Raw genomic sequence first — 49,092 nt, forward strand, 5'->3', positions numbered from 1 at the left:
TGGTGGCGATCCGGAGGATTTCGACGAATTCGTAGAGGATTGCCCTCGAAATGCCGACTTTTTCACGGCGCTAGTGGTAAGTCTCGTTTCGTCGGGGTTCGACCAACCGGTGCAACGCATCGGGAGGGGTCCGGCGTCGGTCGTTTCGCCCCCCGAGCGACCGGCGTCGGGCACACCGGCTCCTTTCGAGCCACACCACTCGTCCGGGTTGTGAAACCACCCGGACGAGGGGCGGGAGTGGAACGGCTCCGCCAGGGGGTGTTCCCATTCGCGCCATGTGGGCGCAGAGCACGGCCGGACCTCGCCGACTCGGCACAGCGGTCTTCTCCCTCGCGGCGGCCTTCGTGGTGTCCGCGGCCCCCGCCGCCCTGTCCGAGGGCCCGCCACCCGCGGTCGAACCCGCGTCCAGCGGCGCCTCGCCGCAGGCGTACGTGATCGGCCGGTCGGGTCAGGTGCAGGTCGTGGACACGGTCCGGGGCAGGGTCCTCGCCACCGCCAGGACCGGCGGCCGGGCGACCGGCGTCGCCGTCGCGCCGGACGGCCACCTCGTCTACGTCGTCAACGGCTGGACCGGCGTGATCAGCGCGGTCGACCCGAAGACCGGCGCCGTCGTGGACCGGCTCAGCACCGGCATCCAGCTCGCGCAGGCCGTGATGACCCCGGACGGCGCGCGGCTCTACGTGACCGGGTCCTCCGACGGGGGCGTGGTCGCCGTGGTCGACCCGGCGACGTTCCACCTCACGGCGCTGATCAGGGTCGGCGGGCAGGTGCGGGGGATCACGATGAGCCCGGACGGGAGGCTGCTGTACGTGGCGGGCAGCCAGGACGGCGCGGTGACCGTGGTCGACGCCCTGACGCTCACCAAGCAGGCCACCATCGAGGTCGGCGGGATGCCGCAGCACGTGGCCGTGAGCCCGGACGGCGGGACCGTCTACGTGAGCGTCCTGCACCTCGGCCGCGACCCGCGCGCGACGCTCGCGGTCGTCGACGCCCGGTCGCGGCGGGCGGTCGGGTCCGTGGAGGTCGGCAGGGGCGCGGGCGCCGTGGCGGTCACGCCGGACGGGTCGCGCGTGTACGTGGCGCTGACCGGGCAGCGGGGGGTCGCGGTGGTGGACACGGCGACCCGGACGCTGCTGCGGAGGCTGCCCTACGACGCGCGCGGGCTGTCGAACGCGCCCGGTGACCGGCGGATCTTCCTGGCCACCGGGTCGACGACGACCGTGCTGGACGGGTCGGACGACGCCGAGCTGGCGACGTTCGAGCTGGACGAGGTCGACCTGCCGGGGATCACCGGCGCGACCGCCGGGTTCGAGGCGACGATGGTCGCGTTCGCGCCGGAGTCAGCTCGACGCGGGGACTGACACCCCGACGCCGCCGCGGCGGTCGGCGCCGTAGCCCGCGATCTCGGCGTCCAGGTCGAGCGGCTTCGAGCCCGTGAACGCCCTCAGCTCGTCGGTGAGCTGGTCGGCGGGCACGAGCCAGCAGACCTCGAACTCGATGCCGTCGACGTCGCGGGCGTAGAGCGCCTTGGTCGTGCCGTGGTCGGACTCGCCGACGAGCGCGCCGTGCTCGACGAGCTTGGCGCGGGTGTTCCGCAGTTCGCCGAGCGTGTCGACCTCCCACGCGAGGTGGTAGAGGCCGACGGCGGTGCGGCCCGCGGGGGATTCGGCCGCCTGGGGACCCATGGCGAACAGGCCGAGGTCGTGGTCGTTGGTCGAACCCGCCGCCTGGAGGAAGGCCGCCCTGCCGGACATCTCGGCGGTCACCCGGAAGCCGAGCACGTCGGTGTAGAACGCCACCGCCTTCGAGACGTCGCGGACGTGGAGCACGGCGTGGTTCAGGCGCTGGATCGGCATGAAGGGCTCCCAGTAGTTGAATCCTCAACCACCACGGTACGCCGTGGTGGTTGAGGATTCAATGTCCTGCACCGTCCCGGACCTCAGCCCACGGGCTGGGGCGACCGCTCCCGAACGGGCTCGTCCTCGTCGTCCACGTCGCCGCCCTCGTGGATGGCGAGCCGCTCCTGGACCTTGCGCAGCGGGCCGGGGGCCCACCAGGCCGCGTTGCCGAGGAGCTTGAGCACGGCGGGCACGAGCAGCATCCGGACGATCGTCGCGTCCAGCGCCAGCGCCAGGATCATGCCGACCCCGACGAACCGCATCATCGTGATCTGCGAGAACGCGAACGCCCCGATCACCACGATCAGCAGCAGCGCGGCGGCGGTGATCACCCGGCCGGTCTTGGCGAGGCCGATCGCCACGGCGTCCTCGGTGCTCGCGCCCTTGCCGCGGGCCTCGACCATCCGGGACAGCAGGAAGATCTCGTAGTCCGTCGACAGGCCGAACACGATGGCCGCCATCAGCACGACGATGCCCGATTCCAGCGGCGACGGCGTGACGCCGAGCAGCGAGGCGCCGTGGCCGTCCTGGAAGATCCAGACCAGCACGCCGAAGGTCGCGGACAGGCTCAGAGCGCTCATCACGATGGCCTTGATCGGCAGCACGAGCGAGCCGAACGCCAGGAACATCAGCACGAACGTCGCGCCGACGAGCAGGAGCACCATCCACGGCAGGTTCGCGGCGATGGCGTCCAGGCTGTCGGACACCATCGCGGTCGGGCCGCCGACCAGCACCTCGGACCCGCTCGGCGCGTCCAGCGCCCGCACGTCCTCCAACGCCTGCTTGGCCTGGTCGGAGTGCGCGTCGCCGCCGTCGAGACCGGCCGCGAGAGACCAGACGCCGTTCTTCGGCTCGGCGGTGATCTGCGCGGTGTCCACGCCCGCCACGTCACCGACCGCCGCCGCGTACGCCTGCACGGCCGCGGCGTCCGGACCGCCGGAGACCACGATCTTGAAGCCGTTGCCGCCCAGCGCGCTGAAGTCGGAGTTGATCGTCTCGGCCGCGACGCGGGCGGGGTTGCCCTCGGGCAGCACCTTCTCGGTGACCTCGCCGAACTTCACACCGAGGAACGGCGCGCCGAGCGCGAGCAGGACACCGATGATCGGCACGGCCACCAGGACCGGCCGCTTCATGACGCTCCGGCCGAGCCGCTCCCAGCCGCGGCCCTCCTCGCCCTTCGCCGCGCGCTTGCGCCACGGCATGGCGAACTTGTCGACGCGGTGGCCGAGGATGCCGAGCAGGGCGGGCAGCAGCGTGAGCGACACGACCGCGGCGATGGCGACGGCCGACATGCCGCCGTAGCTCAGCGACTTGAGGAAGCCCTGCGGGAACAGCAGCAGACCGGCGAGCGCGATGACCAGGATCGTGGAGGAGAACGCCACCGTGCGGCCCGCGGAGGTGACCGTGCGGCGCACGGCGTCCTCGACGGCGCGGCCCGCGGCGAGTTCCTCGCGGAACCGGCCGACCATGAACAGCCCGTAGTCGATGGCCATGCCGAGCCCGAGCAGGCTGGCGACGTTGACGGCGAAGGAGTTCACGTCGGCGCCGAGCGCGACGGCGTGCAGCACGCCGAGCGAACCCATGATCGACAGGCCGCCGACGAGGACCGGCAGCGTGGCCGCGACCAGGCCGCCGAAGATGATGATGAGCAGGACCAGCACGATCGGCAGCGACACGGCCTCGGCCTTGGTGAGGTCCGACGCGGTGATGTCGTTGATCGCCTTCTGGGTCGGGATCAGCCCGCCGACCTGGGATTCGACCCCGTCGACCGCGAGCTGGTCGGAGATCTGCTGGAACTGCTTGATCTGCGCGTTCGAGTCACCGGCCTGGAGGGTGATCGCGGCGAGCGCCTTGCCCTTGTCGGCCGTGGTGAACGTCGGGAGCTGGGTGTTCCAGTAGGAGGCCACCTGCTTCACCGCGTCGGCGGGCAGCCCGTCGAGCTGCTTGCCGATCTTCGCGGCGACCTCGGGGGAGTCGACCGTGCTCCCCTGCGGGGCGGTGTAGATGACGATGACGTCACCGCCCTGCCTGCCGAACGCGTCCTGCGCGACCTGGGTGGCCCGCGCGGCCTCGCTGCCCGGCGCGTCGTAGCCGCCCTGGCTCAGCTTGTCGAAGACGCCGAGTCCCCAGATGCCGCCACCGACGGACAGCAGCACGATCGCGATCAACACCACCCATCGGCGGTGGTAGGCCAGCGAGCCCCACTTCGCGAACAAGTTCGTCCTCCTAGGCTGAGTGGCGTTACGGTTCTGCAAACAGCGTCAACTTCGTAAACACCGTTCACTGAACTCGGCCGACGGTACAGACGTGAACAACCCGATGGGGTGACATATGACCCAGGCCACTCGCCGAGAACGGCTCCGTGCGGAGACCGAGCGTGACATTCGACGGCAGGCACGCACCCTGCTGGTGAACCACGGTCGCGAGGCCGTGACGCTGCGTGCCATCGCTCGTGAGGTCGGCATCACCGCCCCGGCGCTGTACCGCTACTACGACTCGCGCGAGGACCTGCTGCGCCACCTGTGCGACGACATCTGCGAGGACCTGGAGGCCGAGCTGTACGCGGCGCTCGAACCGCTGGGCGAGGACGCCGGGACCGAGCAGGTCTACGCGGTGTGCCGGGGCTTCCGGCGGTGGGCGCTGGCGCACCCCCAGGAGTTCTCACTGGTGTTCGCGTCGACCGAGAACGTGATCGGGACGTTCAAGCCCACCGACCGGCTGAAGGTCGGCGACCAGTTCGGGAAGGTGTTCCTGGAGGTCGCCAGCAGGCTGATCGCCAAGCACGAGCACCCGCACGGCGAGGGCGAGCCGCCGGAGCCGCCCGCGGTGCTGCACGACGACCTGCGCGCGTTCCAGCAGGTGCTGATCAGGACGGTGACCGCCCGCGGCGTCGAGGTGGACGAGGAGTCGCTGCCGCTGGGCGCGATCTTCCACCTGCTCCAGGCGTGGGTGCGGCTCTACGGGCACGTGGCGCTGGAGGTGTTCGGACGCTTCCCGTTCGCGGTGTCCGACCCCGAGCCGATGTTCGACGCGATGCTGGGGAGCATCTTCATCCCCATGGGCGTCGAGGAGTGACGACGCGGGGCGCCACCGGGGCGCCCCGCGTCCTCCGCACTACAGAACGATGTTCACCAGTCGGCCGGGCACGACGATGACCTTGCGCGGCGTGCCGCCCGCGACCAGCTCGGCGATCTTCTCGTCGGCCAGGGCGGCGGCCTTGACCTCGTCCTGGCCTGCGGTGGCGGCGACCGTGATCCGGGCCCGCACCTTGCCGTTGACCTGGATCGGGTACTCCACGGAGTCCTCGACCAGGTACTGCTCGTCCGCCTTCGGGAACGGCCCGTGCGCCAGCGACTCGTCGTGGCCCAGCTTCGCCCACAGCTCCTCGGCGATGTGCGGGCTCGTCGGCGCCAGCATCTGCACCATCGCCTCGGCCAGCACCCTCGGCGTGCCGGTCGCGCTGAACGTCTTGGTCACGTGGTTGTTCAGCTCGATCAGCTTCGCGCCCGCCGTGTTGTAGCGCAGGTTCACGTAGTCGTCGTGCACGCCCGCGATGGTCCTGTGCAGCACCCGCAGCGACTCCAGCGGGGGAGCGTCCTCGACGACCCGCAGCTCACCGGTGTTCTCGTCCACCAGGTTGCGCCACAGCCGCTGGAGGAACCGCTGCGCGCCGACGACGTCCTTGGTCGCCCACGGACGGGACACGTCCATCGGGCCCATCGACATCTCGTACATGCGGAACGTGTCGGCGCCGTAGTTCTCGCACATCTCGTCCGGCGTGACGACGTTCTTCAGGCTCTTGCCCATCTTGCCGTACTCGCGCTTGACCTCTTCGCCGTTGAAGAAGAACTTCCCGTTCTCCTCCACGACCTCGTCCGCGGGCACGTACGTCTCGCGCGCGTCCTGGAACGCGTACGCCTGGATGTACCCCTGGTTGAACAGCTTGCGGTACGGCTCGTCGCCGGACACCTGGCCCAGGTCGAACAGGACCTTCTGCCAGAAGCGGGAGTACAGCAGGTGCAGCACCGCGTGCTCGACGCCGCCGATGTACAGGTCGACACCGCCGGGGTCGTCCGCGCCGTGCTCCGCGGTGCGCGGGCCCAGCCAGTACTGCTCGTTCTCCGCGTTGACGAACCGCTCCGACTCCGTCGGGTCGACGTAGCGCAGCTGGTACCAGCACGAGCCCGCCCAGTTGGGCATCGTGTTGAAGTCGCGGCGGTACTTCTTCCTGCCCTCGCCCAGGTCCAGCTCGACCTCGGTCCAGTCGGTCGCGCGGGACAGCGGCGGCGACGGCTCGCTGTTCGCGTCCTCCGGGTCGAAGGTGCGCGGCGAGTAGTCGTCCACTTCGGGCAGTTCGACGGGCAGCATCTCCTGCGGCAGCGGGATCGGCGTGCCGTCCTCGTCGTAGACGATCGGGAACGGCTCGCCCCAGTACCGCTGGCGGGAGAACAGCCAGTCGCGCAGCTTGTACTGCACCGTGCCGCTGCCGTGGCCGTTCTCCTCCAGCCAAGTGATCATCTTCGTCTTGGCCTCGGCGACGCCCAGCCCGTCCAGGAACCCCGAGTTGATCGCGGGCCCGTCGCCGGTGAACGCCTCGCCCTCGAAACCCTCGGACGGCCGCACGGTCCGGATGATCGGCAGGTCGTACGCGGTCGCGAAGTCCCAGTCGCGCTGGTCCTGGCCGGGCACCGCCATGATCGCGCCGGTGCCGTAGCCCATCAGCACGTAGTCGGCGATGTAGACCGGGATCTCGGTGCCGGTGACCGGGTTCGTCGCGTGCGCGCCGGTGAAGACGCCGGTCTTCTCCCTGTTCTCCTGGCGGTCCAGTTCGGACTTCAGGGACGCGGCCCGCCGGTACGCGGCGATGTCGGCCGCCTGCTCGGCGGTCGCGATCTCGTCGACCAGCGGGTGCTCCGGCGCCAGCACCACGTACGTCGCGCCGAACAGCGTGTCGGGACGGGTCGTGAAGACCTCGATCTCCCGGTCACCGACCGGGAAGCGCACGCGGGCACCGTTGCTGCGCCCGATCCAGTTGCGCTGCATGGCCTTGACCTTCTCCGGCCAGTCCAGCCGGTCCAGGTCGTCGATCAGCCGGTCCGAGTACGCGGTGATCCGCATCATCCACTGGCGCAGGTTCCGGCGGAACACCGGGAAGTTGCCGCGCTCGCTGCGGCCGTCGGCGGTGACCTCCTCGTTGGCCAGCACCGTCCCCAGGCCGGGGCACCAGTTCACCGGCGCCTCGGACAGGTAGGCCAGGCGGTACTCGTTCAGCACCTTGCGCTGCTCGGCGCTGGTCAGCCCGGCCCACGGGCGGCCGTCCGGCGTCGGCCGGGTGCCGTCGGCGAACCGCGCCTCCAGCTCGGCGATCGGCCGCGCCCTGCCCGCATCGGCGTCGTACCAGGAGTTGAAGATCTGGAGGAAGATCCACTGCGTCCACTTGTAGTACTCGACGTCGATCGTGGAGATCCGGCGGCGCTCGTCGTGGCCCAGCCCCAGCCTGCGGATCTGCCGCAGGTAGGTGGCCATGTTGTCCTCGGTGGTCTTCCGCGGGTGCTGCCCCGTCTGCACCGCGTACTGCTCGGCGGGCAGCCCGAACGCGTCGAAGCCCATCGTGTGCAGCACGTTGCGGCCGTTCATCCGGTGGTACCGGGCGAACACGTCCGTTCCGATGAAACCCAGCGGGTGGCCGACGTGCAGCCCGGCGCCCGACGGGTACGGGAACATGTCCTGCACGAACAGCTTGTCCGCGGGCACCGGCTCACCGGTGGACAGCGGACCGACCGGGTTCGGCGCGTGGAACGTGCCGTGGTCCTCCCAGTACTGCTGCCAGCGCTTCTCGATCCGACCTGCCAGCTCGGCCGTGTAGCGGAAGGCCGGGGTTTCCGCGGCCGCGTCCGTGCTCATCGAACGATCCCTCTCCATCGATTTCCCGCCCCTGACACGACGAAACCCCCCAGCCCAGAACGGGGCGTGAGGGGTTGCCGCGCCGACCAGTCATGTCGGTCAGCGCGGCTAGATAAGGAGCAGGCAGGCCTTGCCCATGGTCACCAGAGTACCCGGTTGACGACGCTGAGCGAAAAGGCTATCCGCGGAGGAGGTGATCCGCGCGACTCCGGGCCGGGGCTCGTGCGACACCGACCGGTGGGCACACCTACCCTCGACGGCGTGAACATCGTGCTGCCAGTGGTGCTCGGCCTGCTCGGCGTCTTCCTCGCGCTGATCGGCTACCTCGGGTTGACCGGCAAGCTGCCGCGCAACCGCTACGTCGGCGTCCGCACCGCTCCGGCGATGCGCGACGAGGAGGCGTTCCAGCTCGCCAACCGGGTCGCGGGTCTGCCGAACCTCGTCGCGGCGCTCGTCGCCGTCGGCGCCGGGACCGCGGCCGTCGTCAACCCGGCCGCCGCCCTGACCGTGGGCCTGGTCGGGGTCGTCGGCGCGGTCGCGATCACGATCGCCGCCACCGCCGCGGGCCACCGGGCCGCCGAGGCGATGCCCGTGCCGGAGGCGCCCAAGGGCTGCGGCGGGTGCGCCTGCGGCGGCGGAGGGTGCAGCCCGTTCTCGAAGGCCTGATGTTTCATGTGAAACATCAGTTCCGGTGGACGTCCAGCGGGTAGGTCGCCAGCAGCGCCGTCGGCATCCCCTGCCTGCGGAGCACGCGCCCCCACAGGTCCACGCCGGACGGCGTGAGCACGTCGTCCGGCAGACCCGGCACCACGATCCAGTCCCCGCGGTCGATCTCACCCGCGAGCTGCCGCGACCCCCAGCCCGCGTACCCGGCGAACACCCGCATCCCGCGCACCCGCGGCACCAGCGCGTCCGGGTCGGCGTCCAGGTCGACCAGCGCCACCGGGCCGCGCACGCCGACGACACCCTCCAACGTGGCCAGGTCCTCGCCCGTTCGCAGGGCCGCCAGGCACAGCGCGGTCTTCTGCTCGACCGGCCCTCCGATGTAGACGGCCTGCGGCCGGGTCACGTGTGGACCCCAGGCGGGCAGCACGTCGTGCACCGCCACCTCGCTGGGCCGGTTCAGCACCACGCCCAACGTGCCCTCGCTCCGGTGGTCGATCAGGTAGACGACGGTCCGCTGGAAGTTGGAGTCCGTCAGCGTGGGCGCCGCCACGAGCAGGGAACCCGGTTCGACTTCTGCATCTGGGCGCACCAGCACATGATTTCACCCGAACCCCCGCGACGTGTGTCACACCTCGCGCGGAACATCTGAGCCCACTCGGTCGTTGGACACCTCGTTGGATGCCTTCGAGTCCCCCGGGCCCACTCCACTGCCTTCTCGGAATACCGGTTCGGCCGGAGCCGGGTTGTGCACCACGCCGAGAGGCGACCTTGGCATCTGACCGACTGGGCCGGACCTTCGGGTCCGGCCTTCGTCGTACCCGGACCCGAGCGTCCGTGGACGGTCGGTGAACCCGCGGCCAACTCGGACCGGTAGACCGATCAGGCGCGCGGGGGCCGTCGTCGGCAGGACGTAGGGTGGCTGCGTGACCACCGTGGGCAGCCCCGCGACGAAGCACCACCTCGGTGTTCGCCGGTTGCTCGCGACCGGCGACTTCCGCAGGCTCCTGCTCAGCAGGCTCGCCTCGCAGTGGGGCGACGGCCTGTTCCAGGCCGGCCTGGCCGGGGCCGTGCTGTTCAACCCCGAGCGCCACGCCGACCCGGCCGCCATCGCCGCCGGGTTCGCCGTGCTGCTGCTGCCGTACTCGGTCGTCAGCCCGTTCGCGGGCGCGCTGCTGGACCGGTGGGACCGCCGCCGGGTGCTGGTGGTCGCGAACCTGACCCGTGCCGTGTTCATCCTGCTCACGGTCGCCGCCGTGGGTGCCGGGCTGTCGGACGTGCCGCTCTACGCCGCCGCGCTGATGGTGACGGGGGTCAGCCGGTTCGTCGGGTCGGGGCTGTCCGCCTCGCTGCCGCACGTGGTGCCCGGCGACAACCTGGTCGAGGCGAACGCCTTCGCGACCACGCTCGGCGCGCTGACCGCCGTGCTCGGGGCGGGGTCGGCCGTCGGGCTGCGGGCGCTGCTCGGCGAGGGTGACGGCGGGTCCGCGCGGACGACGTGCTTCGCGATCGTGGGCTCGCTGGTGGCCGCGTTCGTCGCCAGCCGGTTCAAGGCGGGTGTGCTGGGCCCGGACGAGGTGGTCGAGCCGAACCGGACCGCCACCGCCGTGGCGATGGGCCTGCTGGACGGCGCCCGAGCGGCGTGGCGGGCGCCGAAGGTGTCGGCGGTGCTGGTGGCGCTGCTCGCCCACCGAGCGGCCTTCGGCATGTCGCTGCTGCTCACGCTGCTGCTGATGCGCCACAGCTTCGGCACGGGTCTCGCCGGGCTCGGGAAGATCGCCGTGGCGGGCGGTGCGGGCATCCTGCTCGCCGGGCTCATCACGGACCGGGTCGTGGACGTGCTCGGGCGCAGGGCGACGGTGTGCGCGGCGCTGGTGCTGGCCGCCGCGAGCCAGCTCGGGCTCGGGCTGCCGATGCTGCTGCCGACGATCCTGGTCGCGTCGTTCCTGCTGACGTTCGCCGGGCAGGTCGTGAAGCTGTGCGTGGACGCGGCCGTGCAGGGCGACATCGGTGACGAGGTGCGCGGCCGGGTGTTCGCGCTCTACGACACGCTGTTCAACGTCACCCAGGTCGCCGCCGTGTCCGCGGCGGCGGCCGTCGTCTCGTTCGACGGCCGCTCGCCCGGTCTGATCATCGTCGCCACGGCCCTGTACCTGGTCGGGCTGGGCGGCTACCTGCTCCTGCTGAGGCGGTCACCGCGGCAGGGGTAGCCGGATGATGCCGGTCTCGTGGGCGAACACCACGGCCGCCATCCGGTCGCGCAGGTCGAGGACGCGGAGGATCTCCACCACCTCCCCAGCCACCTGCTCCTGGCTGATCGCCAGCACGCGGGCGATCTCGTGGTCCGCCAGCCCCCGCGCCAGGCACCTGAGCACCGCGCGCTGCTGATCGCTGAGCGCGCCGACCGCACCGGTCGTCGTTCCGCTCAGTCCCCACGTGTTCATCGACACCACCCCCAGCGGCTGCGATGGGCACCCTGCCCCGCCGCACACGGTCATCGTCCCGCAACCCGCTGTCACTTGGCTAACGCGGCGATTCCACCCCGACACGAAGGGTGACAAAGCGTCAGCTCGCGGGGGGCTCGACCCCTTCGGAACGGGCCCACGCGTACAGCTCGGCGATGGCCTCGTCGTGGTCGAGGGGCCCCCGGTCGAGCCTCAGCTCCTTGAGGAACTTCCACGCCTTGCCGACCAGCGGACCCGGCGGGAGGCCGAGGAGCCGCATGATCTCGTTGCCGTCGAGGTCGGGCCGGACGCGCCTGAGGTCCTCGTCGGCCGCGATGCGGGCGATCCTGGCCTCCAGCTCGTCGTAGGTGCGCTGGAGCGTGCTCGCCTTGCGCTTGTTGCGCGTGGTGCAGTCGGCCCGGACGAGCTTGTGCAGCCGGGTCAGCAGGTGCTCGGCGTCGGTGACGTACCGGCGGACCGCCGAGTCCGTCCACTCGCCCTTGCCGTAGCCGTGGAACCGCAGGTGGAGGTACACGAGCTGGGCGACGTCCTCGGTGATCTCCTTCGAGTACCGCAGTGCCCGCAAGCGCTTGCGGACCATCTTCGCGCCGACCACCTCGTGGTGGTGGAACGAGACGCCGCCGCCGTCCTCGAACCGCCGGGTGTCCGGCTTGCCGATGTCGTGCAGCAGCGCGGCCAGGCGCAGCACCAGGTCGGGGGAGAGGTCGGGGTCCTCCAGGTCGATCGCCTGCTCCAGCACGACCAGCGAGTGCTCGTAGACGTCCTTGTGCTGGTGGTGCTCGTCGATCTCCAGCTTCATCGCGGTCAGCTCCGGCACGACGAGGTCGGCCAGGCCCGTCCGCACCATCAGCTCCAGACCGAGCCGGGGGTGCTTCCCGCAGAGCAGCTTGGACAGCTCGACCTGCACCCGTTCGGGCGTGATCCGAGCGAGCTGGCCCGCCATCGCCGTCATCGCCTCGACGACGCGCGGCGCGGGCACGAAGCCGAGCTGCGACACGAACCGGGCGGCGCGCAGCATCCGCAGCGGATCGTCGCCGAACGACTCCTCGGGCGCGGCCGGGGTGTCGAGCACCCCCGCCTCCGCCGCGGCGAGACCACCGGTCGGGTCGACGAACGTCCGCGAGGTCACCTCGAACGCCATCGCGTTCACGGTGAAGTCCCGGCGGACCAGGTCGCCCTCGATGGTGTCGCCGAAGGTGACCTCGGGGTTGCGGGTCACGCCGTCGTAGGTGTCGGCGCGGAACGTGGTGATCTCCACCGTGTCCCCGCGCTTGGTCGCGCCGAGGGTGCCGAACGCGATCCCGGTGTCCCAGATCGCGTCGGCCCACCCCTTCAGCAGCGCCAGGACCTGCGGCGGGCGGGCGTCGGTGGTGAAGTCGAGGTCGTTGGTCGGCCTGCCGAGCACGGCGTCCCGGACGCTCCCACCGACCAGGTACAACCGGTGGCCCGCCTCGGCGAAGCGGGCGGCGAGTTCGTCGACCACCGGGGTGATGTGCGGTAGTTCCACCACCGCATTGTCCTGGGTGGCGGGCGCGTTGTCGTTCACGAGCGGTCGGGGCACGAGGAGCCAGGGTATAGGCACCCGGTGTTGATCACGCACCGCATTTGACGGGCGACGTCCCGTGGTGCGGACTCGCCACTACCATCGGCACCATGCCCCCGTCGTCCGGTCGTTCCGGCGGTACCAAGCCGGGGCGCCGGAACAGACGCCGGGGCCGCAGGCTCAAAACCGTCGACGAAACCTCGGCTGGTGGTCTGGTGCTGGACGCCGACCACCGGAACGCCGCGGTGATCGGTCGGCTGGACCGGCGTGGTCGCCTGCTCTGGTCGCTGCCCAAGGGGCACATCGAGGCTGGTGAGACCGCTGAGCAGACCGCGGTGCGGGAAGTCGCCGAGGAGACCGGTATTCATAGCAGGGTGTTGCGGCCCCTCGGAGCGATCGACTACTGGTTCGTCGCCGAGGACCGCCGAGTTCACAAGACCGTTCACCACTTCCTGCTCGAAGCCTTGGGCGGGGAGCTTTCCGATGAGGACGTGGAGGTCACCGAGGTGGCGTGGGTGCCCCTTGGCGAACTGGACGGCAGGCTCGCCTACGCGGATGAGCGCCGTCTGGTCCGTCGAGCCGCCGAACTGCTCGCCGAACCAGCCCCTCCGTCGGGTTTGTTGAACCCGGACGGGGTGGAGTCGGCGTGAAGAGACTGCTGTCCGCGCTGGCGGCGGCCGGAGTGCTGGTCATGTCGGGAGCCTTGGCGGCTCCCGCCGCGGCCGCCCCGACCGACGGCGGCCGACTGCCGGTCAAACCCGCTCCGGCGACCCAGGTGTGGGCGACGCGACAGCTGTCGCAGCCCGGCTCCTCGTCGCCGGTGTGGCTGCGAATGGAGGTCGACCAGCTCATACCGCGCGTGATCACGGCGGGGATGCCGAACTCCGTGCGGGTCACGGGCAAGATCACGAACGTCAGCGTCGACCGCAAGATCACCGAGATCGACCTCCGGCTGGAGCGCGGGAAGCCGCTGACCGCCGAGGACGAGGTGCGCGGCGCGTTGCGCGAACCCGTGCCGTCCGAGCTGATCCAGCCGCAGTTCACCCCCATCAGCGAGTCGCTCGACCCCGGTCAGACGCAGGCGTTCGACCTGACGGTCCCGCTGACCGGTGACGGTCCGACGTCGCTCCAGATCGCCCAACCGGGCATCTACCCGATCCTGGCCAACGTGAACGGCAAGCCGGACTACGGCGGCCGGGCGCGGCTGGCCGCGCTCAGCACGCTGCTGCCGGTGATGTCCGTACCCGGCGGCGAGGGCGTGTCCGCGCCGCCGAACCCCGCGAACATCACCGTGCTGTGGCCGCTGGTCGACCGCCCCAGGCTGGTGTCCACCGCTCCGGCGGGCGAGTCGGTCCTCACCGACGACGACCTGGCCGGGTCGCTCGCCCTCGGCGGCAGGCTGCACAGCCTCCTCAAGGCCTACGAGTTCGCCGTGACCAGCGGCCTCGCGTCGTCGGTGTGCGTGGCGGTCGACCCGGACCTGCTGCGCACCGTCGAGGCGATGAGCGAGGGCTACCAGGTCCAGGGCGCGGGCCCCGGCCGCGGCAAGAACGAGGCCAAGCTCTGGCTCGACCAGATCCGCAGGCTGACCGCGGGCCGCTGCGTGCTCGCGGTGCCGTACGCGGACGCCGACCTGGTCGCGCTGGCCCGCGCGAAGCTGGTCGACCTGGAGGCGCTCGCCGTGAAGGGCGCCTCGGTCGTCCAGCAGGTGCTCCCGTCCGTGCAGGCGCTGCCGGGCGTGGTGTGGCCCGAGGACGGTGTGCTCGACCAGCAGACGTTGACCGACCTCACCGCGCAGGGCGTGCGGGCCGTGGTGCTCGACCAGTCCGGGGTCGCCAACGCGCCCGGCACCCAGCCCGTGCGGCTGGAGTCCGCCGACACGCCCCCGGTGACGGCCGTGCGCATCGACTCGATGGTGTCGGACGCGCTGCGCGGCGGGACGGACGGCTCCGGCGGCCTGACCGGCGTGAGCACCCCGACCGAGTCGAAACCCGTGTCGGTGCAGAACGCGCTGGCCGCGCTGGCGTTCCGGGCGGGCTTCCAGGGCGCGGGCCAGAGCGTGGTCATCGCCCCGCCGCGCCGCTGGAACGCGCCGGTCGGCGAGATGCAGGTGTTCCTGGAGACGGTGAAGACCCTGGTCGGCGGCGGGTTCCTGGCACCGGTCGGGCTGGACGCGATGGTGTCCGGGGCCTCCGTGCCGGAGACCGTCGGCGCGCTCGCGTACCCCGTGGAGGCGGGTGGGCGGGAGGTGCCGCCCGCGGTGACCGCCGCCGTCGGCGCCTCGTGGACGACGCTCCAGGCGATGTTCGAGTCGATGGTCCAGGAGGACAGCACGTCCTCCAAGCCCGCCGACCTGGTCGACCCGGTGCGGCTGGAGCTGCTGCGCGGCGTCTCCTCGGCGTGGCGCGGCAACGAGGCCGCCGCCAGGGGGTCGATCGCCATCGGCGAGGACGGGATCGCCCAGTTGCAGGGCCAGGTGACGGTGGTCGAGCCGAACAGCCCGATCCTGCTCGGCTCCGGCGACAGCCCCATCCCGGTGACCATCAAGAACCGGCTCGACGTGCGGATCTCCGTCCTCATCGTGGTGGACGACAAACCCGGCATCAAGGCGAACCAGCTGTCCCAGCTCATCCTGCCCGCCCGCGGCGACCTGCTGGTCCGGGTGCCCGTCGAGGTGCTGCGGTCCGGCCGGTTCAGCGTGAACGTCCAGCTCACCACCCCCACCGGCGTGGCGCTGGGCGATTCCGTGCGGCTGGAGGTCTCGTCTTCCGCGTACGGAACCATCACCATTGTCATCACCGCCACGGCCGCGGCCGCGCTCGTGCTCCTGTCCGCCCGGAGGATCTACCGGCGGGTCAGGGCCTCGCGCGCCAAGGTCGAGGTACCCGAAGACGCCAGCAGCGTCACACCAGAGAAGTCGAGTGCGAGTTGAGCGAGTCAGCAACCGTGGTCATCGAACCCGTGCCGAGCGCCCCGTCGGTCGCGAAGGCCAGCGGGTCGATGGCGATCGCCACGATCGTCAGCCGGGTCTCGGGTCTGCTGTCCAAGCTGATGCTCATCGCGATCATCGGCTCGGACGTGCTGAACGACTCCTACCAGGCGGCGACCACGCTGCCCACGATGATCAACGAGCTGCTGCTCGGCGGTGTGCTGACCAGCGTCGCGATCCCGCTGCTGGTCCGCGCCGAGAAGGAGGACGCCGACGGCGGCGAGTCGTACGCGCAGTGGCTGGTGACGATGTCGATCGTCCTGCTGGGCGTCGGCACGGCCATCGCGGTGGCGTGCGCCCCGCTGCTGACGTCCGCGCTGACCAGCGGCTCCGAGGACGCGAACCCCGCGCTGGTCACGGCGTTCGCCTACCTGGTGCTGCCGGGCATCATCTTCTACGGCCTGTCGGCGCTGATCGGCGCGATCCTGAACACGAAGAACGTGTTCGGCCTGCCGACGTGGGCGCCCGTGCTGAACAACCTGGTCGTCATCGTCACGCTGGCCGTGTACTGGGTGATGCCCGGCGAGATCTCGCTGGACCCGGTCGAGATGGGCAACGCGAAGCTGCTGGTCCTCGGCATCGGCACGATGCTCGGCGTCGCGCTCCAGGCGCTGGTGCTGTTGCCCGCGATGAAGCGCACCGGTTTCAAGTTCAAGTGGCGCTGGGGCTGGGACTCGCGGCTCGCCGACTTCGGCACGCTCGGCTTCTGGGTCATGCTGTACGTCGGGCTCGGCCTGCTCAGCATGTTCGTGCTGACCAGGGTCGCGCTGAACGGCGAGGGCGCGCTGGTCGCCTACAACTACCAGTGGCTGGTCTCGCAGATGCCGTACGGCGTGCTGGGCGTCTCGCTGCTCACCGCGCTGATGCCGAAGATGAGCCGGGCCGCGGCCGCGAAGGACGTCGACGGACTGGTCGGCGACCTGTCGTTCGGCAACCGGATGTCCTCGATCATGCTGATGCCGTTCAGCGCGATGCTCACCGTGGCGGGCCTGTCGATCGGCATCGGCGTGTTCTCGCTCGGCGCGTCCGGCCTCGCGGGCGGCACCCGGATCGGCATGGCGCTGGCGCTGTCCGCGTTCGGCCTCGTGCCGTACGCGATCACGCTGCTCCAGCTCCGGGTGTTCTACGCGATGAAGGACGCGCGGACGCCGACGCTGATCCAGGCGATCATCGTGGTGGTCCGGATCGGACTGCTCTACGCGTTCCTGGCGATCTCCCCGCCGGAGAAGCTCGCGGTCGGCGTGTCCATCGCCATGTCCCTGAGCTTCGTCGTCGGCGCGGTCGTCGGCCAGGTGTGGCTGCGGATCCGCCTCGGCAGGCTCCGCACCGGTTTCACCCTGTGGACGGTGTGCCTGACCGTGGTCGCCTCGGCGATCGGCTGCGCCGTCGCGATGGGCGTCTCGCTCCTCGTGGTGGAGCTGCTCGGGCTGGAGGCACCGGTCCCCGTCGCGTGGGTCGAGATCATCGTCCAGACCGTGATCGGGCTGCCGCTCAGCTTCGGTTTGCTCGCCGTTTTCCGGGTACCCGAGATGAAGCCCGCGATCGACAAGATCATCCGTCTGGTGCGGCGCCGGTGACCGCGGAGGGATAGCTCGGTCCCGTACCCTCGGTCACAAGACTTGAGGGAACCCGCCTTGGGGGGATCGGACAGGGGAAGGTCGCGTGAGTAGCGGGCCGAAGCTGGGGAACAACCCCGGTGCCAACAACACCTCGCTGGTACCCGGCGGGGTGATCGGTGACGGTCGGTACCGGCTGCTCACGCGCTCCGGGATCGACGACCGGGGCTCCGCGCAGCTCTGGCGCGCGCGGGACGGCCAGCTCAACCGCGACGTCGCGCTGACGATCCTGACCGGCGACCTGGGCGACCTCCAGGCCGCGGGCAGGGCCCGGCGGACCACCGAGCGCGCCATGCACGCGTCGAGCTTCACCCACCCCGGCGTGTCCAGGGTGATCGACGTGCTGACCCCCGGCAGCGGCCTCCGCATGGAGGAGGGCGTGCTGGGCGTCGTCGTGGCCGAGTGGACCCAGGGCACCGACCTGATGGACCTCATCACGGAGGGTCCGCTGCCCGCGGGCGCCGCGACGAGGCTCCTCGAACCGCTCGGCGCGGCCATCGAGGGCGCGCACCACGCCGGTCTGGTGCTGGGCGCGGACCACCCGCAGCGCATCCGGGTCACCCCGGACGGCAGGCTGCGGCTCGCGTTCCCCGGCGCCCGCCCGGAAGCCATCGCCCGCGACGACGTCAAGGGCCTCGGCGCCATCCTGTACCTGCTGCTCACCGGCCGGTGGGCGCTGCCGGGCGGCCCCGCGGGCGTGCCCGTGGCCCCCACCGGCCCGGACGGCGCCGTCGTGGCGCCCCGCGCGCTCCAGCCGTACGTGCCGCACGAGCTGTCGTCGGTCGCGGTCCGGAGCCTGGAGGACACCAGCGTCGGCGGCATCCGCACGAGCGCCGCGATCCTCCAGGTCCTCGACCAGATCGCCGAGGAGGAGGCGCAGACCGCGCTGATCGAGCCGATCAGCGACGAGGACGACGACGGCGACCGGGCGGTGTGGACCACCCAGAAGCCGCTCGGCGGGCGCAGCCACCGGCGGAAGCTGACGATCGCCGTCGCGGTGCTGGCCGTGGCCACGCTCGGCGTCATCGCCTGGCTCGGCGTGCAGATCGTGAGCTTCTTCAGCGACGAGTCGACGAACAAGGGCGGCCCCACGGTGGTGATCGGCCAGTCCGCGTCACCGGGCCAGAGCTCGACGCCCGCACCCGTGCCCGCTGGTCCGATCCAGCCCGCCTCCGTCGGCGTCTACGACGTGACGAACAACCCGGACAACGCCAACCGGGCCAACCGGGCCGTCGACACCAACCCCGACACCGCGTGGAACACCGACAACTACTTCCAGCCGTTCCCCACGCTCAAGCCGGGGATCGGTCTGATGGCGTCGTTCGCCGAGCCGGTCAAGCTGGCGTCGGTGACGGTCACGTCCAAGAGCGCGGGCACCGTCGTGGAGATCCGCATCGCCGCGGCCGAGGACGCGCCGCTGGAGGAGACCAAGGTGATCGCCACGGCCACCCTGTCGGCCGGGCAGACGCAGATCCAGCTCAACGAGTACGAGCCCGGCGCCCACGTCCTGCTGTGGATCACGAAGCTCGCGGGAACGGGCAAGGACAACCAGACGGAGATCGGCGAGCTGGTCTACACCCGCGCGCAGTGACGTGGCCGCCGCTGCGCAGACGGCGGCTCGGCCGCTCCCAGCCGCTCGGGAGCAGCGGCCGCGCACTTGAGTAGGAACACCCTGGCAGAGCACGACCCCCACCTGGATACCCTCTTCGGGTGACGGCCGCAGCCAGCTCGGACGCAGACCTCATCTCGGCGCACGCCGCGGGTGACCCGCACGCATTCCCCGAAATCGTGCGACGGCACCGAGATCGGCTGTGGGCGGTCGCCCTGCGCACCCTGCGCGACCCGGAAGAAGCCGCCGACGCGCTCCAGGAGGCGTTCATCTCGGCGTTCCGGGCGGCGGGTTCGTTCCGGGCCGAGTCGCAGGTGACGACGTGGCTCCACCGGATCGTGGTCAACGCCTGCCTCGACCGGATGAGACGTCGACAAACGAAGCCGACCGTGCCGTTACCAGAGGCAGGCCCCGGCGAGCCGGTGGCGCCGCGCGACCACATGGCCGAGCGGGAGACCAAGCTCGTCGTCGCGGCGGCGTTGGCGGAGTTGCCCGAGGAGCAGCGCGCACCGATCGTCCTGGTGGACGTCGAGGGCTACTCGGTGGCGGAAACGGCCCAGATGCTGGGGATCGCGGAAGGCACGGTGAAGAGCAGGTGCGCTCGTGGCAGGGCCAAGCTCGCAAAAAGCCTAGGACACCTCCGGAACCGGAGTGCAGATGCGAACGTCCCAGTTGACGGTGTGAATGTGCAACAGCAACGTCAGCGGGAGGCACGATGAGCGGCAGTGAGAGGCGTCACGGGACGCCGATCGATCCGCCGTGGTCCGTGGATCTGCTGGCCGATTTGCACGCCGGTGTGCTCGACGCCGAGACGGAAGCACTGCTCCGTCCGCGCGTCGAAGCCGACCCGGAGGCGCGGGCGGTCCTGGAGGCGCTGGACGCCACCCTGGCCGACCTGTCGTCGCTGCCGCCGATCCCGATGCCCCGTGACGTGGCGGCGCGGATCGACGCGGCGCTGGCGGCCGAGGCCCACGGGCGGCCCGCACCGGTCGTCAGCCTCAACAGCGCCCGGCAGCGGAAGTACAAGCGCGCCGGGTGGGGTGCGGGGGTGCTCGTGGCCGCCGCGGCGGCGGTCGGCGTGGTCGCGGTGGCCATCCCGAGCATGAGCAACAACACCGACGGCGCCATGTCGTCGTTCCCGCAGCCGTCCGCGTCCAGGGAGGTCCCCGGCGCGGAGGCGAAACCGGACCTGGCGGTGAGGGGCGAGAACTTCGGCCCGGTCATCGGTGACGTCCTGAAGGCCCAGAACTACGGGCCGCTGGACAACCAGGACACGCTCGACGGGTGCCTCAAGGGCGGGAACATCCCGGCCTCGAAGCCGCTCGGCGTGAGCCCGATCCAGCTCGACGACAGGCCCGCCGTGATGGCGATCCTGACCGCGGGCAGGCCGGGGGCGTTCCGCATCGTCGTGCTCGACCCGAACACCTGCGGTCCCGACAACCCGAGCGGGGTGCTGGCCGACTCGGTGATGTCCCCGTAGCACCCGTCCGCGCCGGACGTAGCGAACCTCACCGGGTGGGCGCGGAATTCCGGACGCCTACGATCGCGTTGTAGCTGAGTGCGCGGCCGGGACTCATTCCCGGCCCGTCGCGACGTATCGGAGGTCGAGGGTGTCGGACGTTCGGAACCTGATCATCGTGGGATCCGGGCCCGCCGGGTACACCGCCGCGGTGTACGCGGCACGGGCTCAGCTCGAACCGCTCGTGTTCGAGGGCAGCCAGTACGGCGGTGCCCTGATGACGACGACCGAGGTCGAGAACTACCCGGGGTTCCGCGACGGCATCATGGGTCCCGAGCTCATGGAGCAGATGCGGGAGCAGGCGAAGCGCTTCGGCGCCGAGCTGCGCTCCGAGGACGTCGACGCCGTCGAGCTGACCGGTGACGTGAAGCACGTGACCGCGAACGGCGTCCGGTACGCGGCGAAGGCCGTCGTGCTGGCGATGGGTGCGGCTGCCCGCTACCTCAACGTGCCGGGCGAGCAGGAGCTGCTCGGCCGCGGTGTGTCGGCGTGCGCGACCTGCGACGGCTTCTTCTTCCGCGACCACGACATCGCGGTCGTCGGCGGCGGCGACTCGGCCATGGAGGAGGCGACCTTCCTGACGAAGTTCGCCAAGTCCGTGACGATCATCCACAGGCGTGAGGAGTTCCGCGCCTCGAAGATCATGCTGGAGCGCGCCCGCGCCAACGAGAAGATCAAGTGGCTGCTGAACACCGAGGTCCTCGAAGTGCTGGGCGAGGGCACCGTCAGCGGCGTGAAGGTGGCCAACACCATCACCGGCGACACCTCGGAGCTGCCCTTCACGGGCGTCTTCATGGCGATCGGCCACGACCCGCGCAGCGCGCTGGTCCGCGACCAGGTCGACGTGGACGACGCCGGGTACGTGAAGGTCAAGGCCCCGTCGACCTACACGAAGCTGGACGGCGTGTTCGCCGCGGGCGACCTCGTCGACCACACCTACCGCCAGGCCATCACGGCGTCGGGCTCCGGGTGCGCCGCCGCGATCGACGCCGAGCGCTGGCTCGCCGAGCGGGGCGAGGAGCACGCGGCCGTGGCGTCCGAAGCGGTCGGCGGCGGCTACGGCCCTGTCACCACCAGCTGATCTCCGAGATCCATTCACTAGTTAGGGAGTAGTTACATGGCTGGCGCCACAGTGGTCGTGACCGACAAGACCTTCGCCGATGACGTCCTGACCAGCGAGAAGCCGGTGCTGGTCGACTTCTGGGCGACCTGGTGCGGTCCGTGCAAGATGGTTTCCCCCGTCCTGGAGGAGATCGCCGCCGAGCACGCCGAGAAGATCACCGTCGCGAAGCTCGACATCGACGCGAACCCCGGCATCGCCCGCGACTACCAGATCATGTCGGTGCCGACCCTGATCCTCTTCCAGGGCGGTCGCCCGGTGAAGCAGATCGTGGGCGCGAAGCCGAAGGCCGCGCTGCTGAACGACCTGTCGGACGTACTTTCCTGATCTCGACCTGCAACGCACGACGTGGCTCGTCCGTCCTCTGGTGTGACGGACGAGCCACGTCCGTTCGGAGCACCCCACGGGCTGCCAGGTGGTCGTTCGGCCACACCGAGCAGCCCTGCGTGGAGCTGCTGGCGCGGCAGGGCACAATGGGGGCTTCACGTCAGCGCCGACCTCGGTCGGCGCCCTAGTCGAGCGAGGGGTGCATGCTGCTACTCCGCCGCGGGGATGTCGGGCCGGACGTTGCCGACATCAGGTCCACACTGACCAAGATCGGTCTGCTGTCGGATCCGCAGGCGTCACCGGTGTTCGACCTCTCCGTCGAGCACGCCGTGCGTGCCTTCCAGCAGCAGCGGGGCCTCATCACCGATGGCATCGTCGGACCGGCCACCTACCGCGCGCTGCGCGACGCCACCTTCCGCCTCGGCGACCGGCCGTTGGCCTACCTGATCGCCCAGCCGGTGACCGGCGACGACGTGTTCGCGCTCCAGGAACGCCTGCTGGAGATGGGCTACGACGCGGGCCGCGCCAACGGCGAGTTCGGTCAGCAGACCGAACAGGCCCTCCGCAGCTTCCAGCGCGACTACGGCTTGACCAGCGACGGCATGTGCGGCCCGAACACGGTCCGCGCGCTCCGCCAGCTCCAGCCGAAGGTCCGCGGTGGTCGCCCGGTGTTCCTGCGCGAGCAGGAGCGGGTCCGCAACGCCGGTCCGAGGCTGTCGGGCAAGCGCATCATCATCGACCCCGGTCACGGTGGCGACGACCTCGGTGTCGTGGTCGAGCACCTGAACGAGGCCAGGCTCATGCTCGACCTGGCCCGCAGGCTCGAGGGCAAGATGGCCGCGACCGGCATGGAGGCCCTGCTCACGCGCGGCCCCGGCAACTGCCCGGACGAGGCCGAGAGGGCGAAGTTCGCCAACGAGGCGGGCGCCGACCTGATCCTGTCGCTGCACACCGACGGGAACTCCTCGCCGAGGGCGTCGGGTGTGGCGAGCTTCCACTACGGCACCGGCAACGGCACCAGCTCGACGGTCGGTGAGGCCCTCGCGGGGTTCATCCAGCGCGAGATCACGGCCAGGACGGGCATGCCGGACTGCGGCACGCACCCGAAGTCGTGGGACGTGCTCCGCATGACCAGGTGCACGGCCGTCCGCGTCGAGGTCGGCTACCTGACCAACGAGCAGGACCGGCGCAGGTTGGCCGACCCGGCCTTCCGCGACGTCGTCGCCGAGGGCATCCTCGTCGCCGTGAAGCGCCTGTACCTGCTGGGCAAGGACGACCAGCCCACCGGGACCTTCACGATGGACGACCTGATGAAGCGCGAACTCTCGAAGTTCTGATCCGCACGACGAAGGCCCCCTGCCGGTAGCAGGGGGCCTTCGTCGTGGACCGGGCTAGATCTTCGCCGACGCGGGGCGGAAGCTCGGCTCGGCCGTGGACACCGTGACGGTGTTCAGCAGGCGCTCCAGCGCCGCCTCGACGTCTTCCTTCCAGCCGAGGGCGGTGCGCAGTTCGAGCCTGAGCCTTGGCCAGCGGTGGTGCGGGCGGACGGTCTTGAAGCCCACCTGGAGCAGGAAGTCGGCCGGGATGACACAGCCGGGCTCGTCCTCGTTGGGCTGGTTGTCGCCGAACGCCTCGACGGCCTTCACGCCGCGCTTGGTCAGGTCCTTGGCCACGGACTGCACGAGGACCCTGCCGAGGCCGCCGCCGCGGAACTCCGGCAGCACCTCCAGCGAGGTCATCAGCACGGCGTCGGCGCTGACCGGGGACGTGGGGAACGCGAGCGAGCGGGGCACGGCGGCGGGCGGGGCGTAGAACGCCGACCCGGCCGGGATGCCGTCGCAGTAGATGATGCGGCCGCACGACCCCCATTCGAGCAGGACGCTGGAGACCCAGGCCTCCTTCTCGAACTCGGTGTCGCCGTACTCCTCGGCCTGGGCCTTGAGGTGCGGAGCCAGCTCCCAGAACACGCACGTGCGGCTGTGCTTGGAGAGGTGCTCCAGGTTGTCCAGAGTGACGCCCACAACGCGTCGCGACACCCTGACCTCCAAAACCCGGATTCAAGAACTCCCACGAGGATAGGCGGATGTGACGGCTGCCGGAAGGCAGATGCCACTAACGGGACGACGGTTACACTCGCTCGGGACATACCCGCCGGTAAATCATCACTCCCAGCGCGAGTGCAGGAGTACACCGTGACCACACCCGGACAGCCCGCCAAGCAGGGCAACCGAAGCCTCGACCCCCACCTGCGCCGCTACGCGGCACGGACAGCGGGCATGACGGCATCGGAGATCCGGGCACTGTTCGCGGTGGCCAGCCGCCCCGAGGTGGTGTCCCTCGCCGGTGGGATGCCGCACCTCGCCGCGCTGCCGCTGGACGGCCTCGCCACCGAGATCGGCGAGATGGTCGCCACCGACGGCCTGGTCGCGCTCCAGTACGCCTCGGCGCACGGGATGCCGGAGCTGCGCGAGCAGATCTGCGACGTGATGGCCCTCGAAGGCATCCACGGCCACCCGGACGACGTCGTCGTGACGGTCGGCTCCCAGATGGGGCTGGACATGGTCACCCGGATCTTCGTCGACCCCGGTGACGTCGTGCTGGCCGAGGGGCCGTCGTACGTGGGCGCGCTCGGCTCGTTCGCCGCCTACCAGGCGCAGGTGGTGCACGTCGCCATGGACGCGGACGGGCTGGTCCCGCAGGCGCTGCGCGAGGCCCTCGCGGCCGTCGAGAGGTCCGGCCGCCGGGTCAAGTTCCTCTACACGATCCCGAACTTCCACAACCCCGCCGGTGTGACGCTGTCCGTCGCCCGTCGCGCCGAGGTCCTGGAGATCTGCCGCCAGGCGGGCGTGCTCGTCGTCGAGGACAACCCGTACGGGCTGCTCGGCTTCGACGGCCAGACGTACCCGGCGCTGCGGTCGACCGACCCGGACAACGTCGTGTACCTCGGGTCGTTCTCCAAGACGTTCGCCCCCGGCCTGCGGGTCGGCTGGGTGCTCGCACCGCACGCGGTGCGCGAGAAGCTGGTCCTGGCGGCCGAGTCGGCCACGCTGTGCCCGCCGACGCTCAACCAGATGATCGTGTCGCGCTACCTGGCGACGCACGACTGGAAGGGCCAGATCAAGACCTACCGCGAGGCCTACCGGGACCGCAGGGACGCGGCGATCTCGGCGTTGGAGCAGCACATGCCCGAGGGCTGCTCGTGGAACCGGCCGGACGGCGGGTTCTACGTGTGGGTGACGGTGCCGGAGGGCATCGACACCAAGGCGATGCTGCCGCGCGCGATCACCCAGCGGGTGGCGTACGCCTCGGGCACCGGGTTCTACGCGGACAAGCTCGGCAGCAGGCAGCTCAGGATCTCCTACTGCTACCCGACGCCGGAGCGCATCCGCGAGGGTGTCCGCAGGCTGGCGAACGTCCTGGAGGACGAGGCCCAGCTGCACGCCACGTTCGGGCCGACGACCAGCCGCGAGCTGTCCGGTCCGCAGAACCCGTCACCGGACACCGCCTAGCCCGAGCCGTCCGCCGAGTTCGTCCCGAGGCCATCCGCGTATTGTCCACTGTGGACGGTATGCGGATGGCCTCGTCAGTTCCACGTCAATCGTCTAGTTGGGGAGTAAGTCGTGTCGGAACGCTGGGTAGCGGTACTCGCCGGTGGGCTGTCGCACGAGCGCGAGGTGTCGCTGCGGTCCGGCCGCCGCCTGTCTGCCGCGCTGCGCTCGGTCGGCGTGACGGTGGAGGAGTGGGACACCGACCGCGGCCTCCTGGCCCGGTTGCGGGAACACCGCCCCGACGCCGTCGTCGTCGCGCTGCACGGCGGTGAGGGCGAGAACGGGTCGGTGCAGACGATCCTGGAGATGACCGGCGTGCCGTACGTGGGCACGGACTCGCGCGCGTGCCGCCGGGCGTGGGACAAGCCGACCGCGAAGGCCGAGCTGGCACGGGCGGGGCTGTCGACGCCGGACTGGGTCGTGCTGCCGCACGCGACGTTCCGCGAACTCGGCGCGCAGCCCGTGCTGGACGCGATGGTCGAGAGCCTCGGTCTGCCGCTGATGCTCAAGCCCGACCAGGGTGGGTCCGCGCTGGGGGCTCAGGTCGTCCGGGACGCGGCGGAACTGCCGACCGCGATGGTCGGGTGCCTGGCGTACGGGGAGACGGTGCTGGCCGAACGGTACGTCGACGGGGTCGAGGTCGCCGTGGCGGTCGTCGACGGGCCCGACGGGCCGTACGCGCTGCCGCCCGTGGAGATCGTCCCGGAGAGCGGCGGCATCTACGACTACACGTCCCGGTACACCGCCGGGCTCACCGACTTCCACGCGCCCGCGCGACTGGACGCCGCCGCGGCCAAGTCGGTGGGGGAGTTGGCGGTCGCCGCGCACCGGCTGCTCGGTCTGCGGGACGTGTCGCGGACGGACGCGATCGTGGCGCACGACGGCACCGTCCAGTTCCTCGAAGTGAACGTGTCGCCCGGTCTCACCGAGACCTCGTTGCTCCCGATGGCCGTCGAAGCGGCCGGGGAGTCGCTCGGGGAGATCTACGCCGGCCTCATCGAGCGCGCTGTTTCACGGTGAACATTCGATAGCCCTCCGTGTCCTTTCAGATGCGGAGGGCTATCGTCACCGTGACAAAGGGGCCTGGTGGGATCCCTTAGGCCTCCAACGATGTCCGATTTGTCGCTTCCGGCGCCATCAGCTGGATGATCCGCTCAAGATCGTCAACGGACCCGAATTCGACCACGATTCGGCCTTTTCGCTGCCCGAGTTCGACTTTCACGCGGGTGTCGAAGTTGTCCGAGAGCCGCTCGGCGAGATCCTGGAGCCCCGGCGCGTGGATCGTCTTCTTGCGGACCACCTTCGCCCTGGCGGGCTCGGCGCTCTTCGCCAGCGTCACCGCTTCCTCGGTCGCCCGCACCGACATGCCCTCCGCGACGATCTTCGTCGCCAGGTCCTCCTGTGCGCCGGGGTCCTCCAGGCTGAGCAACGCGCGCGCGTGCCCGGCCGACAGGACGCCCGCCGCGACCCTCCGCTGAACGGGGAGGGGGAGCTTCAGCAGCCGGATCGTGTTCGTCACGACCGGGCGGCTGCGACCGATCTTGTCGGCCAGCTCCTCGTGCGTGACACCGAACTCCTGGAGCAGCTGCTGGTACGCCGCCGCCTCTTCGAGCGGGTTCAGCTGAACCCGGTGGATGTTCTCCAGCAGCGCGTCCCGCAGCATCACGTCGTCGTGCGTGTGCCGCACGATCGCCGGGATCGTCTTCAGCCCGGCCTGCTGGGTGGCCCGCCACCGGCGCTCACCCATGACCAGTTCGTAGGTGTCGCCGCCCAGCTCGCGCACCACGATCGGCTGCATGAGGCCGAACTCGCGGATCGAGTGTTCGAGTTCGTTGAGCGCCGCCTCGTCGAAGACGTGCCGCGGCTGCTTCGGGTTCGTGCGGATCGCGTTGACCGGAAGCTCCCGGTACACCGCGCCCGCCACCTCGCCGCCGATCTCCGCGGTGTCGGTGCGCGCAGGGGCGGAGCCGTTGCCGTTCGTGGCCGGCGGACGAACCGGGCCCGACCCCGGTGGCGGGCCGCTCGGGATCAAGGCGGCGAGCCCTCGTCCGAGTCCACCCTTGCGCTGCTCCGTCATGCCAACCCCATCCTCGCGCCGAACTCGGCGATCTCGCGTGCTGCGTCCAGGTAGCTCATCGCGCCCCGTGAGCCCGGATCGTAGGTGAGCACCGTTTGAGCGAATCCCGGTGCCTCGGAGACCTTCACGCTGCGCGGGATCACCGTGCGGAGGACCGTGTCGCCGAAGTGGCCGCGCACCTCGCTGGTCACCTGGTCGGCCAGCTTGGTCCGGCCGTCGTACATGGTGAGCAGGATGGTGGAGACGTTCAGCGTGGGGTTCAGGTGCGCCTGGACGAGCTCGATGTTCCGGAGCAGCTGCCCCAGCCCCTCCAGCGCGTAGTACTCGCACTGGATCGGGATCAGCACCTCCTGCGCGGCGACCATCGCGTTGACGGTCAGCAGACCGAGCGACGGCGGGCAGTCGATGAAGACGTAGTCCGGGTCCAGCTCGGCCAGCGCCTCGGAGCTGAGCGCCTCCTTGAGCCGCGACTCGCGCGCCACCATCGAGACGAGTTCGATCTCGGCACCCGCCAGGTCGATCGTCGCGGGCACGCAGTAGAGGTTGGGGGACTGGTTGCTGACCTGAGCGGCCTCGGCGACCGAGATCTCACCGATCAGCACCTCGTACACGGAGGGGGTGCCGGAGCGGTGCTCGATGGCCAGCGCGGTGCTCGCGTTGCCCTGCGGGTCGAGGTCGATCACGAGCACCTTGAGCCCGTGGATCGCCAGACCCGCGGCGAGGTTCACCGTGCTGGTCGTCTTGCCGACGCCGCCCTTCTGGTTCGCCACCGTGAGGATCCGGCGGCGAGTGGGGCGGGGGAGTTGCGAGGAGTCGGGGTGCAGCACGCGGGTTGCGCGGGCGGCCTCTTCGGCGATCGGTGTCCACACGGCGCTGTCTCCTGCCGTTCCAGTGTGCGAGTTGATCGGGGGACGTTCGCTTGCTCCGACAGCGCCGTCGGAAGCGGTCGGACGCGCTGTTTCACGTGGAACATCAGCCGTCTGGAACAACGGCTGCAGAGCTGGGTTGCCGGGCGGGGGTACCGGATCCGGATACACGCTCACCGATCCTTCCTTCGTCGACGTGCTCCGTCACGACGACCACTCGGCTCGGAACGCTCGACGAGCACCACCGTGGTCGGCACTTCGAGTACATCCGCGCCGCACGACACGGCGCGCTGCCGGGAACCCCCGGCACGGCGCACCGCTTCGGCGTCGCGCTCCATCTCCTCCAACGCGCTCTCGCCCTTGAGAGCAACGAGCTGGCCGCCGGGCTTGAGGAGGGGGAGGCACCACCGCGCCAACCGCTCCAGCGGAGCCACCGCGCGTGCTGTCACGACATCCACGCCGGACAACTGCTCACGCACGGAAGCCTCCTCGGCTCGACCCCGGACGACCGTGACCGATGACAACCCCAGCGTCTCCACGACCTCGTCCAGCCACGCCACCCGGCGGGCCATCGGCTCCAGCAGGGTCAGGTCCAGATCAGGTCGAGCAATCGCCAGGGGGATGCCCGGCAGGCCTGCGCCAGAGCCTACGTCCACCACCCGACAATTTTGAGGAAGAAGCTCCGCGATCACCGCGGAGTTGAGCAGGTGGCGTTCCCACAGGCGCTCGACCTCACGAGGTCCGATCAACCCGCGCTCGACGCCGTGGTCGGCGAGCAGTTGGGCGAACGAGATCGCGCGGTCGAGGTGGTCGCCGAAGACTCGCTTCGCGCGGTCTTCCATGTCTCCGACCATGTCTCCATCCGTGACGTTTCACGTGAAACCACGCGGCACACGAGGGCGACCGGGTGGATGGGCAAGTAGGTAGGGCGTCCGCAGAATCCGCGAAAACTGCCGCCGTCCATGATGACGGATGAACCCGTCGACACGCCAAATCGGGTGGTTAGATCGGTCGCGTTTCACGTGAAACGAGGGGGAATCATGGCGAAGCCGAAGACCTACCCAATCCTGCACCACTTTCCGGGCAGGGTCAGCACGATGCCACATCCCTCGGGCGGACGTCACCTCGCCGCCGAACTGGAGTCGCTGCGGGCACGCGGAACCGACATCCTCGTCTCCGCGCTGACGCCGGGGGAGCAGCGGAGGCTGGACCTGACCGGAGAGGCGGCAGCGGCGAGCGCGGCGGGACTGGAGTTCCACGGCGCGCCGATCGGCGACTTCGGCATCCCCGATCGCGAGGAGATCACCCCGACGCTGGCGCACCTCCTGGATCGGCTGCACGGGGGAGCGCACCTCGTCGTCCACTGCTGGGCGGGCATCGGCCGGTCCTCGCTCCTGGCCGCCAGCCTCCTCGTCCTGGACGGCGTCGAGCCGGACGACGCGTGGCGGCTGATCTCCGACGCGCGGGGCGTCGCCGTGCCGGAGACGGCCGAGCAGCGTTCCTGGGTTGATCCGTTCCACGTGAAACACGACCGACCGACGGATCGCGTTTCACGTGAAACAGGTGGCACGACCACGTCGAGTTGATCGAGCGCCCGCGGGAGTTCGGCGGGTCGATGGCCGACGGCGGGAAGCAGTGGACCACCTGATGCGCGGACGGTTCACCGGCCAGGTGAACCAGGCGGCACCGGGGCGCTCAGCGACGCCTGCTCGCGGCACCCGGCTCGACGCGGACGCGCCGAGCCGGGTGTGAGCGGTGGACCCCCAGTTCGACGCCACCACCGACGGCGGACCGGCTGAGCGGTCGATCACCGCGAACCGGTTGATCGGCGAGGTGGACCGAACCGCCCTGGACCGGGGTCGTCCGGCGGTGTCGCGCCGTGGCAACGGCCCGGAGTCGACGCGCGTGACGATCCGGGGCTGGACGAGGCAGTAGCCGGGACGGACGGAGGGTGTCCAAGCTCAGTGCGTGACGACCGACCTGAACACCCTTCTCACCGCACTCCACGTCGAGATCGACGACCACCTGGTGAACAGGAGCCGCATCGGCACACCGCCCGAACTCACTCGTCCAGGCGGGTGAACGGGTCGACCAGCCGACTCCGGCGGCGCTCGGCACCGGGCGACCAGGGTCGGGCGGGCCGCACCTCCGCCAACCAGCTCTCACACGCCGGTCGACTACCCGAGTCCCGTCACAGGAGCCGCTGCTCGGTGTTCCACGTGAAACACGCCCAACACCAAGCGAGGCCCGCTCCACGGGGGAGCGGGCCTCGCTTGGTCTGGCTGGATCAGGCCTGCGGCAGGATCACCACTCGACGCTGGGGCTCCTCGCCCTCGCTCTCGCTGTGCACGCCCGCGACGGCCGCGACGGCGTCGTGGACGACCTTGCGCTCGAACGGCGTCATCGGGTGCAGGCGGATGCGCTCACCCGACGACAGCACCTTCTCGGCGGTGGTGCGGCCGAGGTCGGCCAGCTCCGCGCGGCGGCCCGCGCGCCAGCCCGCCACGTCGAGCATGAGCCTGCTGCGCACGCCGGTCTCCTGCTGGACCGCGAGGCGGGTCAGCTCCTGCAACGACTCCAGCACGGTGCCGCGGGTGCCGACGAGCTTCTCCAGGTCCTCGCCACCGTCGATGCTGACGATCGCCCGACCGGCTTCAACGTCCAGGTCGATGTCGCCGTCGTAGTCGAGCAGGTCGAGCAGGCGCTCCAGGTAGTCACCCGCGATGTCGCCCTCCTGGACGAGCAGGTCTTCCGAACTGCCACGCGTCTTCGGCTCCGCCTCGGCGGTCTCCTCCACCGCGTCCACCTCGGCCGCCTGCAACGTCTCCGACACGATGTCTCCTCTCCAGGGCCAGCGCCCGGTCAACGACGCTTCTTGTTGCCCTGCTTCTTGCCAGGGGATCGACCTGTGATCAGGCCGGGGATCTCGGTGTTGGACGACGCGCTGCTGCCGTTGCTCTCAGGGGTCAAGTCCGCCGCGGTGGGCTGCTTGTCCTGGGCGGGCTGGGCGGGTCGCTTCTTCGCGGTACCCATGGCCTTCGCGTTGCCCGTCCGCACGCCGGGAGCGGGCTTCTGGCCCGCGCGGGGGGCGTTCGGCTTCGCGCCGGGCTTGGGGGCGAGGTCCTTGCGCTGGCTGATCGCCTCGACCTTCTTCGCTTCTTCCTCGCGGTCGATGCGCCGGTACACGAAGTGCTGCTGCGCGAGCGTCCAGCCGTTGTTGCTCAGCCAGTACAGCAGGATCGCGATGGGGAAGAAGAGGCCACCGATGAGCACACCCAGCGGGAAGATGTACAGCGTCAGCTTGTTCATGATGGCGGTCTGCGGGTTGTCCATGGCGGACTGCGTCTGCCGGGCGACCGAGTGGCGTGCGGTGAAGTGGGTCGCGATGCTGGCGATGATCATCAGCGGGATCGCCACGATGATGACCGAGCTGCGCTGAGTGCTGAACGCGGCGAGCTGGTCGGCGGGCATCGTGATGAACGTCGACAGGTTCGCGCCGAAGAGCTTCGCCTGGACGAAGGATTCGACACCCTTGGCGTCGAAGAAGTAGACCTCGCCCCAGCCGGGCCGGAACGAGCGCAGCACGTGGAACAGACCGATGAACACCGGGATCTGGACGAGCATGGGGAGGCAGCCGCCGAGCGGGTTGACCCCGTGCTCGGACTGGAGCTTCTGCATCTCGGCCGCCTGGCGCTGGCGGTCGTTGCCGTACTTCTTCTTGATCTTTTGCAGCTCCGGCGCGAACTCCTGCATCTTCCGCATGGAGCGCACCTGGCCGACGAACGGCTTGAACAGCAGCGCGCGGAGGGTGAAGACGAGGAAGACCACCGACAGCGCCCACGCGACACCGCTGGACTCGCCGAAGACGTGGCCGAAAACCCAGTGCCAACACCAGAGGATGAAGGACACCGGGTAGTAGATGAAGTTGAGCACTGAGCTACTCCTCGGCGGATGTGTCGGGGACCTGTTCCTGGCGAGGTCTCCTCGGTGGAACGGGGTCCAGGCCTCCAGGGTGCCAGGGTCCGCAGCGGGCCAGCCTGCGAAGGGTCAGCCAGGTGCCGCGGAGCGCGCCGTGGACGGTCAGCGCTTCGACGGCGTACGCGCTGCAACTCGGGTAGAACCGGCAGCTCGGCGGCAGGAACGGCGAGATGAACCGCTGGTAGAGCCGCACCGGCAGGATGAGCACCCGCGCCAGTGGACTCGACTGCGTGGTGGTCATCGCAACAGCTTTCGCAATGCGGCGTCGAAGTCGGCCGCGAGATCCGCGCTGGACGCCTCGGCCGAGGCGGGCAGTGCCCGCACGACGAGCGAGGTGCCCTCGGGCAGCCGCGCCAGCCGGTCGCGGACGACGTGGCGCAGCTTGCGGCTGACCCGGTGGCGGACCACCGAGTTGCCGACGGCTTTGCTCACGACGAAGCCCACCTTGGACATGTCCAAGGTGGGCCGCGCCGAGGATTCAGTAGACGTCTGCTGCCCTGTGGACCGCACCAGGGCGTGCACGACCAGCCGGGGCCGTCCTGCACGGCGGCCTCGGCGAACCACCAGGCCGAAGTCCTGGCTGCGGGTCAGCCGGGCGGCCGCGGGGAGCACGGCGCTGCTGTTATCAGGCGGACAGGCGGTCGCGGCCCTTGGTGCGCCGCGCGGCGAGGATGGCCCGGCCGGCGCGGGTGCGCATGCGCAGCCGGAAGCCGTGCGTCTTGGCGCGGCGGCGGTTGTTGGGCTGGAAGGTGCGCTTACCCTTGCTCACGGCTGGATCTCCCGGTGCTGACTACCAAGCAGGTCTGTGGGCGTCCCCAGCCGATCAACAATCCGGCGCCGTCCGGCACCTGGGCAGGACGGTCGCGGCAAGAGCGCGCCAAACGCACCCGTCGCTCGCGGGAGACTTCTCCGAGGGTACGCAAGCGGGTGCCCGGTTCTCAAATCGGGGTGGTCCCCGACACGCCCGGTGATCGGCGGGGGCACCACCTTGTGACGCGGCGCCCAGCTTGTTAGCGTGCACCCTCCGCGGATTTCGAGGCGCACCTGGATGTCGCCGAACGGCCCGTGCGGTGCGTTGAAATCACCGTCGGGATCCGCCGCGTCCCGACGCACGTTCGTGCACAGTTGTGGATAACTCTGTGGATGCCTCTATTCTCCGAGTCCACACCGTGAAGCGGGCAGCTCCACGGGGGGAGCACGTCGAGGGGAGGGGAGCGCGGAGGTGTCCAACCACCAGACCGATCTCGGTCTCGTGTGGGAGCAGGTGGTCGCGGAACTGGCCGCCAGCACCCTGTCCCCGCAGCAGCGAGCGTGGATGCGCGTGACCAGGCCGATCGGTCTGCTCGACGGGACCGCGCTGCTGGCCGCGCCGAGCGACTTCGCCAAGGAAGCCATCGAGCGCGCGCTGCGCGAACCGATCACCGCCGCGCTGTCCCGCCACCTCGGCCGGGCCGTCTCGCTGGCCGTGAAGGTCGACTCACCTGAACCGGTGAACACCCCGACCGCGCCCATCCCGGTCGCGCACGGCGTTCCCGGCGGCAACGGGATCAGCCAGCCGATCGGTCTGCTCGACCAGTCGATGCCGGGGCAGATGCCCGGCCAGATGCCGAGCCACATGTCCGGTCACATGCCGGGTCCGCCGATGCCCGGCCAGCCCGTTCCGGGTCCGCCCGTGCCGGGTGGGCCGGGCGGCGAGGACGGCGACGGCGAGTCGGACAGCGACGAGGTGGACGAGGAGCGCGAGGCCCGCGAGGCGCTCGCGACCGTCCACGAGATCTGGCCGACGTTCAGCGGCAGCGCCCCGGTCAGCGGAACGCCGTTCACCCGGCCCGCGAACCCGCCGACGTCGCAGACCCGGCTGAACGAGAAGTACAACTTCGACACGTTCGTCATCGGCGCCTCGAACCGGTTCGCCCACGCCGCCGCGGTCGCGGTGGCCGAGGCGCCCGCCCGTGCGTACAACCCGCTCTTCATCTGGGGCGAGTCCGGGCTGGGCAAGACGCACCTGCTCCACGCGGTCGGCCACTACGCGCAGCGCCTGTTCCCCGGGATGCGCGTGCGGTACGTGTCGACCGAGGAGTTCACGAACGACTTCATCAACTCGCTCCGCGACGACCGCAAGGTCGCCTTCCAGCGCCGCTACCGGGACATCGACGTGCTCCTCGTCGACGACATCCAGTTCCTGGAGGGCAAGGAGGGCACGCAGGAGGAGTTCTTCCACACCTTCAACACGCTCCACAACTCGAACAAGCAGATCGTCGTGTCCTCGGACCGGCCGCCCAAGCGGCTGGAGACCCTGGAGGACCGGCTGCGGACGCGGTTCGAGTGGGGCCTGATCACGGACATCCAGCCGCCCGAGCTGGAGACCCGGATCGCGATCCTCCGCAAGAAGGCGGCGCAGGACCGGTTGGCGGCGCCCGCCGAGGTGCTGGAGTTCATCGCGGCCCGGATCGAGCGGAACATCCGCGAGCTGGAGGGCGCGCTGATCCGGGTGACGGCGTTCGCGTCGCTCAACCGGCAGCCGGTCGACGTCCAGCTCGCGGAGATCGTGCTGCGGGACCTCATCCCGGACTCGCACGCGCCCGAGGTGACCGCGCCGACGATCATGGCCGTCACGGCGGAGTACTTCGGCGTGACGATCGACGACCTGTGCGGCAAGGGCAAGACGAAAGCGCTTGCGAACGCCCGCCAGATCTCCATGTACCTGTGCCGCGAGCTGACCGACCTGTCGCTGCCGAAGATCGGCCAGACGTTCGGCGGTCGCGACCACACGACGGTGATGCACGCGGACAAGAAGATCCGCAAGGAGATGGCCGAGCGCCGCCGGATCTACGACCAGGTCCAGGAACTCACCTCGCGGATCAAGCAGAGGTCCCGGCACACCGTCTAGTACGGGAACCGGGCAGCGGGCGGGACCACCTCACGGAGGTGGTCCCGCCCGCTGCGTTCCGCGGGACCCCCGACCCTCCGGTCGGACGCGGCGTGCTTTTCGGTGACGCCCCCGACCCGCGGCGAGCGCCCGACCAGAAACCAGGACGGCGTCCGCGCGCCCCGCCGAACCCCTCCGCGCAGGCCGCCATGCCCCCTCGACGACGACCGGGGCGAGCACCTCCCGCGGGCCGGGAAGCCCGTGCGGCACCGCCACTTTTCTCCTGGACCACGGGTCAAGGCCTGTGCACAACCTCAGAAAAGTTGTCCGAACGGGGGAGTTTTCGGCCTCGGACCCTGTGCAGCACCCGGGTACAACTGCACCCACACCCGGGGATGCACCCGGGGACAAGTCGGCCTTCCTGTGGACCAAACGGAGCAGTCCACGAGTTGTCCCCGGGGACGTCGAGTTGTCCCCGGGTGGGACCCCCCGGTTGCCCACAGGTTCCAAGGGCCTCTGAGCAGCAAGGACGTGCGTTGTCCACACTATCCACAGCCCTTACTGTTACTGCTGTTGTTCTCTCTTGAAGAGAAGAACAAAAGAAAAACAGGGGGTGGCGAAACCCGGGGACAAGCGCTCGGACGGCGCTCCCGCGCTCCCCGCCCCGAGATGACGTGAGGGCTCCGGACGCTCTACGGTGGAGCAACCACGCCGGGAGGTCGGAGCCCAAACCCGCCCCTCCTGAGGCGAACGCGGTCCGCTTCCCAGCGGTTCACCACCCCCCACAGCACCCAACGCTTCGCCACGTTGGACCGACCGTCCCCTCGGTCGGTCATGCCGATCTGAGGAAGGACGCTCATGAAGATCCGCGTCGAGCGCGACGGCCTGGCCGACGCCGTCGCCTGGGTCGCGCGCAGCCTGCCGTCCAGGCCGCCCGTTCCGGTGCTCGGTGGAGTCATGCTCGACGCCGGTTCCCCGGACGGCGCGCCTGGCGACTCGCTCACCGTCTCCGGCTTCGACTACGAGGTCTCGGCGACGGTCGGCGTCCCCGCCACGATCGCGGACGGCGGCAAGACGCTCGTCTCCGGTCGTCTGCTCGCGGACATCACCAAGGCGCTGCCGAACCACCCCGTCGAGATCTCCGTCGACGGCTCCCGCATGACGATCACCTGTGGCAGCGCCAAGTTCAGCCTCCCGACGATGCCGGTCGAGGACTACCCCGCGCTGCCGAACATGCCGCAGCTGGCGGGCGAGCTGGCCGGTGAGGTCTTCAGCGAGGCCGTGGCCCAGGTCGCCGTCGCGGCGGGCAAGGACGACACGCTGCCGATGCTGACCGGTGTCCGGCTGGAGATCGGCGAGGGCAAGTTCACCCTCGTCGCCACCGACCGGTTCCGGCTGGCGATGCGCGAGTTCGCGTGGGAGCCGAACGAGACCCTGAGCGAGACCGCCGTGCTGGTCCCGGCGCGCACGCTCGCCGACGCGGCCAAGACCCTCGGCGGTTCCGGCAACAAGGTCGAGCTGTCGCTCGCGGCCAACGACGGGCTCCTCGGCCTCTCCGGCAACGGCAGGCGCACGACGACCCGCCTGCTCGACGCCGACTTCCCGAAGTACCGCCAGCTCCTCCCGAGCGAGCACTCGGCCGCCGCGATCATCGAGGTCGACTCGCTCGTCCAGGCGATCAAGCGCGTGTCGCTCGTCGCGGAGCGGGGTACCCAGGTCCGGCTGGAGTTCGTCGACGGCGGTCTGCGCCTGTCGGCGGGTGGCGACGACGAGGGCAGCGCGGAGGAGGAGCTGCCGGTGGAGTACACCGGTGAGCCGGTCACGATCGCGTTCAACCCCACGTACCTCCTGGAGGGCGTGCACGCCGTGCGCACGGCCAAGGCCCACCTGTCCTTCACGACCCCCAGCAGGCCCGCCCTGTTGAAGCCGGTCGATGATGAGGGCGGTGTGGCGCCGGGCTACCTGTACCTGCTGATGCCCGTTCGCCTGCCCGGCTAAACGTCAACTCGAAAACAGGGGAGTCAGCACCGTGCAGCTCGGACTTGTGGGCCTCGGCAAGATGGGCTTCAACATGCGCGAGCGGATTCGCCGCGCGGGCCACGAGGTTGTCGGTTACGACCGCAACCCCGAGGTCACCGACGCGAGTTCGCTCGCCGACCTGGTCGACAAGCTCGAAGCCCCCCGCGTCGTGTGGGTGATGGTCCCGGCCGGTGACATCACCAGGCAGACGATCGCCGACCTGGGCGAGCTGCTGGCCGAGGGCGACCTCGTGATCGACGGCGGCAACTCCCGCTACACCGACGACAAGGTGAACGCGGAGCTGCTGGCGGGCAAGGGGATCGGCTACCTCGACACCGGCGTGTCCGGTGGCGTGTGGGGCCTGGAGAACGGCTACGGCCTGATGGTCGGCGGCGCCGCCGAGGACGTCGAGAAGGCGATGCCGATCTTCGACGCGCTGCGGCCCGAGGGTCCGCGCGAGGAGGGTTTCGCGCACGCCGGTCAGGTCGGTGCGGGCCACTTCGCGAAGATGATCCACAACGGCATCGAGTACGGCCTGATGCAGGCCTACGCCGAGGGCTTCGAGCTGCTGGAGGCCTCCAAGCTCGTGGAGAACGTGCCCGCGACCATCAAGGCGTGGCAGCGCGGCACCGTGGTCCGGTCCTGGCTGCTCGACCTCCTGGTCCGCGCGCTCGACTCCGACCCCGAGCTGGACGACCTGCGCGGCCACGTCGAGGACTCCGGCGAGGGCCGGTGGACCGTCGAGGAGGCGATCAACCTCGCCGTGCCCGCGCCGGTGATCTCCGCCGCGCTGTTCGCCCGGTTCGCCTCGCGCCAGGACGACTCGCCCGCCATGCGCGCGGTCGCCTCGCTGCGCAACCAGTTCGGTGGTCACGCCGTGCAAGCCGCCGGGCCCACGTCCGGCAGCGGTAGCACGCAGAGCTGACGCCGCCGTTGTACGTCAGGCACCTCCAGGTCAGCGACTTCCGCTCGTGGGAGCGCGCCGACCTGGCGTTCGAGCCGGGGGTCAGCGTGCTGGTCGGGCCGAACGGCCAGGGCAAGACGAACCTGGTCGAGGCGCTCGGCTACGTGGCCACGCTCGGGTCGCACCGGGTGGCCACGGACGTGCCGCTGATCCGGCACGGCAGTCCCCGCGCGGTGGTGCGGACCGCGGTCGTCAACGACGGCCGCGAACTGCTGGTGGAACTGGAGATCACGCCGGGCAAGGCGAACCGGGCGCGGATCAACCGCGGCCCGGTTCCCCGCCCGCGCGACGTGCTGGGGATCCTGCGCACCGTGCTGTTCGCGCCGGAGGACCTGGCGCTGGTGCGCGGCGACCCCGGTGAACGCCGCCGGTTCCTGGACGAGATGCTCGTGGCGCGCGCGCCCCGGTACGCCGGGGTGCGCGGTGACTACGAGCGGGTGCTCAAGCAGCGCGGCGCACTGCTGAAGACGGCGGGGGCGGCGAAGCGGGCCGGGCGGTCCGGCGACCTCAGCACCCTGGACGTGTGGGACGGGCACCTGGCGAAGCACGGCGCGGAACTGCTCGCCGCCCGGCTCGACCTCGTCGCGGACATCGCGCCGCACGTGGCCGCGTCGTACGCGGAGGTCGCCCCGGAGTCGCGGCCCGCGCGGATCCGGTACCGGTCGAGCCTCGGCGAGTCGCAGCCCGAGGGCTTCGGCGTGCCGGGCGGGCCGAGGGCCGACCGGAGCCAGCTGGAGGACGCGATGCTCGTGGAGCTGTACCGCGTCCGCTCGCAGGAGGTGGACCGGGGGGTCTGCCTGGTCGGCCCGCACCGCGACGAGCTGGAGCTGGCGCTCGGCGAGCTGCCCGCCAAGGGCTACGCCAGTCACGGGGAGTCATGGTCGTTCGCCCTGGCGCTCCGGCTCGGGGGGTACGAACTGCTGCGTGTCGACGGCACCGAACCCGTGCTCGTGCTGGACGATGTGTTCGCCGAACTCGACCGGGGTCGCCGGCGCCAGCTCGCCAAGGTGGCGGCGGGCGCGGAGCAGGTGCTGATCACCGCGGCCGTGGCCGAGGACGTGCCGGAGGAACTGTCGGGTGCTCGGTTCGACGTTCGCGACGGAGAGGTGCGCAGTGTCTGAGGACGTCCCTCGAACGGGTGTGACAAGTCGCACAGCTGGGGACAACCCTGTGGATGGTGTGGATAACTCACCACAAATTGCGGACATATCCACAGGCGATGTCACTCCAGAGGGTGTTCTGTCCCCAGCAGACGGTGAAACGTTGAGGGGACCCGACCTCGCGCGCGCCGCGCTGGCCGCCGCGCGGGCTTCCGCGAAGAGCCGCGCCAAGCAGCCGGGACGCCGGACGACCGGGGGAGCGAACCGCTCGAAGCGCCGCCGCTGGTCGGGCGCGGGTCCGGACGACCGGGACCCCCAGCCGCTGGGCAGGCTGGCCTCGCGGGTCGCCACCGAGCACGGGTGGGCCGAGCGGCTCGCGGGCGGCAACGTGTTCGGCAAGTGGGCCAAGCTCGTCGGCGAGGACGTGGCCGAGCACGCGAAACCCATCACGCTGAGCGACGGCGAACTGACGGTGCAGGCGGACTCAACGGCGTGGGCGACGCAGCTCAGGCTGCTCCAGCGCGAGCTCATCAAGCGCATCGCCGCCGGGGTGGGCGACGGCGTGGTGAAGAAGCTGAAGGTGCAGGGCCCCCAGGCTCCCAACTGGCGATTCGGCCCCAGGCACGCTCCAGGGCGCGGCCCACGTGATACCTATGGCTGAGGGCCGCCGATCGTTCAGCGGCGATCCTGTGGCGCACTGAGCGCTCACCAGCCGAATTGACCACTGGGGTCAGCCGATCCAACCCAACCGGGTCAAGTTCAGAGCCTCTGAGGCCAAATCAGGGGTGTCCTTGGTGCATCCTCGTCGTACCCGACCGGTAGAATAATGGGGAGCATGACCATCAGCGTCGCCGCTCGGCGACGTCCTGTCGCTTCATGTCGAGGAGACACCAGGCCCGTGGCAGACAAGAATGAGTACGGCGCGTCCTCAATCAGCGTCCTTGAGGGCCTGGAGGCGGTCCGCAAGCGGCCCGGCATGTACATCGGGTCCACCGGCGAGCGCGGTCTGCACCACCTGATCCAGGAGGTCGTGGACAACTCCGTCGACGAGGCGATGGCGGGTCACGCCACCTTCGTGGACGTGACGCTGCTGGCCAACGGCGGCGTGCGGGTGATCGACGACGGCCGTGGCATCCCGGTCGACATGCACCCCGTGGAGAAGGTCCCGACCCTTGAGGTCGTCATGACCAAGCTGCACGCGGGCGGCAAGTTCAACAGCGACTCCTACGCCGTCTCCGGCGGTCTGCACGGCGTCGGCATCTCGGTCGTGAACGCGCTGTCCACCGCCGTCGACGTCGAGGTGAAGCGCCAAGGTTTCACGTGGAACCAGCGCTACGAGGGCACCAAGCCCGCGCACCCGCTGACGAAGGGCGCTCCGGCGACGGAGACCGGAACCATCATCACGTTCTGGGCCGACCCGACGATCTTCGAGACGACCACCTACAACCTGGAGACGATCTCGCGCCGCCTCCAGGAGATGGCGTTCCTCAACAAGGGCCTCACGATCGTCCTGCGCGACGAGCGGGTCGTCGAGGCGGACACCGAGGTCGACGCCGAGGGCCACGTGGCGCGGGTCAAGGAGCGCACGTTCCACTACCCGAACGGCCTCGAGGACTTCGTCAAGCACATCAACCACACGCGCGAAGAGGTCCACAAGAAGGTCATCGCCTTCGACGCCAAGGGTGACGGCATCGAGGTCGAGGTCGCGATGCAGTGGAACACCGGCTACACGGCCTCGGTGTACACCTTCGCCAACACGATCAACACGCACGAGGGCGGCACGCACGAGGAGGGCTTCCGCGCGGCGCTGACCCGTGTCGTCAACGAGTACGCGCGCGACAAGAAGCTGCTCAAGGAGAAGGACACCAACCTCACCGGTGACGACATCCGCGAGGGTCTCGCCGCGATCATCTCGGTGAAGCTCCAGGAGCCCCAGTTCGAGGGCCAGACGAAGACCAAGCTGGGCAACAGCGAGGCCAAGTCGTTCGTGCAGAAGTCGACCAACGAGCACCTGGCCGACTGGTTCGAGCGGCACCCCAACGAGGCGCGCACGATCGTCACGAAGGCGGTCTCGTCGGCGCAGGCCCGGATGGCGGCCCGCAAGGCCCGCGAACTGGTCCGCCGCAAGGGCGCCCTGGACATCGGCGGCCTGCCCGGCAAGCTGAAGGACTGCCGCTCCACCAACCCGGAGGAGTGCGAGCTCTACATCGTGGAGGGCGACTCCGCGGGCGGTTCGGCGAAGGAGGGCCGGGACTCCATGTTCCAGGCGATCCTGCCGATCCGCGGCAAGATCATCAACGTGGAGAAGGCCCGCATCGACCGGGTCCTCAAGAACAACGAGGTGCAGAGCCTCATCACCGCGCTCGGCACCGGCATCCACGACGAGTTCGACCTGAGCAAGCTGCGCTACCACAAGATCGTGCTGATGGCCGACGCCGACGTGGACGGCCAGCACATCCGGACGCTGCTCCTCACCCTGCTCTTCCGCTTCATGCGCCCGCTCGTCGAGCACGGGCACGTGTACCTGGCGACCCCGCCCCTCTACAAGATCAAGTGGCAGCGGATCGACCCGGAGTTCGCCTACTCCGACCGCGAGCGCGACGGCCTGATCGAAGAAGGCCTGAAGGCGGGCAAGAAGCTCGGCAAGGACGACAACATCCAGCGGTACAAGGGGCTCGGCGAGATGAACGCCTCCGAGCTGTGGGAAACCACGATGGACCCGGCCCACCGCCTGCTCATGCAGGTGACCCTGGACGACGCCGCGACGGCGGACGAGCTGTTCAGCGTGCTGATGGGCGAGGACGTGGAAGCACGCCGCTCCTTCATCACCCGCAACGCGAAGGACGTCCGGTTCCTGGACGTGTGACGCCACCCGTCCACCTGTAGACCTACTCGCCTGGCGAAGAGGAAGAAGAACCTTGACCGAGACGACTTTGCCGCCGGGGCCGGACCACGACCGCACCGAGATGGTCGACATCCAGCACGAGATGCAGCGCTCGTACATCGACTACGCGATGAGCGTCATCGTCGGTCGTGCGCTGCCGGACGTGCGCGACGGGCTCAAGCCCGTGCACATCCGCGTGCTCTACTCGATGTTCGACTCCGGTTTCCGCCCGGACCGCAGCTACAACAAGTGCGCGCGCGTCGTCGGCGACGTGATGGGCAACTACCACCCGCACGGCGACTCGTCGATCTACGACGCGCTCGTGCGGCTGGCCCAGCCGTGGGCGATGCGGTACCCGCTGATCGACGGCCAGGGCAACTTCGGTTCGCAGGGCAACGACCCCGCGGCCGCGATGCGGTACACCGAGTGCAGGCTCACCCCGTTGGCCATGCACATGCTGGCCGACATCGAGGAAGAGACGGTCGACTTCCGGCCCAACTACGACGGCCGGATCGAAGAGCCCAAGGTCCTGCCCTCGCGCATCCCCAACCTGCTGATCAACGGCAGCTCGGGCATCGCGGTCGGCATGGCGACCAACATCCCGCCGCACAACCTGCGCGAGGTCGCGGCGGGCGTGGTGTGGGCGCTGGACAACTGGGAGGCCTCCGACGAGGAGACCCTCGAAGCGATGATCGAGCGGATCAAGGGTCCGGACTTCCCGACCTACGGTCTGATCCTCGGCAACTCGGGCATCGAGGACGCGTACCGCACGGGCCGCGGCTCGGTGAAGATGCGCGCCGTCATCGAGATCGACGAGGACGCCAAGGGCCGCACGGTCCTGATCGTCACCGAACTGCCGTACCAGGTGAACCCGGACAACCTGGTCGAGAACATCGCCGCGCTCGTCCGCGACCAGAAGCTGACCGGCATCGCGAACATCGCAGACGAGTCGAACAGCCGCCGCGGCATGCGCATCGTGATCACGATCAAGCGCGACGCCGTCGCGAAGGTCGTGCTGAACAACCTCTACAAGCACACCCAGCTCCAGTACTCGTTCGGCGTGAACATGCTGTCGCTGGTCGACGGGGTGCCGCGCACGCTGCGGATCGACCAGATGATCCGGCACTACGTGCGGCACCAGGTCGAGGTCATCGTCCGGCGGACGAGGTTCCGCCTGCGCAAGGCCCAGGAGCGGGCCCACATCCTGCGCGGCCTGGTCAAGGCGCTGGACATGCTCGACGAGGTCATCGCCCTGATCCGCCGGTCGCAGACCCCGGACATCGCGCGCACCGGTCTGGTCGAGCTGCTGTCGGTGGACGAGATCCAGGCGAACGCGATCCTGGAGATGCAGCTCCGCCGCCTGGCCGCCCTGGAGCGCCAGAAGATCATCGACCAGTTGGCCGAGATCGAGCTGGAGATCGCCGACCTCGAGGACATCCTGGCCAAGCCGGAGCGCCAGCGCGCGATCGTGCGCGAGGAGCTGATGGCGATCGTCGACAAGTACGGCGACGACCGGCGCACCAAGATCATCCCGTTCGACGGCGACGTGTCGATGGAAGACCTGATCGCGGTCGAGGACGTGGTCGTCACGATCACCCGCACCGGCTACGCGAAGCGCACCAAGACCGACCTGTACCGGGCGCAGAAGCGCGGCGGCAAGGGCGTCCAGGGCGCGCAGCTCAAGCAGGACGACATCGTGGCGCACTTCTTCGTGTGCTCCACGCACGACTGGATCCTGTTCTTCACGAACAAGGGCCGGGTGTACCGGGCGAAGGCGTACGAGCTGCCCGAGGCCAACCGCAACGCGCGCGGCCAGCACGTGGCGAACCTCCTGGCGTTCCAGCCGGAGGAGGAGATCGCCCAGGTCATCCAGATCAAGAACTACGAGGTCGCGCCGTACCTGGTGCTCGCCACCAAGACCGGTCTGGTCAAGAAGTCCAAGTTGTCCGACTTCGACTCCAACCGATCGGGTGGTCTGATCGGCATCAACCTCCGCGACGACGACGAGCTGGTCGGTGCCGTGCTCTGCTCCGCGGAGGACGACCTGCTGCTGGTGTCGACCGACGGCCAGTCGATCCGCTTCCACGCGACCGACGAGGCGCTGCGCCCCATGGGTCGTGCCACGTCAGGCGTCCTGGGCATGCGTTTCAACGGCGGCGACGAGCTGCTGTCGATGGGCGTGGTCGAGGAGGGCAAGTTCGTTTTGGTCGCCACCGATGGCGGGTACTCGAAGCGGACGCCGTTGGAGGACTACCCGGTCCAGGGGCGTGGCGGCAAGGGTGTGCTGACCATCCAGCACGACCGCCGACGTGGGAGGCTTGTCGGAGCGCTCATCGTCGACGTCGACGACGAGCTGTACGCGATCACCTCTACCGGCGGGGTCATCAGGACCAGCGCCAAGGAGGTTCGCAAGGCGGGGCGGCAGACCAAGGGGGTCCGGCTGATGAACCTCGGCGAGGGCACCACTTTGATCGCCGTCGCAGGCAACGCCGACGAGCCTTCCGACGTCCCCATTGATGGGGACGAGGCTGAGCCCGCCAACTAACGCGGACGAGAGGTTGAGGACTGCTCGTGACTTCATCCGAGAACCCGGAAAGTCGGGACGCGGACAAGACGGCGGTGATCACCAAACCTGTTTTGCAGGGTGGTGCTGACCAGGGGTCGAAGGCGAAGGTCGCCGACAAGGCGACACCTTCGAAGGGCGCGGACAAGCCGGCCGCGCCGAAGTCGGCCGAGAAGGCCGAGCCCTCGAAGGTCGCCGACGGCGCGACAGTCGAGATCTCGAAGTCGCAGGCGAAGGCGGCCGCCGCTGGTGCGGCCGCTCCGGCCACCCCGGCCGCGCAGGCGGCGCCCGCCGCACCGGGGGCTCCGTCGGTCCCGGCGGCTCCGGCTGCCAAGGCGCCCGCCGCCAAGGCACCCGAGGCCAAGGCACCCGAGGCCAAGGCCGCGGCGGCTGCTCCGGCCGCCACGCCCCCCAAGACGGCCGAGCAGTCCACAGCCGAGGCGACGGTGAAGGTCGAGGTCCCGCCGGAGGCGCCCGCCGAGCGTTCCGACGGGCTCGACTTCGTCGCGGCGGCGCCCCCGCCCTGGCAGCGGGTGACCAGCGACGCGCAGTACGGCGAGGCGCAAACGGTTGGCTACCCGACGAGCGACAGCGTGACCCCGGTCGAGCCCGCGCCCGCCGAGCAGCCCGCCTACCCGGCGCAGGACCCGGACACGGTCGCCGTGGCGCGGCCGGTCCCGCCGGATTCGGGTGGTCGGACGTCGGTGAACCTGGGCACGTCCAGCGCCCGGCCGGGTGCCGCGGCGCCCAGCGCCAGGCGTCCCGGTCGAGGGCCGCGTCGGGCGAGCCTCCAGGTGAAGCGCGTCGACCCGTGGTCGGTGCTGAAGCTCGCCCTGGTGCTCAGCGTGGCGCTGTTCTTCGTGTGGCTGGTGGCGATCGGCGTGCTCTACGGCGTGCTGAACGGCATGGGCGTCTGGGACAAGATCAACAACACGGCGCAGGACCTGCTGTCCGGCAGCGAGCAGGCCGGTGACCCGCTCATCAGCGCGGGTCGCGTGTTCGGCGTCGCGGCCATCATCGGCGCGGTGAACATCGTCCTGTTCACCGCGTTGGCCACGGTCAGCGCGTTCGTCTACAACGTGTCGGCGGACCTCGCGGGTGGTCTGGAGCTCACGCTCTCCGAGCGCGAATGATCTAGGCACCCCCGATTTGGGGCAACGACAGGCGGTACGGTAATCTTCCTGTCGTTGCACCAATCAGGGCCTATAGCTCAGACGGTTAGAGCACTTCGCTGATAACGAAGGGGTCGGAGGTTCGAGTCCTCCTAGGCCCACGATCGATTAGGTGAACCGCGCGGGGTAACACCGGGCCCGCCTTCACCGATTCGTTATAACATTGGGGATCACACCCCCAACCCCCGCCAGGGGGCCAAGGCCCCCTGGACCCCCGGTGGTCGACCATCGGGTCATCGAACGGGAGCTTCCATGAAGAAGATCATCGCACTGGTTGCGGTCGCTGGCGCCGTGCTGCTGTTCGTCAAGCGCAACAAGGCCGCGAAGGCCGACGCCGACCTCTGGCGCGAGGCCACCGCACCCACCGACTGAACCCTGCGAGGGCGGGCTCGTCTACCGCCCCCGAGAGGGGACGTAGCTCAATTGGCAGAGCACCGCCTTTGCAAGGCGGGGGTTAGGGGTTCGATTCCCCTCGTCTCCACCGTAGAAGTCCCGAACAAGCCCCTTCTCGCCGCGCTGCGAGCAGGGGCTTGTTCGTTCTGCACGGAATCTCGTCTCAACTCACGCGTTCTGCAACTCCGGAGACGCCTGACGTCGAGAAGCCAGCACCTTGTCCAACGCCCAGGCTCCAGGCCCGGTGAAGACGAGGAGCAGGAACACCCAGGAGTACATCGCCGCCAGCTCTCCGCTGTTCTCGATCGGCATCAACGCCTTCGGCTGGTGCACCGAGAAGTAGGCGTAGGCCATCGAACCCGAAGCGATGAACGCGGCGATCCTGGTACCGAGACCAACCATGATCAGCACGCCGGCCACGATCTCGATCACACCGCTCGGCCCGCTGGGCCACGTCGTGATCGACACCGGAGGCTTGGTGGTGAGGAACCCGAACAACTTCTGGGCTCCGTGGCAGGCGAAGAGCAGTCCCACGACGATCCTGAACAGTGCCAGCGCGTGGTCTCGACCGCGGTCGATAAGACTCATTCTTTGTCCTCACTAGCAGGGCGACCGGCAGGGTAAGGACAAGCTAACGCCGATGACGTTGCGTGACTAGGTCCGCAACTTATCGATCATCGACAGCAAACTGATTGGATTCAGCAAGGTGAAGCGTCGCGTGTTGTTCGCAGTACCGTCCCTGCTGCTGATCGGAGTATTGGCTGGCTGCAGCACGGAGCAACCCGTCTCAACATCAACTACGGGCAGCAAGACCAGCGTCCAACTGACACCTTCCGCTACGCCGAAAGAGGCGCCAGGGGCACCCCAGCCGGTTGCGGACGGTGACTGCCCCTATCTTTCGACAGGGGTTGTCCAGGAGTCGAACGGACAGTTGGTGCGCAAGGTCCGGTTGTCGGAGGACAGCCCCAACCCGGCGTGCTTCTTCTACGCGAACTCGACGGACGTCCAACTCAGCGTCTGGGTCTACGAGGGCGACGCCACGGTCGCGAAGGCGATCGTCGACCGCGCCGCGCCCATCGACAAGTCGAGCCCGGCGACCGCGCCCGAAGGGTGGAACGGCGGCTCGCTGACGTCCGACACCGGTGCCGTGTACGCCGTCGCGAAGGGCGCGAACGCGGTCGTCGTCACCAGCAACCAGCAGCAGACCATCAAGGCGCGCCGCATCACCGAGACGGTCGTCACCAACCTCGGGCTGAGCTGAGCCACGGGCTCGGCTCAGCGATCTCGGTTGGGCGACCGCGGGGTCGGCTCGGCAGAGGTCCCCTGTCGGGCGGGCCCCCCGACGTACAAGCTACGGCGGGGGTACGACGGTTCCGGGTTCGGTCAGCGGGGTGTGGACAACTCGTTCGGGTGGAGAACGGGGGACTGTTCAGCTGCCCGCCGGGACGCGACACGCCCGAACCGAAAAAATGGCCTGGAAATGTCAGGTCCCGTGGGTCCGTGCGCCCAACTGGGAAGCAGTGCTGGCGCGGCAGGCCCCGGTGGTGCGGGGAGCCGGGCACACCAAAGCCCCGGCACCGACAGTGTCGGCGTCGAGGCTCGGCGGCGTGTGTTCGGTGGTCAGGCCTTGCGGTCGGCCACCTGGCCGTTGCGGGCGTGCTCCGCGTCGGACCCGCGCGGCGTCGTGTCGGACCCGCGCGGCGTCGTGTCGGTCGGGCGCGGCGGAGGGGTGGGCGTGGGAGCGGTGGTCGTGGTGGGGGGCGGCGTGGGCACCGGGGCCGAGGTCGTCGGCTCCGGGGTGGTCGACGCCTGGGGCTCCTCGTGCAGGTGGACCTCCTCCGGACGCTTGGTGAGCGCCACGTACCCGGCCACGGCACCCGCGGCGAGGATGCCGAGGATCCACGGCCAGCGGCGACGGCTCTTCGGCGTCTCGCGGGCGAAGTCCTTGCGGGCCTGCTTGGCGGCCTTGCGAACGTCCTTGGCCCGCACCTTGGCGTCCTTGCGCGCTCGGACCGCGGCCTTCGCCACGTCCTTGCGGATGCCCTCGGCCCTGTCCAGCAGTTCGGCACGGGTCTGGCCGCCGCGCTTGGCGAGCTGCTTGCGCTGCTTGGCCAGCTTCTTCCTGGTCTTCCGGGTCGACTTCTCGACCTCCTCGGCCTTCGAAGCCAGCACGTCGGCCGTCTCCGCGAAGATCCCCCGGAGCTGGTCGGCCGTCACACCGCGCTCGGCGAGCTTCGTCTCCGCCCTCCCAGCGAGCTGCACCGCCGTCTCCGCACCCACGTGCCCGGCGCGGACCGCTCCGCGACGCGCCGCGCGCAAGCCGGTTCCGACGGCCTTGCCGACCGACTCACCGGCTTTGGTCATGGCCTGCACCTCGTCCATATCGCGCTCCAGAAGCTGTCGGTCAGTCATGCACTAGGCATACCCATCCTGCCCGTTCCTGAACATCGGCGCCCGGGATGGCACGATGGTGTGGTGGCTGACAGCAACGAATCCTTCGTCGGGACCAAGGTGACGGCGACCCTGCACACCTCGCAGGGCGACATCCGCATCAACCTCTTCCCCGACCACGCCCCCAAGACGGTGGCCAACTTCGTCGGTTTGGCCGAAGGCACGAAGCAGTACTCGAAGCCGAACGCCAAGGGCGAAGCCTCGGGTCCCTTCTACGACGGCTCGATCTTCCACCGGGTCATCGCGGGCTTCATGCTCCAGGGCGGTGACCCCACCGGCACCGGCCGCGGCGGCCCCGGCTACCAGATCGACGACGAGTTCGGCGCCGGTCTCACGCACGCCGGACCCGGCATCCTGTCGATGGCCAACGCCGGCCCGAACACCGGCGGCTCCCAGTTCTTCATCACGCTCGCCGCCACGCCGTGGCTCGACGGGAAGCACGCGATCTTCGGCAAGGTGACCTCCGGCATGGACGTCGTGGAGGAGATCGGCGCGGTCCCGACCGCGCGCGGCGATCGGCCGGTCGAGGATGTCGTGATGCAGAAGGTGACGGTC

44 protein-coding genes, 2 tRNA genes and 3 pseudogenes (1 of these 49 cut by a window edge) are annotated in these 49,092 nt (G+C 69.9%); 32 read left to right on the forward strand and 17 right to left on the reverse strand.

The window, feature by feature from the left end; all coding sequences use genetic code 11:
- On the forward strand, positions 1 to 35 hold the final stretch of the coding sequence (locus AC156L_RS23205) for a DUF2339 domain-containing protein (protein ID WP_330874465.1). The gene continues 2,218 nt to the left of window position 1, outside the view; only the last 35 of its 2,253 coding nucleotides appear in the window; its start codon lies beyond the left edge, outside the window; the stop codon is at positions 33 to 35.
- A gap of 240 nt (positions 36 to 275) precedes the next feature.
- Entirely contained in the window at positions 276 to 1,361 is a 1,086-nt protein-coding gene (locus tag AC156L_RS23210) for a YncE family protein (RefSeq protein ID WP_330874466.1), read from the forward strand.
- Here the strand turns inward: AC156L_RS23210 and AC156L_RS23215 are convergent.
- On the reverse strand, positions 1,341 to 1,856 hold the full coding sequence (locus AC156L_RS23215; RefSeq protein ID WP_330874467.1) for a VOC family protein: 516 nt from the start codon (positions 1,854 to 1,856) through the stop codon (positions 1,341 to 1,343). The genes AC156L_RS23210 and AC156L_RS23215 overlap by 21 nt on opposite strands.
- An 83-nt stretch (positions 1,857 to 1,939) precedes the next feature.
- Positions 1,940 to 4,114 (reverse strand): MMPL family transporter, encoded by a 2,175-nt coding sequence (locus AC156L_RS23220; RefSeq protein ID WP_330874468.1) that lies wholly within the window; start codon positions 4,112 to 4,114, stop codon positions 1,940 to 1,942.
- A gap of 115 nt (positions 4,115 to 4,229) precedes the next feature.
- On the opposite strand from AC156L_RS23220, the gene AC156L_RS23225 reads away from it, so the two are divergent.
- Positions 4,230 to 4,973, forward strand: coding sequence for a TetR/AcrR family transcriptional regulator (locus AC156L_RS23225; protein WP_330874469.1), 744 nt, complete (start codon positions 4,230 to 4,232; stop codon positions 4,971 to 4,973).
- Between the two features lie 39 nt (positions 4,974 to 5,012).
- Here AC156L_RS23225 and leuS read toward each other — a convergent pair whose 3' ends face one another.
- Positions 5,013 to 7,802 (reverse strand): leucine--tRNA ligase, encoded by a 2,790-nt coding sequence (gene leuS, locus AC156L_RS23230; RefSeq protein ID WP_330874470.1) that lies wholly within the window; start codon positions 7,800 to 7,802, stop codon positions 5,013 to 5,015.
- Positions 7,803 to 8,063: 261 nt separating this feature from the next.
- On the opposite strand from leuS, the gene AC156L_RS23235 reads away from it, so the two are divergent.
- On the forward strand, positions 8,064 to 8,468 hold the full coding sequence (locus AC156L_RS23235; protein ID WP_330874471.1) for an SdpI family protein: 405 nt from the start codon (positions 8,064 to 8,066) through the stop codon (positions 8,466 to 8,468).
- A 16-nt stretch (positions 8,469 to 8,484) separates the two neighbouring features.
- On the opposite strand, the gene AC156L_RS23240 is transcribed toward AC156L_RS23235, so the two are convergent.
- A complete protein-coding gene (locus AC156L_RS23240) occupies positions 8,485 to 9,057 on the reverse strand; it encodes a YqgE/AlgH family protein (RefSeq protein ID WP_330874472.1) in 573 nt (190 codons plus the stop codon).
- Positions 9,058 to 9,391: 334 nt separating this feature from the next.
- On the opposite strand from AC156L_RS23240, the gene AC156L_RS23245 reads away from it, so the two are divergent.
- Positions 9,392 to 10,675: an MFS transporter gene (locus AC156L_RS23245; RefSeq protein ID WP_414719810.1), complete on the forward strand. Its 1,284-nt coding sequence runs from the start codon at positions 9,392 to 9,394 to the stop codon at positions 10,673 to 10,675.
- Here AC156L_RS23245 and AC156L_RS23250 read toward each other — a convergent pair.
- Complete coding sequence (locus AC156L_RS23250) at positions 10,658 to 10,909, reverse strand: response regulator transcription factor (RefSeq protein WP_330874473.1); 252 nt, start codon at positions 10,907 to 10,909, stop codon at positions 10,658 to 10,660. The genes AC156L_RS23245 and AC156L_RS23250 overlap by 18 nt on opposite strands.
- Before the next feature lie 121 nt (positions 10,910 to 11,030).
- A complete protein-coding gene (locus AC156L_RS23255; RefSeq protein WP_414719811.1) occupies positions 11,031 to 12,491 on the reverse strand; it encodes a CCA tRNA nucleotidyltransferase in 1,461 nt (486 codons plus the stop codon).
- Positions 12,492 to 12,583: 92 nt separating this feature from the next.
- On the opposite strand from AC156L_RS23255, the gene AC156L_RS23260 reads away from it, so the two are divergent.
- The 9 genes from AC156L_RS23260 to AC156L_RS23300 all read left to right on the forward strand — a co-directional run bounded on the left by AC156L_RS23260 (position 12,584) and on the right by AC156L_RS23300 (position 22,990).
- On the forward strand, positions 12,584 to 13,123 hold the full coding sequence (locus AC156L_RS23260) for an NUDIX hydrolase (RefSeq protein WP_330874474.1): 540 nt from the start codon (positions 12,584 to 12,586) through the stop codon (positions 13,121 to 13,123).
- Entirely contained in the window at positions 13,120 to 15,405 is a 2,286-nt protein-coding gene (locus AC156L_RS23265) for a DUF6049 family protein (RefSeq protein WP_330874475.1), read from the forward strand. The genes AC156L_RS23260 and AC156L_RS23265 overlap by 4 nt, the downstream gene beginning before the upstream one ends.
- Positions 15,402 to 17,039, forward strand: coding sequence for a murein biosynthesis integral membrane protein MurJ (gene murJ, locus AC156L_RS23270; protein WP_330874476.1), 1,638 nt, complete (start codon positions 15,402 to 15,404; stop codon positions 17,037 to 17,039). The genes AC156L_RS23265 and murJ overlap by 4 nt, the downstream gene beginning before the upstream one ends.
- Positions 17,040 to 17,124: 85 nt before the next feature.
- A complete protein-coding gene (locus AC156L_RS23275) occupies positions 17,125 to 18,669 on the forward strand; it encodes a protein kinase family protein (protein ID WP_330874477.1) in 1,545 nt (514 codons plus the stop codon).
- Positions 18,670 to 18,788: 119 nt separating this feature from the next.
- Complete coding sequence (sigM, locus tag AC156L_RS23280) at positions 18,789 to 19,406, forward strand: RNA polymerase sigma factor SigM (RefSeq protein WP_330874478.1); 618 nt, start codon at positions 18,789 to 18,791, stop codon at positions 19,404 to 19,406.
- Positions 19,403 to 20,167, forward strand: a complete 765-nt coding sequence (locus tag AC156L_RS23285; RefSeq protein WP_330874479.1) for a hypothetical protein — start codon at positions 19,403 to 19,405, stop codon at positions 20,165 to 20,167. The genes sigM and AC156L_RS23285 overlap by 4 nt, the downstream gene beginning before the upstream one ends.
- Positions 20,168 to 20,297: 130 nt before the next feature.
- Complete coding sequence (gene trxB, locus AC156L_RS23290) at positions 20,298 to 21,287, forward strand: thioredoxin-disulfide reductase (RefSeq protein ID WP_330874480.1); 990 nt, start codon at positions 20,298 to 20,300, stop codon at positions 21,285 to 21,287.
- A 36-nt stretch (positions 21,288 to 21,323) separates the two neighbouring features.
- Entirely contained in the window at positions 21,324 to 21,653 is a 330-nt protein-coding gene (gene trxA / locus AC156L_RS23295; protein WP_330874482.1) for a thioredoxin, read from the forward strand.
- Positions 21,654 to 21,856: 203 nt separating this feature from the next.
- Complete coding sequence (locus AC156L_RS23300; RefSeq protein ID WP_330874484.1) at positions 21,857 to 22,990, forward strand: N-acetylmuramoyl-L-alanine amidase; 1,134 nt, start codon at positions 21,857 to 21,859, stop codon at positions 22,988 to 22,990.
- A gap of 54 nt (positions 22,991 to 23,044) precedes the next feature.
- On the opposite strand, the gene AC156L_RS23305 is transcribed toward AC156L_RS23300, so the two are convergent.
- Positions 23,045 to 23,689: a GNAT family N-acetyltransferase gene (locus AC156L_RS23305; RefSeq protein ID WP_330874485.1), complete on the reverse strand. Its 645-nt coding sequence runs from the start codon at positions 23,687 to 23,689 to the stop codon at positions 23,045 to 23,047.
- A 156-nt stretch (positions 23,690 to 23,845) separates the two neighbouring features.
- Between AC156L_RS23305 and AC156L_RS23310 the strand changes: the two genes are divergently transcribed.
- Together AC156L_RS23310 and AC156L_RS23315 are read left to right on the forward strand one after the other, a co-directional pair.
- The gene (locus AC156L_RS23310) at positions 23,846 to 25,162 is read left to right on the forward strand and encodes an aminotransferase-like domain-containing protein (protein WP_330874487.1); all 1,317 of its coding nucleotides are present in this window, start codon (positions 23,846 to 23,848) and stop codon (positions 25,160 to 25,162) included.
- 111 nt (positions 25,163 to 25,273) lie between these two features.
- Complete coding sequence (locus AC156L_RS23315; protein WP_330874488.1) at positions 25,274 to 26,221, forward strand: D-alanine--D-alanine ligase family protein; 948 nt, start codon at positions 25,274 to 25,276, stop codon at positions 26,219 to 26,221.
- Between the two features lie 76 nt (positions 26,222 to 26,297).
- Here the strand turns inward: AC156L_RS23315 and AC156L_RS23320 are convergent, their stop codons facing one another.
- From AC156L_RS23320 to rsmG, 3 genes are all read right to left on the reverse strand, one after another.
- On the reverse strand, positions 26,298 to 27,278 hold the full coding sequence (locus tag AC156L_RS23320) for a ParB/RepB/Spo0J family partition protein (protein ID WP_330874490.1): 981 nt from the start codon (positions 27,276 to 27,278) through the stop codon (positions 26,298 to 26,300).
- Entirely contained in the window at positions 27,275 to 28,147 is an 873-nt protein-coding gene (locus tag AC156L_RS23325; protein WP_414719813.1) for a ParA family protein, read from the reverse strand. Before AC156L_RS23325 ends, AC156L_RS23320 begins: the two co-directional genes overlap by 4 nt.
- A gap of 170 nt (positions 28,148 to 28,317) precedes the next feature.
- A complete protein-coding gene (gene rsmG / locus AC156L_RS23330; protein ID WP_484407263.1) occupies positions 28,318 to 28,986 on the reverse strand; it encodes a 16S rRNA (guanine(527)-N(7))-methyltransferase RsmG in 669 nt (222 codons plus the stop codon).
- A gap of 120 nt (positions 28,987 to 29,106) precedes the next feature.
- On the opposite strand from rsmG, the gene AC156L_RS23335 reads away from it, so the two are divergent.
- The 3 genes and pseudogenes from AC156L_RS23335 to AC156L_RS23345 all read left to right on the forward strand — a co-directional run.
- Positions 29,107 to 29,730: a protein-tyrosine phosphatase family protein gene (locus tag AC156L_RS23335; RefSeq protein ID WP_330874494.1), complete on the forward strand. Its 624-nt coding sequence runs from the start codon at positions 29,107 to 29,109 to the stop codon at positions 29,728 to 29,730.
- Positions 29,731 to 29,899: 169 nt separating this feature from the next.
- Positions 29,900 to 30,079, forward strand: coding sequence for a hypothetical protein (locus tag AC156L_RS23340; RefSeq protein ID WP_414719814.1), 180 nt, complete (start codon positions 29,900 to 29,902; stop codon positions 30,077 to 30,079).
- Positions 30,080 to 30,112: 33 nt separating this feature from the next.
- Positions 30,113 to 30,211: pseudogene (locus AC156L_RS23345) on the forward strand (IS982 family transposase); the annotation flags it as partial.
- A gap of 220 nt (positions 30,212 to 30,431) precedes the next feature.
- On the opposite strand, the gene AC156L_RS23350 reads toward AC156L_RS23345, so the two are convergent.
- The 5 genes from AC156L_RS23350 to rpmH are packed head-to-tail and all read right to left on the reverse strand — an operon-like array spanning position 30,432 to position 32,891.
- Positions 30,432 to 30,977 carry a Jag family protein gene (locus AC156L_RS23350; protein WP_330874496.1) on the reverse strand — a complete coding sequence of 182 codons (546 nt, stop codon included), beginning with the start codon at positions 30,975 to 30,977 and terminating at the stop codon, positions 30,432 to 30,434.
- A 29-nt stretch (positions 30,978 to 31,006) separates the two neighbouring features.
- Positions 31,007 to 32,077, reverse strand: a complete 1,071-nt coding sequence (gene yidC / locus AC156L_RS23355) for a membrane protein insertase YidC (protein ID WP_330874497.1) — start codon at positions 32,075 to 32,077, stop codon at positions 31,007 to 31,009.
- 4 nt (positions 32,078 to 32,081) lie between these two features.
- The gene (gene yidD / locus AC156L_RS23360; protein WP_259627553.1) at positions 32,082 to 32,363 is read right to left on the reverse strand and encodes a membrane protein insertion efficiency factor YidD; all 282 of its coding nucleotides are present in this window, start codon (positions 32,361 to 32,363) and stop codon (positions 32,082 to 32,084) included.
- Positions 32,360 to 32,734 (reverse strand): ribonuclease P protein component, encoded by a 375-nt coding sequence (rnpA, locus tag AC156L_RS23365; RefSeq protein ID WP_330874500.1) that lies wholly within the window; start codon positions 32,732 to 32,734, stop codon positions 32,360 to 32,362. Before rnpA ends, yidD begins: the two co-directional genes overlap by 4 nt.
- Before the next feature lie 13 nt (positions 32,735 to 32,747).
- On the reverse strand, positions 32,748 to 32,891 hold the full coding sequence (rpmH, locus tag AC156L_RS23370; RefSeq protein WP_106184999.1) for a 50S ribosomal protein L34: 144 nt from the start codon (positions 32,889 to 32,891) through the stop codon (positions 32,748 to 32,750).
- Positions 32,892 to 33,344: 453 nt separating this feature from the next.
- Here rpmH and dnaA point away from each other — a divergent pair, with 453 nt between their 5' ends.
- From dnaA to AC156L_RS23425, 11 genes and pseudogenes are all read left to right on the forward strand, one after another.
- Entirely contained in the window at positions 33,345 to 35,012 is a 1,668-nt protein-coding gene (dnaA, locus tag AC156L_RS23375; RefSeq protein ID WP_330874504.1) for a chromosomal replication initiator protein DnaA, read from the forward strand.
- A gap of 837 nt (positions 35,013 to 35,849) precedes the next feature.
- On the forward strand, positions 35,850 to 36,989 hold the full coding sequence (dnaN, locus tag AC156L_RS23380; protein ID WP_330874506.1) for a DNA polymerase III subunit beta: 1,140 nt from the start codon (positions 35,850 to 35,852) through the stop codon (positions 36,987 to 36,989).
- Between the two features lie 16 nt (positions 36,990 to 37,005).
- Positions 37,006 to 37,935, forward strand: a pseudogene (gnd, locus tag AC156L_RS23385) (phosphogluconate dehydrogenase (NAD(+)-dependent, decarboxylating)); the annotation flags it as partial.
- An 8-nt stretch (positions 37,936 to 37,943) separates the two neighbouring features.
- Entirely contained in the window at positions 37,944 to 39,095 is a 1,152-nt protein-coding gene (recF, locus tag AC156L_RS23390) for a DNA replication/repair protein RecF (RefSeq protein ID WP_330874508.1), read from the forward strand.
- A 142-nt stretch (positions 39,096 to 39,237) separates the two neighbouring features.
- Positions 39,238 to 39,735: a DciA family protein gene (locus AC156L_RS23395; protein ID WP_330874510.1), complete on the forward strand. Its 498-nt coding sequence runs from the start codon at positions 39,238 to 39,240 to the stop codon at positions 39,733 to 39,735.
- A gap of 237 nt (positions 39,736 to 39,972) precedes the next feature.
- Positions 39,973 to 41,940 carry a DNA topoisomerase (ATP-hydrolyzing) subunit B gene (gyrB, locus tag AC156L_RS23400; protein ID WP_330874512.1) on the forward strand — a complete coding sequence of 656 codons (1,968 nt, stop codon included), beginning with the start codon at positions 39,973 to 39,975 and terminating at the stop codon, positions 41,938 to 41,940.
- Between the two features lie 52 nt (positions 41,941 to 41,992).
- Entirely contained in the window at positions 41,993 to 44,503 is a 2,511-nt protein-coding gene (gene gyrA / locus AC156L_RS23405) for a DNA gyrase subunit A (RefSeq protein WP_330874513.1), read from the forward strand.
- A 464-nt stretch (positions 44,504 to 44,967) separates the two neighbouring features.
- Complete coding sequence (locus tag AC156L_RS23410; RefSeq protein ID WP_330874526.1) at positions 44,968 to 45,654, forward strand: DUF3566 domain-containing protein; 687 nt, start codon at positions 44,968 to 44,970, stop codon at positions 45,652 to 45,654.
- A gap of 66 nt (positions 45,655 to 45,720) precedes the next feature.
- Positions 45,721 to 45,794, forward strand: a tRNA-Ile gene (locus AC156L_RS23415).
- 151 nt (positions 45,795 to 45,945) lie between these two features.
- Positions 45,946 to 46,062, forward strand: a pseudogene (locus AC156L_RS23420) (DLW-39 family protein); the annotation flags it as partial.
- 39 nt (positions 46,063 to 46,101) lie between these two features.
- Positions 46,102 to 46,174, forward strand: a tRNA-Ala gene (locus AC156L_RS23425).
- A gap of 80 nt (positions 46,175 to 46,254) precedes the next feature.
- On the opposite strand, the gene AC156L_RS23430 is transcribed toward AC156L_RS23425, so the two are convergent.
- Positions 46,255 to 46,674: a DoxX family protein gene (locus tag AC156L_RS23430; protein ID WP_330874514.1), complete on the reverse strand. Its 420-nt coding sequence runs from the start codon at positions 46,672 to 46,674 to the stop codon at positions 46,255 to 46,257.
- Between the two features lie 130 nt (positions 46,675 to 46,804).
- On the opposite strand from AC156L_RS23430, the gene AC156L_RS23435 reads away from it, so the two are divergent.
- A complete protein-coding gene (locus tag AC156L_RS23435) occupies positions 46,805 to 47,347 on the forward strand; it encodes a DUF2020 domain-containing protein (protein ID WP_330874516.1) in 543 nt (180 codons plus the stop codon).
- A 359-nt stretch (positions 47,348 to 47,706) separates the two neighbouring features.
- On the opposite strand, the gene AC156L_RS23440 is transcribed toward AC156L_RS23435, so the two are convergent.
- Positions 47,707 to 48,450 (reverse strand): hypothetical protein, encoded by a 744-nt coding sequence (locus AC156L_RS23440; protein ID WP_330874518.1) that lies wholly within the window; start codon positions 48,448 to 48,450, stop codon positions 47,707 to 47,709.
- A gap of 111 nt (positions 48,451 to 48,561) precedes the next feature.
- Between AC156L_RS23440 and AC156L_RS23445 the strand changes: the two genes are divergently transcribed.
- Positions 48,562 to 49,092: peptidylprolyl isomerase (locus tag AC156L_RS23445; protein ID WP_330874520.1), on the forward strand; the 531-nt coding region annotated here is incomplete at its 3' end.

This window comes from Umezawaea sp., from assembly GCF_057122925.1.

Excerpts from the sequence above, each read along its gene's own strand:
- AC156L_RS23210 (WP_330874466.1), top strand. The coding sequence starts at position 276 with ATGTGGGCGCAGAGCACGGCCGGACCTCGCCGACTCGGCACAGCGGTC.
- AC156L_RS23215 (WP_330874467.1), bottom strand. The coding sequence starts at position 1,856 with ATGCCGATCCAGCGCCTGAACCACGCCGTGCTCCACGTCCGCGACGTC.
- AC156L_RS23225 (WP_330874469.1), top strand. The coding sequence starts at position 4,230 with ATGACCCAGGCCACTCGCCGAGAACGGCTCCGTGCGGAGACCGAGCGT.
- leuS (WP_330874470.1), bottom strand. The coding sequence starts at position 7,802 with ATGAGCACGGACGCGGCCGCGGAAACCCCGGCCTTCCGCTACACGGCC.
- AC156L_RS23250 (WP_330874473.1), bottom strand. The coding sequence starts at position 10,909 with ATGAACACGTGGGGACTGAGCGGAACGACGACCGGTGCGGTCGGCGCG.
- AC156L_RS23260 (WP_330874474.1), top strand. The coding sequence starts at position 12,584 with ATGCCCCCGTCGTCCGGTCGTTCCGGCGGTACCAAGCCGGGGCGCCGG.
- AC156L_RS23285 (WP_330874479.1), top strand. The coding sequence starts at position 19,403 with ATGAGCGGCAGTGAGAGGCGTCACGGGACGCCGATCGATCCGCCGTGG.
- trxA (WP_330874482.1), top strand. The coding sequence starts at position 21,324 with ATGGCTGGCGCCACAGTGGTCGTGACCGACAAGACCTTCGCCGATGAC.
- AC156L_RS23300 (WP_330874484.1), top strand. The coding sequence starts at position 21,857 with ATGCTGCTACTCCGCCGCGGGGATGTCGGGCCGGACGTTGCCGACATC.
- AC156L_RS23320 (WP_330874490.1), bottom strand. The coding sequence starts at position 27,278 with ATGACGGAGCAGCGCAAGGGTGGACTCGGACGAGGGCTCGCCGCCTTG.
- rsmG (WP_484407263.1), bottom strand. The coding sequence starts at position 28,986 with ATGGAAGACCGCGCGAAGCGAGTCTTCGGCGACCACCTCGACCGCGCG.
- AC156L_RS23335 (WP_330874494.1), top strand. The coding sequence starts at position 29,107 with ATGATGACGGATGAACCCGTCGACACGCCAAATCGGGTGGTTAGATCG.
- yidD (WP_259627553.1), bottom strand. The coding sequence starts at position 32,363 with ATGACCACCACGCAGTCGAGTCCACTGGCGCGGGTGCTCATCCTGCCG.
- dnaN (WP_330874506.1), top strand. The coding sequence starts at position 35,850 with ATGAAGATCCGCGTCGAGCGCGACGGCCTGGCCGACGCCGTCGCCTGG.
- AC156L_RS23430 (WP_330874514.1), bottom strand. The coding sequence starts at position 46,674 with ATGAGTCTTATCGACCGCGGTCGAGACCACGCGCTGGCACTGTTCAGG.
- AC156L_RS23440 (WP_330874518.1), bottom strand. The coding sequence starts at position 48,450 with ATGACCAAAGCCGGTGAGTCGGTCGGCAAGGCCGTCGGAACCGGCTTG.